The following is a 57671-nucleotide window of genomic DNA, read 5'->3' on the forward strand; positions in this document are numbered from 1 at the left end:
CCGCGACATCGACCAGCTACTGCCCTGGGCCTACCGCGCTCAAGCCCTCAAAGCCGTGGCCTGAGAACGACGCTTACCGATGCTGGGCCGACTCGGCGGGTGATTCCGCCGACACGTCTCTGCCAAAATCTGGCAACGCCGCGCGCCCGTGGCGGCAGCGCCTTCGCGTCCCTCGCTGGCCTACAGGCCTGAAAAGCCATGGCTGTTCTGGTTGCGGCGCTCAAACATCCACATGCCGCTGCCGAGTAGCAAGACGAGCAGGACGTAGGGAGCATCCCATAAGTGAACTGTGCAGATGGCAACTGCTAGTCCGCAAAGGGTGATAGTGAGAGCCTTTCGGCACTGCGCCACTTGATATGAGAGGTTCTTCAGTCGTCCCAGGCCAAAACAAACTGAAAGAAAACAGCCAGCAAAGAACAAAAGGCCAGGGATACCATAGCGAACAGCAACGACCAGCCAGAAATTATCTATGCTGCCGCCCATCCACTCGGGACGTTCCCAATCATTGTAGCCAATTCCGAAGATCGGGTGCTGCATCACGGATTCCGTCCCGTAGTGCCAGATGTGCACCCGCATGTACGAAGTATCCGCATTGAACGTCAGGTACGAAATAAAGACGTCAAAAGGGGTACGATTGGAGCTCAAATCCACGGCGAGATAGGCAGCAATTACAAGTGCGGCCAATATTCCCCAACGTCGCGCCACGCTATCCGTGAGTTTATCCCAAACAATCAACATTGTCTGGACGACAATCGAAAGGATAGCACCTGAGGAAAGGGAGGAAACGACCGCTAATGTCACAAACCCTGAGCTTAATCGGCCCCCCACACGCTTGGTGGCGCCAGATACATAGAAACTCAACGAGAACGCACTTGAACAAACGATACCAAACAGAATGAAGTGTTCGAATGGGCCCTGAGCTCGTCTAAGCCCGAATCGAGCTTCGCTGCCAACGATATCGTAAACGGGAAATATCTTCCCGAACAATTCAATCAGGATGGGCGAGCCAGCCACGTTCTCGTATAGAGCGAATGGAAGAAGAAGGACGACCATAAGCATCAGGGCGCTCGCCATGCGCTCGAACGCGAAGACATCTCGAATATACCGCCTTGCGAAAAGGAACGTTCCGAATGTCTCTATAACGAATATGCCTCCGGATTGCAGACCCTTGTCGAGGCCGTGCAGGCTTATCAATATGGCCGCGCCCCATATCGCCGCCAAAAGCATTAGTATGTCCGGCAGCCGTATTCGCCCGATCGATCCAGATAACCACGCCAACAAACATGGAATGAAGGTCACCACCAGCACCAGCCGGTAGGGAGACAAACGTATCGGGCCGACGTAGAAATGAAACGGCAGGGCCAACGCAAAAACGAAGATTGGAATGAATGGGGAGATCTTCAGGCCCCGCGCAGGTCCCATCGCCGCGGCTAGCGCGCCCGCGGACGAGCCTCCGACCTCGCGAGACGCTTTTCTTGCAATGCTTTCCACTCGGTTCCGTCCGTTATTGGATGCTGCCGCGTTGATGCAAAACTAGCGCCCACAGATCGGCCGATACAGCGAAAGTTTTGGACGTCCTCGAGTATGGCACCGCAGATGACCGAAACTACAACCACTGCGTGCATCTGCCATCCATGACGCCGACCCGGTGACATCGCGATTCCCTGCGAGGGACCGCCACGATGATCTTGTCGCCGACCGGCATGAGGTTCGTCTCCGTCCAGTCAAACATCGCACTGTAGCTACTCCGTTAGGAATTGCGGGACCCCCACTGAGGGGACCTCGATCGGCTTGCACCGCATGCTCGATTGGCGGTCACGCTCGCAAGAGCCGCATCGAGCCGACGTGATAGCCGCCATCTCGAGCGGCTGGACATCGCGGGGGACCCGGCGGGGCCGGGAGAGCCAGGCAAATCAAGCGACGTGGGAATATCTCGGAAGGCCAACAGCAGCTCAATTTGCCATGCGCAAACACCGCCTCAATATTTAAATTCGGACATTAAATTCAAGTTGATTTATTTATCGCATTTAAATATATAATTCAACTCCATTTAACTAACCGACACCTAGGGTCTTAGAGATTAAACATGGACACATTCGTTGACGGTCAGTTCCGCTCGGCATTGAGCAGCTCAGTTTTCGAAACAAACGCGAAGATTCGCTCAAGGAGCGCAAGCAATTACAGGATCTCCGTCTTCGGGATCGGGTATGTTGGCACAGTATCGGCAGCCTGCCTCGCACGCGACGGACATGACGTCGTGGCGGTCGATGTTAATCAGGACAAGGTCAATGTCCTGAACCGTGGACTATCGCCAATCATAGAGCCAAAGCTCGCTGAAAGCATTAGCTCCGGAGTCAGCGCCGGCCGGCTCAAGGCAACCACCGATTCCTCGGCCGCCGTCTCGTCGACAGACATTTCATTGGTCTGCGTTGGAACTCCCTCGCAGGAGAACGGATCACTGGAAACATCATTCCTGACGCGGGTGGCGCAGGAGATTGGAGAAAGCATCCGCAAGACCACGAACTTCCATTCCGTCGTCGTGCGCTCGACGATGCTACCGGGCACGATGGAAAACATCGTCATACCCATTCTGGAGCGGTCGTGCGGCAAGAAAGCGGGGCAAGATTTCGGGGTCGCCTATCTGCCCGAGTTTCTGCGGGAGGGAACGGCCATAGCGGACTACGATGATCCTGGAACCATCGTCATTGGCGTCGACGATGATCCGCTTACGCTTCGGCGCCTCATGCAAATTCACGAGCGATTCGCGGTAACGCCCCTGGTCCTGTCAATTCGGGCCGCCGAGGCAGTCAAATATGCAAACAATGCCTGGCACGCGACCAAGATCAGCTTCGCGAACGAGATGGGATTGCTTTGCAAGGCGATGGGCGTCGATAGCCACCAAGTCATGAACGTCCTGGTCGCCGACAAGAAGCTGAATATCTCGCCGGCATACCTCAAACCGGGGTTTGCATTTGGCGGGTCCTGCTTGCCAAAAGACGTGAGCGCTTTGCGCTATGCAGGACGAAATGTCGACGTTGACACGCCCCTGCTCGACGCCGTGCTCCAGGCGAACGAGAACCAAATTCGCAGCGCTTTCCGACTTGTCGCCGCGACCGGGAAACGGCGCATCGGACTCGTCGGGCTGAGCTTCAAGCCGGACACGGACGATCTGCGCTACAGTCCGATGCTCGAGATTGCCGAAAGATTGATCGGTCGCGGCTACGAGCTCGCAATCTATGACTCGAACGTTCGCCTGTCTCAGCTCACGGGGGTCAACAGGGATCACCTGACAAGTCGCCTGCCGCACATTGCCTGTCTGCTTCGGGAGAAAATGAGCGACGTCGCCGCCTTTGCCGACGTTCTCGTCGTGGGGAACCGCAAGGAGTTTCTGAAGAACTCATTGGTTTTGAACGGCCATGACAAAGTAATCATCGATCTTGTACGCATCTCGCCGGAAAAGCAGACCGCAGACGACTATCGCGGCATTTGTTGGTAAGTCGCTGGGACAGCGATCATGACACTGGCAACGGTCGTTGAGGCGACGCGCAGCGTACGCCGGCGGAGAATCCTGATCATTGTCGAAAATCTTCCCGTTCCGTTTGATCGCCGGGTCTGGGCGGAGGCGCAATCATTGCACAGGGCAGGTCACGAGGTTTCGGTGATCTGTCCCCGTGGACCGTTCGCAGAAACTCCGTTCGAATCGATCGACGGCATCGATGTTTACCGCCATCCGCTGCCAATCGAGGCCAAGGGCAAGCTCGGCTATCTTGCCGAATACAGCAGCGCGCTATGGTGGGAGTTCGCCTATTCGCTCAAGGTGTTTTGGGGGCGCGGTTTCGACGTGATTCACGCCTGCAATCCGCCAGATCTCATTTTCCTGGTCGGGGCGTTCTACAAGTACCTGTTCGGCAAGAAGTTCGTATTTGACCATCATGATCTGAACCCCGAGCTGTTCGAGGCAAAGTTTGGACATCGCGGACCGATGTGGAGGGTGCTTGTCTTTCTCGAGCGCCTGACTTTTGGCCTGGCCGACATTTCCATCGCCACCAACCGGTCCTACGCCAACGTCGCGGTCCAACGCGGCAAGATGGAACCCGGTCGCGTGTTTGTCGTCCGCTCGGGGCCAAATCTCGCGCGCGTGCGTGAGCTCGCCCCCGATAACACATGGCGCAACGGCCGGCCGCATCTGGTCGCCTACGTCGGCGTGATCGGGGAGCAGGAAGGCATTGACCTTCTGCTAGAGGCGGTTCGGCACATCACGTCCACATGTCAACGTACCGACATCCAGTTCGTTATCATGGGCGCAGGGCCGAGCCTGGAGCAGCTCAAAGAGACATGTGTGCGGATGCGACTTTCGGAATTTGTCACTTTCACCGGCAGGGTCGACGACACGACGCTGTTCAAGGTGCTTTCAACTGCAGACGTCTGCGTCAATCCGGATCGTCCCAACGCGATGAACGACATGTCCACCATGAACAAGATCATGGAGTATATGGCGCTCGGCAAGCCGATCGTGCAGTTTGATCTGGTCGAAGGACGGGTGTCGGCCCAGTCTGCTTCTCTCTATGCGCGCAACCCCGACACGGCCGATTTTGGTGACAAGATCCTCGAACTCATCGACGACCCAGATCGTCGCCGCGAGATGGGTATGTACGGACGCAAGCGTGTGCGCGACGAGCTGTCGTGGGAGCACGAAGAGCCGAAATTGATTGCGGCTTACGACGCTCTTTTCAAATAGCGCTTTCTCCAACTCGAAAGAACCACGATTCCGCGTCCCAGCTTCCGGCAGGCCTGACCGAGTCAAATTGACTGTCTTTGTTATTGCCGGCTTTGGGAAGGCTCGGCTTATCGATGCCGCCAGCGCATCAGTTGGCGATAGAGCCCCAGCCTTGTGCTGACCCTCCAGGCTACACCACGCATCGCATCCGGATCGCGCAAGTGCTGGCGCATGTAGTCCGCATCCATGTTGTTCGTCAGACATAGGCGGGAATAGAGAAAAGGTTCAAATCCCCGATGATAACCAAGCTGGATTGTAAAGAGGTGCGTGTAGCCGGCCTTCAGAGCCGCGTCCCAAACCCGTCGGGAAAAGCGCCCGTATGGGAAGGCGAAAAGAGTAACCTGTTGCCCGAGGCGATCCTCCAGCATCGACTTCGACACCGTAAGCTCGCGACCGAGTTCGACGTCCGAGACAGTAGTCAAATCGACGTGGGCCATGCCATGGGAGCCGATCGCAACGCCGTTCCTGCCAAGTTCCTCAATCATCTCCCAGCTCATACGTCCCGGCGAGCCCACAAAATCCACCGGGATAAAGGATATGAAACCCGGAATCCGGCCGGTCTTCACGTAACGCGCATAGACATACGTGTAGTCCGAGAGACATCCATCGTCGAAGGTCAGCAGGACCGAGCCAGTACGGCTGGCTTTCGGATCTGGGCAATACTCCAGAAAACACTGAGGCGAGACTAGCCTGTCCCCGCAAAGCGCGAGATGCGCATCGAATGTTTCATGCGTCAGGCACCACGCATTCGAAGGCGACGCTTCCACCAGCTCGTGATAGTTCAGAACAATCATAGAGTTTGTATCAGATCTGAGACACGACGGCTCCAGGCCTGCCAGTTCAGCCGGACTTCGAAAGCGTCGCGGCTCGATTGTCTCAGGCGTGCCAGCCGTTCCGGGCATGCAAAGGTCTCGGAGATGACCGTCGCATAGTCCTCCTTCGTCGCATCCGGCGGCAACAAGATGCCTGTCTCCCCATCGCGGATAGCACCGGGCACGCCACCCGTGGCCGGCGCGATGCTCGGTACGCCGTGGGCCGCAGCCTCGCAAAATACGATACCGTAGCAATCTGCCCGGGTCGGTAGCAGAAAGAAATCCGCGTCGCGATAGAGTTGATCCAGTCGATTGCGCTGTTCGCGATCGTTCTTATTGAGGAAAGGAATGATTGTTAGGCCATCCTGGGTGACAGGTTTGGACGGCGTGCATCCGCAGATCACGAGCTCAGCGTCTACGCCCCTGCCCCTTAGTTCAGCGAGGGTTGCGACCGCGATGTCCGCGCCCTTCTCTTTCCAGTTGGCACCAATGAAGAGGAGCCGGCACGGACCTGGCTTGCGGCGGCCCAGCACAGAGGTACGATCCGGCGCTTCCTCGAGGTTGGCCCCCCACGGAATGACATGCACGCGCGCACGGTCGACGCCGTAGTCCCTAACCGCAGATTCCGCGGCCCATTCCGAGGGGTAGAGGACCAGATCCGCGCGCGCGATCGTGTTGCGTTCCAGGCGTTCAGCAATCTCCCGAGCGTTACGCGACAGGTTCCGATAGTTGGGATGGTAGTTCTCGACAAGTCGAAAGGTCGCGTCGGACGCATAGACGAGGGGAACGCCTTCAGGCACATTCCAGGCGAAGTTGGACCCGGCGGGCGCAAAGACGACATCGGGCGAGACAGCGCGGATTTTGCGTGCCGCGTCCGCCGCATACTGTGCAACAACAGGCCCCGCATGGAATGGGGAGAGGCCCCGCCTGCGAAAGGTGCGGCAAAGTCTGGAATACGTCTTGTAAAGAGGCAGGAGCGGTGCGTTCAGGGGACCAATATGGACCACCTCATGACCTTCGTTTGCGAGCGATTTGGACATGTGAAAGGGGGTGCCGGACCAGAACCTTACCTCGCTCGCATCGCCAATCGTGGCGATTGCGATCCGTCGGGCCGCCCGTCTGCCGGAGATAGGGCTACGATTCATTTTGCTCCCTTGCAGAAGTGGCAACCTCGACCAATGCGGAGAGTCATAGGCTCATGAGCTATGTGGACCAGCTGGCACGTGAGCCGCTCGGTTCGCGCCGTCATTGGACAACCAAGCTTTCTTTGTGTCGAGGGTGCGAAGGTTCTTCCGATGCGATCCGACCGCGCTCGTCCGACAACCTCGCCGCGACGACGATCGATGTTGAAATCGGGATTGTGAACGAAGCCGGAAGGAACTCACCGACGACGGAAGTGATTCTGCCAAACCTGCTTGTTTCCTGACGGTTCAAGATTCCGATCGTCCAATCCACCTTCATCCCTGACCTGGCGCACCAATTCCTAACGCGGCGAGCAGTGCTGATATGCATCCCTGTCGATGAGTAATCCTTTCCCAGCTGAAGAACGGGCATCTCTCGGAACGTCAGTAAAATGCTTCGAAGAGACAGCATGCTCGGGCTTTGAATGATCACAATCGAATTGTCGGACATACAGTCCCTAAGACTGGACAAAACTGTTGCGGGATCATGCGCGAGATGCAGGACGTTCAAGCACAGGACACAGTCAAACTTTTCTCCTTGAGTAAGCTTTCCGATCTCGTCGATATCTCCATGGATCATTTCGACGCCACGAGCGGCGGCGCTGTTGGAGACAACTGGGTCCAACGGCATTGCAACGACACGCAGTCCTCGCTCGACCAGTCTTTTTTCCGTCGCTCCCGATCCGCATCCTATAGACAAGACATTCCGCGCCGTTCGCGGAATTGCAGAAATGATGTCCTCACTGACGGGCTCATAGTAATCCTTGGAGTAGAGCCCGCGCTTCAATTTCGTCTCGGTGTTGAACAGCGGACGTGGTGTTTTTAGCGCGGGACTCCGAAGCAGCGCCTCGGTCTGATCTCTCAGTTCGGCCGCGGTGATGCCGATCCGACCCGCATATTTGTTTGATAAGTGATGAACGGTGAAGTCGTCGATGTGAGACACCGGAACAAACTTCTTCAAACCACATTGCGTGTATGGATCTGTCGCCGCCGTGCAAAGAAGATCGTATTTTCCCTCGTGAGGGTCCACCAGGAAACCGCCCGACTGGATCGCGATCCTAAGTTGAGCGCGTGTAAGCACGTAGCAAGCCGCATGCTCGTTGGTGAGGTGGGCGATAGTGTACCGGCCTCTGGAGCGGACCGAGGTCGTATCCCAATGGAAATTCTCATGGATGTCAGGATAGCTCTCCTCGCTGTTCGTACCTCTCTCTATTCGCAAGAAGCCGGCAATTTCGTCCTGGCGAAGAGCCGCGCTGACATCCAGGAAAGCCCGAAGGTTCCTTTCGGTTATCAGGATGTCGTCCTCGGAGTACACGAATAGGTCGTAGTTGCTGGCGCGCTCTGCGAACAGGTTCTTGTGCGCGAAGGGCAGCGACCAAGGATTCTTGGTTGGTATGCCAACGCGACATTCGACGCCTAGAGCGGACTTGTCGATATTCGAGACGATAACGATGTCGACGTTAAATGGCATCGACCGGTATTCACGAATCAGTCGCTCGAGGTACCGGTCGTTGGAAGTGCCATAACTCGCCAGCGCCACGAGAACGCTAAGCGGCGCTGTCCGGCCATTCTCAGAAAGCGCAGTCATTGGCAAAATCATCCCTTCTTCCAAAGTCGGACCACGATAAGACTCCTTCGCCGTCTACGCCCGTTATTACTGGCAGTCCGAAACAAACCGTATTTAACTAATATAATAGAAGATGGATTGATTTACTTCTAAAAAATGATCATATCGCTAATTTAATAGCTGGTATTAATTATGACAGAACGCAGCTGACCCGTTCCATTCTAGTGAACGTCAAGGAACGTGTCGGCTGTCCCCGGCATTCTGGCTCGCATGAAGGGGCGAATATGAAGGTGCTTCTCTACCCGCATTCCATGGAGGTGGGAGGGTCACAGCTCAACGCTATTCAACTGGCCGGGTCGATCCGGGACCGAGGGCACGAAGTGATCGTGCTTTCGGAAGCAGGCCCGCTGGTGGAACGCGTGAAGAAAATGGCGCTCGAGCACGTCGAGGTCCCACCGCGTTGGGGACGGCCATCTCCGAAAGTGATCCGCACAATCGTCGATCTGGTACGGCATCGCCGCATCGACGTAGTGCACGGGCATGAGTGGCCCCCCATCATTGAGGCATTTCTCGCGGGGAGGATGTCCCATCGCACTGCCGTCGTGGGAACCGTGATGTCGATGTCAGTGGCGTCATTCTTGCCCCGCAACGTGCCATTGACGGTAGGGACCGAGTTCATCCGTCGGGCAGCGGTTACTGCCGGGCACCGGCATGTCGAGTTGCTGGAACCGCCAGTGGACACAAAAGCCGACAATCCGTCGGTCGACGGGAGGCGCTTTCGCATCGAGTGGGGCGTCCAACCCGATGAGGTCCTTATAGCCGCGGTTTGCCGGCTGGTGCCGGACCTCAAGCTCGAGGGTCTGCTGACAGCGTGCGATGCGGTTCGTGAACTGGTGGCTACGGGCCATCCGGTGAGGCTGATGATCGCCGGTGACGGCCGCGCGCGCGATGAGGTGGCCAGACGTGCCGCCGAGGTCAACGCGTCAGCCGGCTACCGGGCTGTATTGATGACAGGCGAGATGGCCGATCCCAGCCCTGCCTATGCCGCGGCGGATGTTATCATCGGCCAGGGCGGCTCGGCACTGCGGGGAATGGCCTTCGGGAAGCCCCTTGTGGTCATCGGCGAGGAAGGCTTCAGCGAGTTGGTGACGCCCGAAAGCGTGCCGCTCTTTTTGCAGCAAGGATGGTATGGTCTTGGCTCCGGTTCGCTCGGGGCCGGGGCGCTGGCGCTGCGCATGGCGCTTGAGCGGCTTGTCAGGTCACCGGAGTTGCGTAGCGAGTTGGGACTTCTTGGCCGCCGGCTGACTGAGCAGCGATTTAGTCTGGACCATGCGGCCGAAGTCATGGAGAACCTATATTCGTCAGCAATGCGGAGCCCTACACCTTTTGCGCGCGTGCTTTCGGACCTCGTGCATGTCGTCACTGGACTGGTCGGCAGGAAGATAGGGCGAAAGTATCAACAATGGGTGGGTAAGGCGTCGACCGACGACAGCAACGCCCGCGACCTCATCGCCGCAGTGCTCGCGAATGGCAAACGCAACGATGTTGACCTTGTCAGGTGAACGAGCGAGCACAAAATTGCACCGCATGTGAACCGATCCGCCAGTGCGAGCCAGGTGCGATCGCTACGATCCACTCAGACGGTGATGTCGCTGCCGCGGATGAGAAGCGGGACGATTTTCAGTATCCCAGTTCGGATCTCAGCGCATTCGCGACCCGCACTTGATCATGCTCGACCATTTGCGCGTAGATCGGAAGCAGGATCGAGTGATCCTGGGCGAGTTCGGATTGACGCAAATCGTGGCGCTGCTCATTGCTCGCATACGGCGTCTCGCGATGTGCGCACATGATACCGCGCCGCGTGGCAATGCCTTGATCGAGAAGGTTCTGCATCACTGTTTTCTGGTCGACCCGATCCGGAAGGCGCACGCAGTAGCTCTGCCAGTTAGAGCGGGCCCACTCCGGCTCGTACGGCAAGGTCAATCCTTCCAGATTGCCCAGCAGCTCGCCGTACCGGACCGCGAGTGCGCGCCGACGCGCGATCAGATCAGGAAGCCGCTCAAGCTGCCTTCGTCCGATGGCAGCCTGAACGTCCGTCATCCGATAATTAAAGCCAACGAAAAGGTAGTTCTCGAAGATGACTTGCGGTGAGCCGTGCCGCACCGTGTCGGGTACGTCCATTGCGTGCTGACGCCAGAGCCTGAGCTTACGATCCTGATCGGGATTGGACGTCGTTAACATTCCACCCTCGCCTGTCGTGATGACCTTGCGAGGGTGGAAGGAGAAGCACGCCATCGCTCCCTGCGGTTTACCGATCAAATCCCACCGGCCATGAACGTTGATCTGGCTGCCGATCGCGCAGGCGGCGTCTTCGATCAGGGCAATGCCATGGCGGTTTGCCAATGCGAGGAGCGAGGTCAGATCGCACGGCATTCCCATCTGATGGACGGCCAGAATTGCCCGTGTGCGTCCGGTAATCGCGTCGGCGACGCATCCTGGATCGAGGTTGTAGGTGGCAGGATCGATATCAACAAATACGGGCGTCGCGCCGCAATAGCGGATGCTGTTGGCGCTTGCGATGAAAGAGTGGCTTGCCGTGATGACTTCATCGCCAGGCCCGACATCCAGCGCAAGCATTGCAAGATGTAGCGCAGTCGTGCAGTTTGACACCGCGCAGGCATGTGGTGCGCCAACCAATACGGCAAACTCGCGCTCAAAGGCGCTCACCTGTGCCCCCTGGGACAACCAGCCGGAGAGAACGGCATCGCGTGCTGCGTCGGCTTCGGTCTCGTCAAGACACGGCTTTGCGATCGGAATCATGGAGCCAGCGCCTCTCGTTTGCTGGAAATATTGAAGTTTCTATTCACCGAGCTTGCACTCTCACTTGATCGAATCTGCGGATAGCGCCGCGCGAGAAGTCTCGTCGCGATGCCAGAGATGAGCCCCGCTTCGGGAAGCCATGATCGCCCTGCACCGGGCAAGAATGTTAACACCGAAATAGATCAATAATCCGAGCCACAAGTCAGGCTCTTTAAGCAGTGCGATGAGGGTCCGATTATTGGCTTCCGCTTTGTTCGCGCGCAGTTCGGGAAAGCGCTGCGTAAGCTCGAACATTCCCCGGTAGATGCGCGTTCTGACCGCAATCAGCTGCACCAGAGTGCGTGGGGGAAATACCGTGGACCTCGCGTAGGGCAGCGTTACCCGCTCTTCTGGTCTGAACTGAAGGCGAACATAGTTGTCATCCGCAATGACGTCTGGAAACTGGCCGAATCGCATGCGCCCTGCTTCGGATAAGGCGTAGACACCGGAGCCCCCGATTCCCTCGCGCGAAGACGGTAGCTTTGAGCGAATTCCGTAGTATTGGCGGACTGCCCGGGAGCAGCCGGTCAGATTGATGTCGGCCGTAGGTGCCGCCGCCAAAACGTCGCCTTGTTCGAGGCGTCGGGCCAAAGCTCGAATGGCATCTACGGTAATAACGATGTCGGCGTCAGCGTAGATCCGCGGAAACGCGCCCGAGACTTGATCACCAAGGTTTAGGGCGTGAGTTTTGCTAGCGATATCTGATTCGATAACATGAATGGTCGGACCGAAGCCCCGGGCGACGGTCGCCGTGTCGTCTGTACACCCGTTACAGACGATGACCACGCCGATCTCGTCCGAAGCCGGGTCGGTGATCCACTGGCTCAGCGTCCGTGCAATCACGGAGCTCTCGTTATGGGCCGGAACGACGATCGAAATCATGGCTAGCCGGGTTGGAAAATCAATTTGGGTACATCCTTGAGGCTGTCACAGGTTCGGCAGCCTCATGGCAGTCCTTCAACCTCACAGGGCCATGACCTTGCGCAGGCGTAGGGCAGATGAAGCGCGGCCAAATCATGCTCGGAGGTGGCGCCTGCCGGCCTTGCGAGATTGGGGGCGACAGCACAGCCGCATCCGCCCCTTCATCGGCAACCAGCGGCAGTGCGATCGGCATCACGATGCCACCGCTTCTTTCTGACGGACCGCGAACGATCCGCGCTCGTCTCGCCACCATGTCACAAGATCGGCCAGTCCCTGTTCGAGCGTCACGCTCGAGCGGAAGCCGAGCAGGCGCTCCGCATTCGCGGTCGAGGCCAGACGCCGCGGTACCGGATTGACCGAGCGCTCCGGCGCGAATTCCGGCGCCAGGTCGCGATGCCCCATGACAGAAGCAAGGGCCGTGGCGAGCTGCAACAAGCTGGTTTCGGTACCGCTCGCCACATTGAACACCTGGTCCGAGATCTTCGCTTTTGCGCCCAGAACGTTGGCGCGGGCGACATCTCGAACGTGGATGAAATCCATCGTCTGCTGGCCATCGCCGAAGATGATCGGCGGCAGGCCGGCTTGCAGCCGCTCCATCCAGCGGATCAGCACCTCCGTGTAGCGGCCATGGATGTCCATGCGTTCGCCATAGACGTTGAAATAGCGGAAGGCGACGTAATCGAGCCCGTGCATGTCGTTGTAGGTGCGGAGCAGCCCTTCGTTGAAGGCCTTTGCCGCCCCATAAAGGGTACGGTTGTTGTACGGATTCTGGCGTTCCGTCGTAGGAAACTCTTCCGCCATGCCGTACACCGATGCAGAGGAAGCGGCGATGACCTTTTCGACATCGTGCTTGACGCACAATTCGAGCAGATCGAACGTCGCGTCGACCATGACTTCCATGGCCAAGCGCGGCTCGGCGGCGCAGTGGGTGATGCGGAGTGCGGCCTGGTGAAAAACGATGTCGGCCGCCTGCACCAGCGCCTCCATGAGCTTGCCATCGCGGATGTCGCCGTGGACGAGGCGCACTGGACCGCGCGAGGCGGCGCGCTGAAGATTTTCTGGCCGTCCTCTCACCATGTTATCAAGCGCAACGATTTCGAGGCACCCTTCGTCGCACAGCACGTCAATGATGTGCGAGCCGATAAAACCGGCCCCACCCGTAACCAGAATCCGTTTCCCCTTCAGATCAGCCAACATGCTCTCCTGTTTGTTGGGCTCGGCAAGCCGACATGCAAGACGCTCTGCTTCGACCGAGATGCCTTAAGCGGCCTCGAGGAGTTCGGCCTTCTGCAGCTGAGCAACGACGTCCGAGATCTGGCCAGGCTGCAATTCCGGATAAATCGGAAGCGATAGAAATTCATTGGCTAGTCGTTCCGTCACGGGAAAGCCGCCCTCGCGATAGCCAAGTTTCGCGTAGGCCTTCTGCAGATGAACAGGAACGGGGTAGTGAATGCCGACGCCAATCCCTCCGTCGTGCAGAACCTTCAGCGCGGCGTCGCGGCGAGGAAGTCTGACCGCGTAGACGTGATAGACATGCCGGCTGTGAATCGGTGGTTGCGGCCCCTCGAACGGAAATTCCGCGAGCAGTCGATCATATTGCGAGGCCACCGCCCGGCGCGCCTCTGTCCAGGACTCAAGGTGCTCCATCTTGACGTTCAGGACCGCGCCCTGAATACCGTCCATGCGGAAGTTGTAGCCTGGAACAACGTGATTGTATTTGGATTCCTGCCCCCAATCGCGGAGCAGCGAGATTCGTCGGGCGAGGTCCGGGTTGTTGGTGACTACTGCCCCGCCCTCGCCATACGCGCCCAGATTCTTACCGGGATAGAAGCTGAAGCAGCCGAGGTCTCCAATGGAGCCGGCACGCCGGCCCTTATATTCGGCGCCATGCGCCTGCGCGGCGTCCTCAATGACGACAAGTCCGTGGCGGCGCGCGATTTCCACGATTGGATCCATGTCGGCCATCAGTCCGTGCAAGTGCACAGGAAGAATCGCCTTCGTTCGCGGCGTGATGGCGGCTTCGATCAAGGCCGGGTCCATCGTCCACGTGACCGGATCGACATCGACGAAGACCGGCTTGGCTCCGCTGTACAGAATCGCTGCGGTCGTGGCGACGAACGTCATCGACACCGTGATCACTTCATCGCCCGGTCCGATGTCAGCCGCGAGTAACGCAAGGTGTAAGGCCGAAGTCCCGCTGTTGACCGCACGACAGTGATCGACCCTGCAATAGGCTGCAAAGCGATCCTCGAAGGTCGTGACCTCCGGCCCCAGCACAAACTGGGCACTCTCGATGACACGGGCGACCGCGGCATCGACTTGTGGTTTGATCGCGCGATATTGGGCTTTCAGATCCAGAAAAGGTACCAAGACGCTGTCCTCTTAGGGTCGGGCCGACCCGTAAATCGATTTAAATTATTTATTTACGAGTACATTAAATCATATAATAAGCACAATTAGAATAGTCTTCCGCATGTTATTTGCATTTAATGCGACGATTGATTAACGGCCGGGAGCGCTGGTCACCTTGCGACGGGTTTCGTCGGACGAGATGGGTCGCGCCGGCACTCCGGCAACGACAACCCGCGCCGGAACGTTCCTCGTCACCACTGCGCCGGCACCGACGATAGCCCCGGCGCCGATCGTGACGCCGCAGAGAATAGTGGCGTTGGAACCGATGGATGCGCCTCTGCCGATGCGGGTAGGTTCCACCTTCCAATCCGCGGGCCCCTGGAGTTTGCCGTCCTCCGTGGTTGCTCTCGGATATTTGTCGTTGGTGAACATCACCCCGTGGCCGATGAAGACCTCGTCCTCGATGGTCACGCCCTCGCAGATGAAGCTGTGCGAGGAAATCTTGCAACGTGCGCCGATGTTCGCGCCCACCTGGATTTCGACAAAAGTTCCGATCCGCGTGTCGTCGCCGACCGAGCAGCCGTAGAGATTGACGAGATCCGGATGGAATATTCGGACGTCCCGACCGAGTTGCACGTCCTTGGCAATGGGCATCACACCTTCTCCTGAGCGTCAAAAAGCGTCCTCAACAAGCGTCACGATCCGATCGGACGGCAGGACCGACGACGGGGCCTTTTCAAGCGCCATACTCTAAATAGCACCTTGTCGGCCTCGGTCCTTACAAGCGGCAACAACGGATGTTGCACACCAATCAGTGCGGCAAGCCACGCTCCCGCTGCCATCGCAAAGGCAGCAAAAATGCCGGCCACGGATCCGATAACACCGTAATCGACAAGTGGCGCCCATATCGCTGCCGAAGCCCCGCTGCACAGAGCCACGATGCCGCTCTTCCATGTTGCGCGGACAATGTCGGTCGCCCGCAGATCGAGATGCCGGCCGACGAAGTAGATCGCCACAGCGGCCTGGAACGGCAACGTTACTAAAGTCGCCGCTGCTACTGCTTCAACACCGAAGAACGAAGCGCCGCATATCAGCAGTAATGACGGCGGCAAGGAAATCATTGACGAAATCAGCGCGTCGCGTACGCTGCCCGCGGCGACGAGAACGGGATACGTAAGACAGGCCGCGAACAGCGAAAGATAGGCAAGGCACAGCACACGAACCAGCGGAACCACCTCAAGCCAGGACTGTCCAAGCCAAACGGAGATGATCGGTTTCGCCATCACCGCCATCAGGATTAGGAATGGCCATTGCAGGACGCTGAGGAGCGAGATCGCGTGGAGATAAATGCGCTTGAGGTCTCCCCCAGCGTTTGTCTGCCCGCAAATGGCTGGCATGATCACGGGACTGACGACCTGAATGACCAGCTTGTCGAAGACCTGAGTGACATTGGTAGCCCTGCTGTACAAGCCTGCGGCAGCGAAATCCAATACGCGAGCCAGAAACACTTGAGGCGCTGAATTGTAGACCAGGTTGATCAGGACAACACCGCTCGAGTAGAGGCCGAACCGAACCACATCCAGGTAGCCGGTCAACGATGGGATGAATATTCGCACATCACGGCGTCTTGCGATCAAATACGCCGTCTGTGCGACACTTCCGACGATCATGCCCCAGATCGGCGCAAGGTAACTGTATCCCATCGCCGCCAGCGCTATCGACGTGACAACGGTCGCAAAATTTCCTGCTAAGTTGCTGGTGGCAATCTCGCCGAATTGCATATTTCGACGGAGCAGCGCGATGATCGTCATCGAGAATGGCGTGATCACGAAGTTCAGTGCGGCGACTGCGATGCCAGCCTTTAAGGTGTCCTCGCCGAACAGCGTCCCCAATACGTCACCCAGCAAGTAAAGGGCCGCACCGATCGCGACCGAGAGACCAAAGGTGATCGTAAACGCGGTTCGGGTATTTTCTTCCGATAGCGACGCCTTCTGGATGAGATAATTGGCGCCACCAAACTCTTGAGACGAGCCCGCAACTACCGAGGTGATAGCGCCGACGACTGCGTAGATCCCGAACTCCTTGGGAGTGAGGAGCCTGGACAGAACCGCAGTCGAGACGAGGAATAGCAACAGGCTCGCATAGCGCTCGATCGCGGAAAACAGGATAGAACGTTGGACGGTGCTCATCGCGAACCAATCGATGGCTTATAGCCAGCTTGTTTCACCTGCTGCACGTCATCAAGCCGTCGCCCTAACGCCCTCTCTGATCCCGCTCCGCCGCTGCAGCAGGACAGGCTTCCCCTGCTCGGCGATTGAACGCGACGCGGCCTCGAGCACCTCGATCACCCGCAGCCCGGAAAGGCCGTCGGAAACCGGCCGGTTGCCAGTACGCACACAATCGGTGAAGTGCTCTACTTCGCTCTGCAGTGCCTCCTTGGTGGAAATATTCGGCGCCCACATATCTCCGGCTCTGTAGCCGATTCGGAACTGATGCGCCTTCTCGGATGATTCGCTCAACGTGATGCCCTTATCGTAGACCTTGATCTTCTCGGTCGGCTCGAGATCGTCATAGACAATCATCTTCTTACTGCCGCCGACAAAAGTTTGACGGACCTTGATGGGGGAGAGCCAGTTGACGCTGACATGAGCCACGCACTTGCTATCGAAGAACAGCGTGATATGCGCCATGTTCTCCGGCGTGCCGGCCACATGGCAAGATCCCGTCGCCGAGACAGCCACGGGGTCCTCGTTCAAGATATACTGAATGATCGAGACATCATGGACCGCAAGGTCCCATATGACGTTCACATCGCTCTGGAACAGGCCAAGGCTCGAGCGCGTGCTGTCGTAATAATAGATCTCGCCGAGTTCTTCCTTAAGCACCAGTTCGCGGATTTTCTGAACCGCCGGCGTATAGAGGAAGGTGTGGTCGACCATCAGCGTCAACCCTCGCCGATCGGCCTCGTCGATAAGTCGACGCACCAGATCCGCGCTTGGCGCCAGCGGTTTCTCTACCAGAACGTGCTTGCCGGCCTTGAGGGCTGCGAGCGCCAACTCGTAATGCGTTCGGACCGGCGTGGCGATCGCGATCGCATCGATGCTCGGATCCCTGAGCAAGTCCTCGTAGCGGTCAGTGGTAGCTACGCCCGGGTAGAGGCGTGTGCTCGCCGCAAGCTTCCCCGGATCGAGATCGGCGATCGCAACGAGGCGAGCGGATGGGTTGCTGACGAAGTTGCGTACAAGATTTGGCCCCCAATAGCCGTATCCTACAACGCCTATGCCAACGCGACTATCTTGCATGAAATATCCTCGATTTATTAGATGCGACTAGAAATGACCGATGTTATGCAACCTGTGTCTGCAACTAGTATTCGCGGATAGCTTCATCGAACCCGCGAAGTAATGGATAGAGGAAATAGGAGATTACGCTGCGCCGCCCGACTTTCAGTTCGGCAGTCACCGCCATGCCAGGGATAAACTGGGCGCGCTCCGCCGGCAGCCGAAGGTGCGTGTCGGACAAATCGACCAATACGCGGTAATAGGGGGCGGTCGCGCGGTGCGCACCTTCGACTTTGGGATCCGGCGAGAACGCGTCCTGACTGATGACGCGTACCTCGCCTTTGGCTGTCCCGTATTTCTGGAATGGAAAAGCGTCGAACTTGATCCGAACGGGCTGGCCGACGGAAATCTGGCCGACGTCCCTGCCCTCGACATTGACCTCGGCCTGCAGTGGGACATCGCGGGGAACGAGCACAAACAGCGTCTCCGCCTCGCGGACGACCGACCCGATGGTTCGGCTGGCGATCTCAAGCACGATCGCGTCGGCCGGGGCCCTCAGCACGATCAACTGCCGGCGGAGCTCGGCCTTCTTGAGGTCTTCTGCAGCGCTATCTCGCTTCGCCAGCGTTTCGACGAGATCCTGATATGACGTCTTGCGAAAATCCTCTGCGAAGACCTTCTGATCCGACTGGGATTTTTCGACGCGATGCGCATTGTCGGCGATATTGCCGCGGACGCGCGCCAGATTGCTTTCCACATCGAGGCGAGCATCGTGCGAGAGCAGCAAATTGAGCTTGGAGCCCACTTCCTTCTCCATCGCCTTCGTGCGTATGGTCTCGATCGAATTCATCGTTTCGAGCCGCTGAACCAGCACAGTCTCTTCGTTTTGCGCAGTCCTCAAGTTGGCACGTGCCGACGCGATCTGCGCGTCGTAGTTCTGCATCTGGGCATCATAGAAAGTTTTGCGCTGCAGGAACATCTTGCGCTGCAGCACTTCTTCGGCGTTGACGGAGTCGCCGACCAGATATTCATTGCCATCCAGTTCAGCCCTTAGACGGTTGATTGCCGCATTGAAGACGGCGACCTTGCTGCTCGACTGGTCGAGATCCGCCTGCGAAAATGTCGGATCGAGCGTCGCCAGCAGGTCGCCGCGATTGACCCGGTCGCCCGGCCTGACGTGGATCTCGCGGATGACAGAGGTCTCGAGCGGCTGGACGACAATATTGGGCCGTGTGGTGACCAGCTTGCCCTGCGCCGTCACGATCATGTCGACCTGCGATCCTGCCGCCCAGCCGATCGCGGTGAGTATCAGAGCCAGAACGCAATAGAGCGTCACGCGGGCGATCCGCGGCGGCGCCCGATGCTCGACTTCGATCGCGTCGGATTGGAATTCCGTCACTACTGGCGGCCGGCGGCTGTTGGGCCGGAATAGCCGGCGCCGCCGGCGATCGGTCGTCCGCACCAGAGCGTTTGCATCGCCGCGTGATTTCTCGGGCTTGGTCATGCGATCTGCTTCGTCTGCTGGTTCCAGAGATGCCGGTAAATCATGCACTTCGATAGCAACCGGTCGTGATGATCCACGTCGACGATTCGGCCTCGGTCGATCACCAGTATCTGGTTCGCGTCTGCGAGCATGGACAGCCGGTGCGAGACGATGATGACGGTGCGCCCCTCGGCGATACGGCGCAGATTGCGCCGTATGATCATCTCGCTTTCGGAATCGAGCGCGCTTGTTGCCTCGTCCAGAATCAGGATGCGTGGATTGACGATCAGCGCCCTGGCGATCGCGAGGCGCTGCTTCTGCCCGCCCGAGAGGTTCGAGGCATCCTCCTCGAGCATGGTGTCGAAACCGCGCGGGAGCCGTTCGATGAATTCATCGGCCCCTGCGAGCTGGGCTGCGCGGACGACCTCTGCAAAGGTCGCATCGCGCTTCACGCAGGCAATATTGTCGCGAACTGTACCGCGAAACAGGAAATTATCCTGCAAGACCAATCCGAGATTTTGGCGCAGGTGAGCGAGATCGAGCTCCCTCGAGTCGTATCCGTCAACGCGCAGCAGACCCTGCTGCACCGGATACATCCCGGAAATGAGCCGCGTTAGCGTCGTCTTGCCGGAGCCGCTTCGGCCGACAATCCCGAATATCGATCCCGGGGCGATTGAGAACGAGACGTCGTCCAGCGCCGGCGCGCCTTCCGATCCGTAACGGAACGAGACATTCTCGAACTCGATCTTGCCGGCGAAGTCGGGCCGCAGCCCCTCGCGATTACCATCGCGTTCGGGCTTCTGGTTCATCACCTCGCCCAGCATCTTCACCGCCAGAGCGACTTCCTGATATTCATGAACCATGGTCACCAACTGGACCAGCGGTCCCGACACGCGCCCTGCCAGCATGTTGAAGGCGACCAGCGCGCCGATGGTCATCTCGCCGCTGAAGACGTCGAGCGCCCCGAGCGAGATGATGCCGAGCGTCATCATCTTCTCAAGAAATCCGGTAATCGACTGGGCGGCGGCAGAAATCTTCTCGACGCCAAACCGCATCGTCACCGACTGCGCGCAGCGATCGTCCCAGACCCTGCTCTGCAGCGGCTCCATTGCCAGCGACTTCACCGTGCGCATGCCGTGCACAGTCTCGACCAACAGAGCCTGCCGCGCGCCTTCCGCCTGGTACAGATTATAGAGACGGCGCCGGAACGGTCCCATCAGCAGCGCGACGACCAGACCGCTCGCGGCGGTGAAGGCCAGCACCATGCATGTCAATTTGATGCTGTAGAACGCCAGCACCGGGAGGAAGACGAATAGCGACAGCGCGTCGAGCGTGGTCAGGAACAAGCGACCGGTCAGGAACTCGCGAATTCGCGCCGCCTGCTGCATGTGCTTTACCAGCACGCCGGCCGAAATGTGCTCAAAGAACGTCACGGGCAGGCCAAGGAGGTGACCAAAGGTCTTGGTTGCCACCCGGATATCGACCTTGTTGGTCGCATAGAGCAAAAGATAGCGCCGCAGAAAGCCGAATATCGCGTCGAACGCTAGCGCGGCAGTCGCACCAGCGGCCAGCACATAGAGCGTGGTGAAGCTCTCGTGCACAAGGACCTTGTCGATGACGAGTTGGAAGAAGATCGGTGTCGCGAGCCCCAGTGCATAGAGCATAATGGCGGCGATCGCGACGTCGACAAACAGGCGCCACTGACGGGCCAGTTCGGGGATGAACCAGCGCAGCCCGAACGCCGGCCGATGGTCCGACGCGAGCCGTTCGCGCTTGATCAGGATGGCGTCGCCGCTCCATCGGGCGCAGAACGTATCCCTGTCGACGATCAGAGGCTCGTCCCGGCGCTCGGCGAGCGGATCGAACACGCTAACCGCTTCCGCACCATCGGCTCCCTGCCCTGCCGCGAGAACGACGATCCAGTTGCCGTTCGAAAGTCGGAGCAGAGCCGGATAAGCCTCTCCCAACCGAAACAGCGCACCCCAGTCAAGCTGCGTGCGCGTTGCGCGCATGCCCGCTTCCTTCGCCATGCGCAACAGTCGCGTTGCCGAGACAGGGACCCCGTCGACGGCGTAGCTGTGCTTGAGCCGCTCAAACGGCAGATCGACGCCATGATAGGCGGCGATCTTTGCGAGACATTCAAGTTCTGTCCGCAAGGCCGGGCGCAAGGTCTCGTCGGCGTTCACGGGCGACGCTTCCGCGCCCGTGAGGTCGGCTTCAACGGAAATTGCTTGAGGCATTGGGGGACCGTGGGCTGTTGGGCGGTTCGCGATCCGTCGAAGTGGTCGGGGCCTGGCCGGCCTGTCCTTTCGGCGGGTTGCGCCGCACCGCGCCAGCGTCGACCAACCCCTGCAGCGCGTTCTGCATCACCTCGACCGAGTTCGCGAACGACTCCACGGAAAAGATCAGCCTTTGCCGGAACACCTTCTTCGGCGCATTGTTGGCGTCGCGTTCGGTCGGCGAAAGGCTGACCAGATCGACACGGACGATCGACCCACCAATGGTGATCTCGTCCACTCCATCAGTATAGAGTTCGGCGTGCATCAAAGCCTCCAATGCTGCGAGCTTCGGCTTAAATCCGGCGTCGACCTGCAGCCACGGGATCGACGCTTACGATAGTCACTGACGCGGGACGGCCGCTCGATCGAAAACCGAACGGCGGCTGTTGCTATGATCGCGGTCTGGCCTCCACGGACTGCCGGGCGACTGGAATGCAGGGAGCATCGGGGTCATAAAATGCAAAATGCACCGCTCGGTCATGTCTCGGCATATCCGACCACCTGAACCACCCGAAATGGCCGATCCGGATATCAGGGTCATGAATAAAAGTCTCCGCAATTAAAAAGTCAATTAATTATAGCATATTCACAAAATATATTATTCTCCATTATTAATCAAAGCACCAGGTCCCCAAGGACGGAGCTTGAACTTGATCATGAAGCGGGCATCGAGCGTGCATTTTCCTCCAAGAAGTTCGACGAAATCGCCACGCCAGCGCCTCCCGGCGTCAATTATCGGACATTTTACTATTAATATCCGCCAGCCGACACGTCGCCGACCATAGCTTCCACGAACAGCCCTCAAATTTATCATTGCATATTTAATTTGGACGAACAGCATTTTCTAGTGTATTTATTTGAAGCCTGGACATTCCCGCGGCCCCACCAGACTTGTGCTCACCCCGGCCCGGCAAAATTTACAGGTGGCGGAGGCGAAAAAAACGAATGCTCCAGAGCAATATGCTGCGAACTGATCGAAGCCGCGGCCTGACCCAAGACCCTGAAGGAGAGGGCGGCGGCATTGGCGAACTAATTGATACTGCCCAGGCATTCCTGCGACGTCAGTGCGTGGTAGTTGCTCTGGCGGCCGCACTCGGAACGACTGCCGGCCTGATCTACCTGCGGATCACGCCGCCGACCTATACAGCCCAGGTCCAGGTCCTACTTGAAAATGCGAGGACGGCGCAATTCATCCAGCAGCAATCGGCCCTAGTTGATCCGGCCTTCGATCGCAATGTATTCGAAACTCAGGTAGAGGTCCTGAAATCGAGAGGGATGGCAGTCCAGATTATCAGCCAGTTTAACCTCGCCGATGACCCCGATTTCAATCAACCGCCAAACTCGCTGCCCTCCATGTGGCAGCGCGTTCGTGGTGGATTTGGGTCGTCTCAACCGAACGATCCGCCCCTACCATCACCAACCGAGCCGCAGGACGGCATCATCACGGCGTTTCAGAACCGCGTCACAGTTAACCGGATCAATCTCAGCAACCTCATCGACATCGGCTTCAGTTCAAGCAATCCGGTACGAGCGGCCGAGATCGCCAACGCAATCGCGAGCGCGTATCTTGCCGACCAGGAGAAAGCAAGGCTGGAGACAAACCGCCGGACACGGGATTGGATGCAGGAAAGGCTGCGGGAGCTCGGAGAGCAGGCGCTCGCGGCCGAGCGCGCGGTGAGTGCCTACAAGTCTAAGAACAACCTCGTTTCCGCCGGAGGAAGGCCCATCGACGAGCAGCAGGTCTCCGAGCTCAACAGCCGGTTGGTCGCGGCTCGCGCCCAAACGTCCGAGGCCTTGGCCAAGTTAAATCGCTACGAAGCCATCCTGGAAGCCAACCCGGGGAACTCGTCATCGATCGGCAATCTGGATGCAGCGGGCACGGATGCACTCAGCAGCCCCATCATCAACAATCTTCGCCAACAATATCTTGAACTCGAACGACGCGTCGCCGAGTGGGGACCGCGCTTTGGCCGCGACCACGCCGCGGTCGTCAATTTGCGGAATCGTATGCGTGAGGTCCGCGGCTCGATCCTCGATGAAGTCAGGAGGTACGCGGAGACGAGTCGGAGCGAACTCGAGGTAGCCAAGCAGCGACAGCAGGAGATCGAGAAGCGACTATCCGAGGCGGTAGAGCAATCGCGATCGACCAACATGGCCGAAATTACGATACGCGAGTTGGAGAGCAAGGCAAAAAGCTTGCGCAGCCTGCACGATACATTTCTGCAACGTTACGTCGGCACGGCCCAGCAGGAAAGTTTTCCCATCGCACCGGCGCGGGTGATGTATCCGGCCATGCCACCGCAGAGCAAGAGCAAACCGAAAAGCGCTTTGGTGATGGCGCTAAGTCTATGCGGTGGACTTGCGCTGGGCTTGGGGCTTGGCCTGTTCAGGGAAATGATGGATCGCGTCTTCCGTACCTCATCGCAGATCGAAACCACGCTGGGATTACCATGCGTGTCCCTGGTGCCGGCATTGCGGGCCGAAAAGCGCTCGTCGACCGCAAAGGCAACGTCATGGAACTCCGATCATGACATGCGGCAGCGAAAGATTTCCACCGGCTCGACATTTCACAGGACCGTCATCGGCAAGCCATTGTCCCGATACGCGGAGTCGATCCGGGCAATCAAACTCGCCATAGACCTCCATCCCAGCAAAGCCTCCAATCAGGTGATCGGCATCACCTCGGCCCTGCCCAACGAGGGTAAGACGACGATCGCAGCCTCGCTCGCCCAGCTCATCGCCCATAGCGGCAAGAGCGTCATCGTCGTCGATTGCGACCTTCGAAACCCGTCGCTTTCCGCCAGTCTCGCCGCGAACGCCACGACAGGCATCGTAGACGTCGTCAGTCACGGCAGGCAGATCGAGGAGACGATCTGGCGCGATCCGAAAACCAATCTGGCATTCCTCCCCGCCGTCAGCCGGACACCGGTGCTCCACACCAGCGAGGTGCTGGCAGCGGATTCGATGCGCAAACTGTTTGATCAGCTAAGATCGGCCTATGACTATGTCATCGTCGATCTTCCGCCACTGACCCCACTGGTCGATGTTCGCTTAACAACAACCTTCGTCGACTGCTTCGTCCTGGTGGTGGAATGGGGGCAGACAAAGGTCGAGGTCGTCAAGCACGCGCTGCACACTGCTCCCAATATCCACGAGTGTCTGATTGGCGCGGTTCTCAACAAGACCGACATCAAGATGATGTCCCGCTACGACACGCACCGCAGCGACTACTACCGCGACGATCACTACGTGCGTTATGGCCTGACCGCATCTAACTAAACGGATTCAATGCGCTGTCCAGGATCGGGCCCCCGCCGAACCCGAGTCACCATGTTGCATATCGGCAACAAGAACCAACTGCGTTCAGGTTAATGCGATGATTCGTTGGCCTGAATCGCGCATTGATGTACTTTGTCAGTGTGGGACGACTTGGGGATTTCAGTCATTAGTGCGTTGCAAACATGCGGGAGGATCGTTGCTGGTCTCCTGGCACTCTCTTGTGCCGGGTGTATTATGACGCCTGGATCCGGCCCGCTGGCGACCGACGTTCGCACGGCGTCGGAAGGCCTTGAGCCAGCCGTTCTGCCTTACGCCCTGGTCAAGCTGACGCCGGAGGTTGTCGAAGTTCTCGGCCGCTATACGCCGAGGTTGTCCTCGGCTTTTGCCGACAAGGCACCGGCGAAGGCGTTCCGCTTCGGCATAGGCGACACCGTCAGCATCACCATCTTCGAGTCCGCGGCCGGCGGCCTGTTCACATCGGACGCCGGCGTCCGCGCCGGCAACTTCGTGACGGTTCCAAACCAGGCGGTGGACGAGAGGGGCTATATCGCCGTTCCGTACGCTGGCACGATCCGGGCGCTGGGCCGCACCCCATCCGAAATCCGGGATGACATCGTGGACAAGCTCAAGGGCCGAGCCCTCGAACCGCAGGTCGTCGTGGCCGTGGCGGAGCAGAACACGTCACTGGTCAGCGTGCTTGGCGACGTGCGCGCCGCCGGCCGCTTTCGTGCGAGCCCGGCCCCCGAGCGCATCATCGACGCCGTCGCCCGCGCCGGCGGACCTATCACGCAGGGCTATGACATGTGGGTATCGCTCGAGCGCAAGGGACACCGGGCAAGCGTGCCGTTCGGCGCATTGATGTACGAGCCTTCCAACAACATCTACGTGTTGCCGAACGACGTCATCTATCTCTACAGCCAGCCGCAGACATTCGTCGCGTTCGGCGCGTCCGGCCTTCAGGGGCAATTCAAGTTCGATGCGTGGCGGATCTCGCTGGCCGAGGCCGTGGGCAAGCAGGGTGGCATGAACGACGGATTGGCCGATCCGTCGTCGGTCTTCCTGTATCGCGGTGAGACGCGCGAAGTAGCCCAGCAAATGGGCGTCGACTGCAGGCCGTTCAAAGGCCCGATCATTCCCGTCATTTATCTGATCAATTTCCGCGATCCTTCGGGTTATTTCCTCGCTCAAACCTTCGAAATGCGGAACAAGGACGTTATCTACACGTCCAACTCCCCTATCGTCGAAACCACCAAGTTCCTGAATTTCCTGCGAACGATCATGGCCACGGCAAACGACCCGATCATCTACGCGACCAACGGCTACGCTCTCAAGGCTGCCACCGCGGGCCAACCAAGCACGGTGATCACGACACCGACCCCAATTACTTCACCATCCGTCACAGTTACCTCACCAGCGATCACTCGTTGATTCGGCGGGCTTATGCCCGGCGACGCTGCCGGCACGGCATGATCTCCGGGAGGAGATCATGCGTCCCCTGATCAGGAGGCTCCGGGCCGGCGATGCGGAGCGAGGAAGCGCCCGCTTGCAACTGATCGCGCGCAGCATCTGCCATTGATTCTGCACGATCAGCGAGCTTACGCGCCAGGCGAGCCTCGATGCGCCACGTCGCCGCGCCGTCCTGGGGCTCCGGGAGAAGGCTCCATCGTTTGTCGTCCGATGCATCCTGATGCGGACGCGCGATGGATACAGGAACCGCTCTGGCGACGCGCGAACGGAGTGCGCCCGGAAAAGACCGGCCATTTAAATTCATTTAATCTCGCAATTAATTCTTGCTCCATTTAACGCATTATTATAGATTAAATAATGGTTAAGACGGGCCACCCCGTGATCATTTCAAGCCAGCCATGAATTTCATAACCCGCAATATTGCAGCGGACGTCGATGGCGAGTTTATCGCTCGTAGCTTCAGCCCAACGCTGAAGTCCGGACGAAGATGGCCGATCCGCTATCGCTCCATTGAGTTGTTCGCGACCTGCAGCGATGTCGCGATCATCGTGATCGCCAGCATTCTTTCCACACTGCTTTACCGGCTCCATGTGGGCGGAACCTCAGCTGATGTCAGTAAAGCGATAGGTTCCGCGATCGTCGTCTCGGCGCTTTGCGTTTCCCTGCTGAAGATGCGAGGCATGTACAGGCCGCCTGAGCTTCTTGCGCTTCGCCGTCAGGTCCACGCCGTTTGCCTCTCGTGGATTTTCGTCTTCGTTCTGCTCAGCGCGGCCGTCGGCGCCCTCAACATCGGTGCCGAACTCTCCCGCGGCGCCGGCGTGGCCTTTGCCATTGTCGGCTTGGCGATGCTGATCGGACATCGGGTCATCATGAGAGCCCTGCTGTCGAAAGGCCTCACCGACCGAAAATTTTCCGGCGGCAATGTGGTGCTGATCGCGGACCAGGCGCCATCGCAGGACACCGGGCTGGCGCAGGCGCTCACGGCACTGGGGTTTCGCTTGGCTGGGCATTTCAGCCTGCCTCGGCCCGGCGCCAGTTCAAGCTACCGCAAGCGGCTTAGCGACCTCGTAGTCGAGCGCGCGCGCGGCTTCGACATCGAACAGATCGTTGTGGAAGCGGATCCGAACCGATGGTGCGAATTGCGCGAGTTCGTGGCCGAACTGAGGGTCTTGCCGTTTCCGGTCGTCTTCGTTCCGGTCGGGGCTGCATCGGAGATGTTCGCGCGACCGACCCGAGATCTTGGAAGCGCCATAGGCGTTGAGGTGCAGCGCGGGCCTCTGACCCCAATTGAATGCGCTGCCAAGCGATGCGTTGATCTGATCGGCGCCGGAATTTGCTTGGTCATGTTGGCGCCGCTGCTTGCGCTCGTCGCCGTCATCATCAGGCTCGACTCGCCCGGCCCCGTCCTTTTCAGGCAGCAACGCTGCGGCTTCAACGGCCGGTGCTTTGCGATCTACAAGTTTCGCACCATGCGTGTGCTGGAGAACGGACCCTCGATCACCCAAGCCGGGCCCGCCGACAGCCGCGTGACCCGGATTGGCAAGTGGCTCCGCAGGACGAGCATAGACGAGCTACCGCAGCTCCTGAATGTCCTGGAAGGGAACATGTCTCTGATCGGACCGCGACCGCACGCGATGGCGCACGACAGCCAGTTCGATAAGGCGGTCCAACATTACGCGTTCCGGCGGCGGGTCAAGCCCGGCCTCACGGGTTGGGCGCAAATCCATGGCTGCCGCGGCCCGACGCCCACAACGGCCTTGATCGAACAACGCGTCGAATACGACCTGTGGTACATCGATAACTGGAGTTTACGACTGGATCTCGCCATTCTCGTTCGGACCCCATTGGAGGTATTGCGAGCGCGCAACGCATTCTAGAGCCTGCTCAAGCTGTTCCGGCAATGGTTGCGCGAATGACTGCAGGAATGACTAGGTCCACGAGGGCATGCGCCGCATGCCTCTCCCGAGTTGCCGTTTGCACCGACCAGATATCGAGGATTTGTGATCCAGAACTTCGTCCAGGATCAGGCGCGCTGCCGGCCTTTCGAACCGCTCTCGCTGATCCGAAACTCTTCGATTTTCTTTCCTGATTTCATCGCGGCGACAAGCCACCGAGGCAGCTTGCCACGGCCCGACCAAGTCTCGGAGGTCTTCGGATTACGGTATTTCGGCAGCACTCTCGGATACTTCCGCCGCGGCTTCCCGCCCTGGAGCGTTCGCGCATCATCCGACTCGCGCGCGCCACCCACACCCCGGCTAAGAACCGCCAGCCGCTTCTCAAGTTCGCGCTTTTCCGCTTCGATCCGGGCCGACAATATCCCGCTGATCTCTTCATGAAGTGACCAGAGATCATCTAAAGACATGGACTTTAGTTCGATTTCTTTCGCCGACATGGTCGTCCCGCGGTTCCGCCTTAATAATCGGCTGTCATATGGCCTCGTTCATTATTAATCAAGGGGAATACCAAAAAGTTCCAATGCAAGTTCTGGATAAATCAGCCATGCATACATTTATGTACCCACAGCCTATTGCAGAAGCTGCAACAGCCGAGGGTAACCCGCAATAAGATATGTTACCGAATTTGAGGGGCTACACGGCGCAGGACTCGCGCAGACCCCGGGCGCGGAACGCCGGCGCCTGACGTAATCGCCTCCCATGCCTCTTCCGCAGGCTCGGGATGACCCGCTTGCTTCTCCGGCGCATGAGCGGCCGTAACCGGCAGCGAATTACCTCGATATCCCTCAGGGCGAGACGTCGAAGCTCGATCTGGGCCTGCAAGGCGCGAATATCCCGCAGGGCGGCGGAAGGGACGACAAAGCGACTGACGGTCTCATGAAGATGGCAGAGGGGAAGCTCAATACGGTCCATTTCTCAAACCCTTACAATACCAACTTAAACCACATTTCCGCACAATTATTTATCTATTTAAACTCCGCGGATCGCCTGAAATTCCGCTATAGCTTGCCAATAAAAAACGAATTATCAAGCATTAAATAAATCATTGGATATAATATTTATGTCACATATAATGTCTTCCATTCACGTCGGCGCTCAGCGCTTTTTTATCGCCTGAGCAGAGAGTGTGTTTTGTAGAGAAATTGCCCCCGCTCAGGCTCAAATTGGTCGCGAGAGCACGATGCGCAAATCCGATTTAGAGACGATGACTTTCGACGAGCTTTGGCTTCTCCACGAAGAGATTACGAAGATTTTGTCAGAGAGAATCACGGCCGAGAAGCTCGAGCTGGAGAAACGCTTGGCTCAACTTAATCCGCCCGAGCCGATGCAGGATAGTGCAGGTTCCGAGCCGGGCGCCGAACGGCCGCGCCGCAGATATCCACGAGTGCCGCCGAAATACTGCAACCCGATGGAGCCAACCGAAACCTGGTCCGGTCGCGGCAAACAACCCCGATGGCTCGTGGCCGCGCTGCAGTCCGGGCGCAAGCTGGAGGAGTTCAGGATCGAGGACAGCGACAAGGCGACGGACGACAACGCTCACCGCTCCTGAGCGCGTCGTTCGCCGAGATATCTTAGCTGTGCAACTGAACAGGCGCCGCGCCGCGCGTGTACTCGAGGTGCCTGGCGAGACTGGTACGGATGCCCGAAATCTCACCCAGAAGAACGTCGCAGAGTTGAATTCGGGAGGCAATGACGGTTGGGTTGGCTCCCTCACCATTTAAAAGATGAAGCTGAATTTGCGCCTGCTTGATCGCGTTAAGGGAATCCCAAAGGACGCAATCACTCGACTTATAAATATTCCTCATTATTGACCCCCTCACCCAAACAAATGACCGGTGGTCGGCAATAGTCACTTTCGTTAGTCGGCGATTATCGATGATGGTTCACTCCGCCTGCGACAATTTTACGCGTGTACGCTTGTCGCAACTCTCGCAGTGGCCAAAAAACCGACAGGCAGAGAAGAAGCCGGCATACTCCCATTTACCAGTTTAAAAGGACATAAAACGCGACGCAATGCCATCTGTTGCAGCGCGAAATTTTTTCTCAAGGTGAACAAAACCGGATTACTGAATGTGACCGTTTGCTTAGGCGCAACCGAGATGGTTCTTCGCGCACCAGATATTCCCGGATTAACGCTGTCGTTGGGGGCGCGCGATTTGATCGCACATGTACTGCCGGCAAGCGGCGTAGGTCCAGTTTTGATATCCGCTCGCGCGATGCCAAGTCGCCCCGCCACACTTCGGCGTCCGCAATTCCAGCATCCATCCCGGTCCTGGCCGCACCTCGAGTTAATTGACATGAATGGGCCTGAATATTAGACATGAAATTAAATATTTAATGTTCTGCGACGGCACGTAAGAGAGTGGCGGCAGGATTGGCGTGAAACATCAGCGGACCGCAGCTCATCCGCTAGGAAGGCTTATGAAAGAGAGAGCGAGCGAAGCCCATCGGCTGCCAGTCACCGTGCTCAGTGGATTTCTGGGTGCGGGGAAGACGACATTGCTTAACCACGCGCTGAGGAATCGCGAGGGCCTGCGCGTTGCGGTCATCGTTAATGACATGAGTCAGTTAAATATAGACGCGAGTCTGGTCCGCAACGGTGGTGCTAACCTGTCGCGTACGACCGAGACGCTGGTCGAGCTCAGCAATGGTTGCATATGCTGCACGTTGCGCGACGACCTCCTGCTGGAGGTCAGGCGATTGGCTGAAGAACGGCGCTTTGATTATCTTCTGATCGAAGGAACCGGGATCGCTGAGCCTCTCCCCATTGCGGCAACGTTCTCTTTTCGCGACGAAGCTGGTGTGTCCCTTTCCGATCTTGCAAGACTCGACACGATGGTTACCGTCGTGGACGCCATGAGCCTGCTCGCGAGCTATAGCAGCCGCGATCTGCTGCGCGACCGCGGCCAGCTGCGCGATGCATCCGACCAGCGAACGCTCGTCGATCTGCTGGTCGAGCAGATCGAGTTTGCCGATGTGGTCGTGATCAACAAGATATCGGAAGTGACAGAGATGACGCGTGCGGAAATTCGCAAGGTGATCGCGGCACTCAATCCCCAGGCGCGCCAGATCGAGACCGACTTCGGCAACGTTCCTCTCAAGGCGATTCTCGACACCGGCCTTTTCAATGAAGCAAAGGCCGCAACAAATCCGCTTTGGCACAAGGAGCTGCACAGCCCCGATCTGCACGTGCCGGAGACCGAAGAGTACGGCATATTCAGCTTCGTCTATCGGGAAAGACGTCCCTTCGATCCCGCCAGGTTCTTGTCATTTCTCAACAAGCCCTGGCCCGGCGTGATACGCGCCAAAGGACATTTCTGGCTTGCCACCCGTCCGGATTGGGTGGGTCTCCTCTCCGTTGCCGGGGTACAACGTCGTTGCGAGCCCATGGGCTATTGGTGGGCGACAGTGCCGAAACAGACTTGGCCAAGCCATCCTCAGTTTCAGGAACATCTCGACAGTCGATGGGACTCCACCTGGGGCGATCGTCGTCAGGAGCTGGTGTTCATCGGGTCAGATATGGACGAAGGTCATATCCGATCGTCGCTCGATGCCTGCCTCAACCATTCGGAGAATGGGTTCGAACCCCAGAACTGGCGCAACCTTAGCGACCCGTTCCCCCCTTGGCACTATCCTGACTCCGCGAACGGCATCCGCGAGCCCCTTCGCTGAAGCGGGTGCCGGCCAGCGGGCGTGAGGGCGAAAACGGGAAGTTCCGCGGATTAACCACGGTTATGCACCGTTTGGACCTGCGACAAATTCGACATCCGGTTGCTCCCCTGCAACTCGGACTCGACACGCAAAACAAATGACATTAAATATTTAATCTGGATTATTTTTACATTTAATTCGATGCGCTTAAACGTTTGCCGGCGGTGCTATGGTCATGGCAACCATTACAAGTAGCGGTGCTGGCGCTGCCAGCGAACGTTGCGCGTTATCGAACCGGCGCGCGCCGGTGTTCGGATCCATCGCCACCGGCGGCGCAACCGCGCGGTGGCCCACGCTTCGCGCATCCGCAAATTTTAAAGCTGACGCTTCGGCATCCACGTCGCCGTCAAGACTGCAGAGTTCAGCGTCCGTCACGCGTATTCCCCTCTCGCTCGCGAGGATATCATGAAGTCCTTCTACGAGGATTTTGGCTTGGGCCGTGTTGCTATCGGATTGCAGACTTGGCCGCGTACTCTCCTGCGAGCGAAAGCCAAGGCCTCCGATTCGGACGCCGCAACCGAGTCCCTGTCGCCGATCGCGGCGCAGAACATCGTGGACGGTCTGCGCCTGCACGCCTCAGGCGTCGCGGCGTCTGTATCCACTGACGCATCGGACGCCGGATTTGAAAGTTCGACAGCAGCCCTCCGAACGCCCGTCCCTGCGGCGACCGATACAGCGACGTTAAATCCCCTCGTCATCCTCGGTCGAGTTCCCTCGGCGGCCTTGTCCCCGGACATCGTTGGATCTTCCACGCCTCCGGCAGTCGCGCAGATTTGCGGTTGCGGCTACTTCGTTGCTCCGACGCGATTGCTCGATCAGAGAGCAGCCGGGGCGCCAGTGGAGTTGAGCGGCCAGTTGCTCAACAGCCGGGTGTCCGGGACAGCAACTGTCGCGGCGACCGGCCAGGCCGGGGTCATGGGAGCCTCCATCAGTGCCGACATGTCATTGCAGAACGTTGCGCCGCTTACAAATTGGCTGCCAGGCGGACGGCCGGTTACAGGTTCAAACGTGCTGCCGGGCGGCATAGAGACCGGTACGGGGACGTCGAGTGGCATAATCGGAACGCTGTCCGGCTCGGTGACCACCGCGCAGCCCTTTGTCGCGCGGCAGGCCACTACAACGGCATCGCCCAACCTTCTCGCGGCCGCCGCGACATCTACAAACCCGATCGTTCTTGAGAATCAGAAGCAGGGAACCCCACAAAGCGTTTGGGATATCGACGGCGCCGGCAGTTCGAATATCGAAGGTTTTGCTACTGACATCAGCGTCAACGTCGGCAACAGAGTTGACTTCAAGATCAATACGAATTCATCAAACTACCGGATCGATATCTATCGCCTCGGTTACTATGGCGGCATGGGTGCTCGACTTGTCACCACCATTCAGCACACGGGCGTGCAGAACCAGCCTTCACCGCTGCGCGACGCGGCCACCGGCCTGGTTGATGCCGGCAACTGGTCCGTTTCCGCATCCTGGAACATTCCGGCGGACGCGGTATCCGGTGTCTATATCGCAAAGCTCGTACGGCAGGACGGAACGTTCGGCGAGAATCATATCCCCTTCATCGTAAGAGACGACAGCAGCACGAGCGATGTGGTCTTTCAGACCTCTGACACAACGTGGCAAGCGTATAACGGGTGGGGCGGCGCAAACTTCTATGGCGGCAACGGTCCTGCGACAGGTCAGGGTGCGGGACGCGCCTATGCGGTGAGCTACAACCGGCCGATTGCCACCCGGGGCGGCATCGGAACCGCTTCTGGTCCGCAGGACTATTTGTTCGGCGCCGAATATTCGGCGATCTATTGGCTAGAGCAGAACGGTTACGACGTCTCCTACATGGCTGGAGTGGATACAGACCGTTACGGCAGTCTACTTCTCAACCACAAGCTCTACGTCGACGCCGGGCACGATGAGTATTGGTCGGGGCAGCAACGCGCCAATGTCCAGGCAGCCCGCGATGCCGGTGTGAATCTGGCGTTCTGGAGCGGCAACGAGATGTATTGGCGCACGCGCTGGGGCAACAGCATAAGCAGCGACGCCACGGCCTACCGTACGTTGATCTCCTATAAGGAAACCTGGGCAAATTCGTCGATCGATCCAACCGACCAGTGGACCGGAACGTTTCGTGATCCGCGCTTCAGCCCGCCGGCGATCGGCGGGGGTATCCCGGAAAATGCCTTGATTGGACAGATGTTCCAGGTCGATGATGTCGGCGTCACCCAATCCGACGCCCTGAAGGCAATCACAATCCCCTACGACGACGCCAACCTGCGCTTCTGGCGCAACACCAGCGTTGCCAATCTTCAGCCGGGGCAGACCGCGACGCTGACGAAGAATTATCTCGGCTATGAGTGGGATGAAGCGCCCGACAACGGATTCGATCCCGCCGGCCTGGTTCGGCTCTCTTCGACAACGCTCCCGGTCAGCACCTATCTGCTTGATTACGGCAACACAGTCGGAAATGGCGTCTCAACACACAATCTGACCCTCTATCGCGCGGCGAGCGGCGCATTGGTGTTCGGCGCCGGAACGGTCTACTGGCCGTGGGGCCTGAGCGACAATCACGACCTGCAACCAACTCCCAGCGACCCACGCGTGCAACAGGCGATGATCAACCTGCTCGCCGATATGGGCATTCAGCCAGGAACGATCCAGTCGGGAATGGTCGCAGCAACCGCCTCGACGGACACTACCCGTCCCACCTCCACGATCAACGCACTGGCAAGTTTCAGTGCAGGAAGTGTGGTCACGATTTCCGGCACCGCAGCGGATCTGGGTGGCGGCGTGATCGCCGGCGTCGAGGTGTCCACGGACGGCGGAGCGACTTGGTATAATGCAATCGGTGACGAGACGTGGACCTATACCTGGTCGCCGCAGGTAGCCGGGACCTACACCATCAAGTCTCGCGCGGTGGATGACAGCATCAATCTGGAAATGCCTTCGGCGGGTCGCACGGTGACCGTCACCGCGGCGCCTTACCTCACGCTCTTCCCGGGCTCGGCAACCCCCGATATCGTCAACAGCACGGATGCAAGCGCTGTCGAGCTGGGTGTGAGGTTCCAAACGTCGATAGCCGGCACGGTGAGCGGAATCCGCTTCTATAAGAGCAGCCAGGATACGGGCACCCATACCGGCGAGCTCTGGAGCAGCACGGGCACCTTGCTGGCAACCGCAACTTTTACTAACGAAACTGCATCGGGCTGGCAGAGCGTAACGTTCTCTAACCCGGTCTCGCTGACACCGGGCGCCACTTATGTCGCCTCCTATCACACGAACGTGGGTCATTACTCCGTCAGCCCCGACTACTTCACGAGTAATGTGACGAGCGGTCCACTGACCGCTCTCGCCAATGGCAATGGCGTCTACACCTACGGCAGCAACCGCGTATTCCCGACAAACACGTTTTCGGGGGAGAATTACTGGGTTGACGTCATGTTCAATCCTTCCACCGCCAATAGAGCGCCGGTGGCCGCCAATGACGTCGGGCCGACCGCGACACGCGATTTGGCCGTCACGATCGCAGCATCGACCCTGACCGGAAACGACAGTGATCCCGATGGGGATGCGATCAGCGTCACCGCGGTGGGCGGAGCGACGAACGGCACCGTCGTCCTCAACACCCAGCCCAATCCGCAAAACAACACTATCACGTTTACGCCCAATGCCGGCTACACCGGCCCGGCGAGCTTCACCTACACGATCTCCGATGGGCGCGGCGGTACGGCATCGGCCACTGTCAGCTTCACCGTGGCACCGCCGGGAGCGGCTCCCGTCAGCCTGTTCAGCGCGTCAAATATACCGGCGCAGACCAACCTGAATGACGGATCCCAGCTCGAAGTCGGGATGAAGTTCACGTCCTCGGTCGCTGGCCAGATTACGGCGCTCAAATTCTATCGCAGCCCCGGCGACACCGGTGTCAACACGCTCGATCTCTGGACAGCGACAGGCACTCGCCTTGCCACAGCCACCTTTACCAATACGTCAGCCAGCGGTTGGCAGACCGTCACGCTGCCGTCCGCGGTTTCGATTGCCGCCAACACCACCTATGTTGCTTCCTACCACACCACCGGCGCCTACGTGGCGACGAACAACTACTTCACCACAGCCGTCACAAACGGCCCGTTGACCGCGCTTGCCAGCGGGAATGGTGTTTATTCCTATGGCGGCACCAGCACCTCCGGCATCTTCCCGACCAGTTCCTTTAACGCTGCCAACTATTGGGTCGATGTCGTGTTTGCCCCGTCCGGGGGCAGCACCAATCAGCCGCCGGTCGCCAATAACGACGGCGGCTACACCACCACGCAGAACACCGCGCTGACGATCGCGGGGGCGACGCTGCTTGCCAACGACACCGATCCGAATGGCGATTCGCTGACGATCACGGGCGTGAGCGGCGCTGTCAACGGCACCGTCAGCTTCAACGCCCAGACCAACGTCGTCACCTTCACGCCGACCGCCGGGTACACCGGCGCTGCGTCGTTCATCTATACCATCTCCGACGGGCGCGGCGGCACCGCGAGTGCAACCGCGAATCTGACGGTCAATGCGGCAGCCAACCAGCCGCCAGTTGCCAACAACGACAGCGGCTACACCACCGTGCAGAACACCGCTGTGACCATTGCTGCATCGGCCCTGCTTGCCAACGATACCGATCCGAATGGCGACCCGCTGACGGTCACGGGCGTGAGCGGCGCCGTCAACGGCACCGTCAGCTTCAACGCCCAGACCAACGTCGTTACCTTTACGCCGACCGCCGGGTATACCGGCGCTGCGTCGTTCAACTATGCCATCTCCGACGGGCGCGGCGGCACCGCGAGTGCGACCGCGAATTTGACAGTGACCACGCCGACGGTGAGCTTGTTTTCGAGTTCGGACACGCCGGCGCTTCTCTCGGATTCCGACACAGTGGGGATCAATCTCGGGGTGCGCTTCACGTCTTCTGCGGCGGGCACCATCAACGGCATCAAATATTACAAGGGTGCCGGTGACACCGGTGCTCATACCGGCTCGTTGTGGAGCAGCACCGGCACGCTGCTGGCGACCGCCACGTTCACGAATGAAACCAGCAGCGGCTGGCAGACCGTCATCTTCAGCAATCCGGTTTCGATCACCGCCGGCACGACCTACGTGGCGAGCTTCCACAGCAACGGCCACTACACGTCCACCGGCAACTATTTCGCGACCGCTCGTGTCAACGGCCCGCTCACAGCACCCGCCGCCAACAATGGCGTCTACACCTACGGCACTGGCAATCTGTTCCCGACCAGCACCTTCGGTGCCACGAACTACTGGGTGGACGTGCTCTTCAGCCCCGCGGGCGGCAGCGCCAACCAAGCACCCGTCGCAGCGAACGACTCTGGCTTCAGTGTCACGCAAAACTCCTCGCTCACGATCTCAGCGTCCGCGTTGCTCGCCAACGACACCGATCCAAACGGCGATGCCTTGACGATCACGGGCGTAAGCAACGGCGTCAGTGGCACGGCAAGCTTCAATGCCCAGACCAACGCCGTCACTTTCACACCCAACTCCGGCTATACGGGACCGGCGTCATTCACTTATGCCATCTCCGACGGCCGGGGTGGAACGGCGAGCGCATCCGCCTCCCTGACCGTCACCGCACCATCTGCCACTATCGTAAGCCTGTTCAGCTCTAATCCCACGCCGAGCATGGTATCGGTCAATGATCCGAACTCGGTAGAGCTTGGGCTCAAATTCCGGTCGTCCAGCGCCGGCGACATCACCGGGCTGCGCTTCTACAAGGGCCCGTCGAACACCGGAACCCATACCGCAAATCTCTGGAGCAGCACCGGCACCCTGCTTGCCACCGCCACCTTCACCAACGAGACGGCTAGCGGCTGGCAGCAAGTCAATTTCGCTACCCCAGTCACGATCACTCCAGGTACGACGTATATCGCGTCTTATCACACCTCAGGAAACTACTCTGCCGATCCCAACCTGTTCAGCTCGGCGGTCAGCAACGGGCCGCTGACCGCTCCATCGTCGGCCTCGAGCGGTGGCAACGGCGTGTATGCGTATGGATCAGGCAGCTTGTTCCCGACCAACACCTACAACTCGACAAGTTACGGGGTCGACGTGCTGTTCCGTCCGCAACTCGCGGCGTAACGGCGGGATTGCGGGCTTCGAGGCTGGCTTCGGCAACTCGGGTCAAACCCGGGTTGCCGTGCTTCAATTGCCGCGATGCCGCAGAACCGCTGTCGAGACAGACGAGTGAGCCTGTAGGTCGTGTCGTGTGGACTTCCCACACGCGGCGCCCTTCCGAATGGCCTTCTGAGCAGCGTCCCGGAGCCGGCCTGAGCGTCGCGCAACCCCTATCGTTGCAGGCGGCAGCAGCAGGCGAGCCTTTTCCACAAGCTCAAGCTGCCAATTGTGGCCGAAACAGAACGCCGACGCCGTAACTTGTCGAGTTGTAGGTATGGGTGGGAAACAGGCTGTCGCTGCCAAAAGCGCCTACACCCAGCGCATCATGTATCGGAAGGCCATGGTCGCTGGCGTGGCCCGCGTCGATCTCGACCCGCCGGTTGGGGCGGGCTTGACGCCGGACTGGTTGACGATCGCCTGCAACGGGATTCCAGGTCGATCACTTCACGCCCGATCAGCGCGCCCTCGCCGAGCGCTATCGGCTGGATCCGGTCTACCGGCTGAGCTTGGTGACGCGGTTCTTCCACGACAAGCCCGATTCGCAATTGCAGTGTTGATTGCCATCTCCCGGATGCCAAAATTCGAGTTCTGCATACGCGGACGATCGATCCGCTGACGGTGATCTCATCCACTTCCATCGATGTAGAGTTCGGCATGCATGCATGAAATTCCTCCTACCCTGCGAGTTGCGGCTTGAAGACCACGTCGACGCCGTAACTCGTGGAATTGAACGTGCTCGTCGGGAACAGGCTTGAACTGCTATAGGCGTAGACGCCATTGCCTCCACTCGACGAAGACGATGGAGCCGTCAGCGGTCCGTTTGTGAGAGCATTCGCAAACAAATTCGGATCGGCCGAATAGTCGCCGACATTGGTGTGATACGAGGCGATATAGGTCGTGCCGGCCGTGACCGAAACCGGCGTCGAGAAGTTGACCTGCTGCCAGCCGCTCGCCGTCTCGTTGGTGAAGGTCGCGGTGGCGAGCAATGTGCCCGTCGAACTCCACAGGTCGGCGACATGGGTGCCGGTATTTTGTGGCCCCTTGTAGAATCGCAGGCCGGTAATCTGACCTGCTGTAGACGACTGGAACTTGACGCCCAGTTCGACCGCTTTCGGATCGTTGACGGTTGCGATCGACGGCGTCGATGTTGCGCTGAACAGGCTCGATGTTGACGGATCAGACACCGTCAGGCCGACGCTGGCGGAGGCGACGCCGCCATTGGCGTCGGCGATCGAATAGGTGAAGCTCGCCGGCCCAGTGTAGTTGGAGGTCGGCGTGAAGGTCACGACTTGCGTGCTGGTGTTGTAGGACACCGTGCCGTTGGCCGGATTGCTTACCCCGGTGATTGACAGCGCCAGGTTGTTGGGATCGGTGTCATTGGCCAGCAGCTGAGAGGCGTTGATCGTGAGCGCAGTGTTCGTTGTAGTCGCAAAACCACTGTCATTATTGGCTACCGGCGGCTGCGGCCCGGTGGATTTGGTGTAAACGACGTCCACCCAATAGTTGGTCTTGTTGAAACTGTTGGTCGGGAACAGACTTCCCGAGCCATAGGCGTAGACGCCATTGCCCGAGGCGGTGGCGGTGAGGTCGCCGCTGACCACATTGGCGGTGAAGTAATTGCTGGTCGCCGAATATTCGCCGACATTGGTGTGATAGGAGGCGATATAGGTCACGCCAGCGGTGATCGAGACTGGCGTGGCGAAGTTCACCTGTTGCCAACCGCTGGCGCTCTCGGCGGTGAAGGTCGCGGTGGCCAGCAAGGTTCCCGTTGATGTCCAGAGATCGGCGACATGAGTCCCCGTGTTCGACGGCCCCTTGTAGAAACGGATGCCGGTGATCTGGCCATTGGCCGAGGCAACAAATTTTAACCCAAGTTCGACGGAGGCCGCGTCGTTCACCGTGACGGTCGCGGGAACGGAGTTGGCGCTGAACAGTGTTTCGTTGGCCGCGACGGCGTTCACTGTCAAGGCCACGCTGGCGGAGCCGGTTGCGCCGGAGGAATCGGCGATCGCATAGGTGAAGCTCGCCGCGCCCGTGTAGCCCGTGATCGGCGTGAATGTTACGACCTGCGTCGTGGCATTGTAGCTCACCGTCCCGTTCACGGGGTTGCTCACGCCAGTGATCGTCGGCGTCAGGCCGTTTGGATCGGTGTCATTGGCCACGAGCTGCGCCGCGCTGATGGTGATAGGCGTGTTCGCGCTGGTCGAGAAATCGCTGTCGTTGGTGGCGACGAGCGGCTGGGGCGCCTTCACCGTCAGCGAGACCGTGGCGGAAGCCGTGCCGCCGGCGGTGTCGGTGATCGAATAGGTGAAACTCGCTGCGCCGGTGAAGCCGGTGGTCGGCGTGAAGGTCACCGCATCCATCGCTGCATTGTAGCTCACCGTTCCGTTGACGGGATTGCTCACCCCGGAAATGGTCGGCGTCAGGCCGCTGGGATCCGTGTCGTTGGCGAGCAGCGCCGACGCCGTGATGATTGTCGCGGTGTTTTGTAGCGTGGTGAAGCCGCTGTCCGGGTTGGCGACGGGCGCCGCGGCCGCATTCACGTTCAGCGAAACAGTGGCGGAGCCCGTGCCGCCGGCGGTATCGGTGATCGCGTAAGTAAAGCTCGCCGCGCCCGTATAGCCGGTGGTCGGCGTGAAGGTCACGACGTGTGTCGTGGAATTGTAGGTCACCGTGCCGTTGACCGGGGCGCTCACGCCGGAGATGGTCGGTGTCAGGCCGTTAGGATCGGTGTCGTTGGCCAGTAGTTGCGACGCATTGATCGTGAGCGGCGTGTTCTTGCTGGTCGAGAAACCGCTGTCGTTGGTTGCGACCAGCGGCTGCGGCGCCTTCACCGTCAGCGAGACGGTGGCGGAAGCCGTGCCGCCCGCGGTGTCGGTGATCATGTAGGTGAAACTAGCCGGGCCGGTGTAGCCGGTGGTCGGCGTGAAGGTCACCGCGTTCGTCGCGGCATTGTAGGTCGCGGTCCCATTGACGGCGTTGCTCACGCCGGTGACCGACAGCGCGAGGCCGTTGGGATCGGTGTCGTTGGCGAGTAGCAACGATGCCGCAATGGTGGTCGCGGTGTTCTGCAACGTGGTGAGGCCGCTGTCGGGGTTGGCGATGGGCGCCGCCGGCGCCTTCACCGTCAGCGAGACCGTGGCGGAAGCCGTGCCGCCGGCGGTGTCGATGATCGAATAGGTGAAGCTCGCCGGGCCCGAATAGCCTGATGTCGGCGCGAAAGTCACGGTGCTGGTGGCGGCGTTGTAGGTCACCGTCCCGTTGACGGGCGCACTCACGCCCGTGACCGTCATCGCCAGGCTATCGGGATCGGTGTCGTTGGCCAGCAACGACGACGCCGCGATGGTCAAGGCGGTGTTCTGCGGGGTAGTGAAGCCGCCGTCGGCATTCGCCACCGGCGGCGGCGCCTTCACCGTCAGCGAGACATTCGCCGAGGATGTGCCGCCTAACGTATCGGCGATCGTATAGGTGAAGCTGGCGGCGCCGAAGTAGCCGGTGGTCGGCGTGAAGGTCACGACCTGCGTGGTGGCATTGTAGCTCACCGTTCCGTTTACTGGAGCGCTCACCCCGGAAATGGTCGGCGTCAGGCCATTGGGATCGGTGTCGTTGACGAGCAGCGCGGACGCGACAATGGTCAGCGCGGTGCCTTGCTGCGCCGTGAAGCCGCTGTCGGCACTGGCGACCGGCGGCGCCGCGCCGCCATTGAAAACCACGTCAACGTAATAATTGGTCGACTGATAGGTGAGCGTCGGGAAGGCATCGGTCGCGGCATAGGCATAGACGCCGGCCCCGACCGGCGCCGTCAGGGCGCCGTTGGTGACCGGCGCGGTGAAGAAGTTGGTCGTGTCGGCATAGAAGCCATTGGTGTGGTAGGCGGCGACATAGATGGTCCCGGCCGTAATCGGCACCGGATTGGAGAAGGTCACCAATTGCCAGCCGCTCGCTGTCTCGTTGGTGAAGGTCGCGGTGGCCAGCAGCGTTCCCGTCGAACTCCAGAGATCGGCGGTATGCGTGCCGACATTTGCCGACCCCTTGTAGAATCGGATGCCGGTGATTGTGCCATTGGTCGAGGCGGAGAACTTGACGCCCAACTCCACGGGGGAGCCGTCGCTGGAATTGACCTCGTTCGGCGTGTCGTTGGTGCCGAACAGGCTTTGCGCCGATTTCGGATAGGTGACATTGAGCGAAACCTGGCCGGTCGCTGTCGCGCCGCTGGTATCCTTGATCGTGTAGGCGAAGCTTGCTGCTCCCGCATAATTGGCGGTTGGGGTAAAGGTGACCGTGCCCGCCGTCGCATTGTAGGTCGCGGTTCCGTCTACGCCCGCGCTCACGCCGGTGAGCGAGAGAGCTAGCCCGGCGGAATCCGTGTCATTGGCTAGCAGGGTCGAAGCGGCGATGATGATCGAGCTGTTTTGGCTGACCGTGAAGCCGCTGTCGGGATTGGCCTGGGGGCCGCCGCTAGTAGTGTCGTCAAAGACGACGTCCACCCAGAAATTGTCGCTGTTGGCGAAGGAGACGGTATTCGGAAACACCGGGTTCGAGCCATAGGCGAAGACGCCGTTCAGTCCGTTGCCGGTGGCGGTCAACGAACCGTTAGTCAGGCCGGCGCCGACATTGGCGAAATAATAGTCGGTGTACGAATAGCCCGTGGTGCTGTGGTACGACGCGAGATAAGTCTGTCCCGCCTGAATCTGCACAGGCGTCGCGAAATTGACTTGCTGCCAGCCGTTTGCGGTTTCGTCGGAGAAGGTCGCGCTCGCCAGCAGTGTGCCACTCGAGGACCAGAGGTCGCCGATATGCACGCCAGTATTCCCGGCGGCCTTGTAGAAGCGTATGCCGGTGATCTTCCCCGAGGTCGTGGACGTGAATTTTACGCCGACCTCCACCGGACTCGGATCCTTGTCGAAGGTGGACGTCGGAGTGGTCACGCCGCTGAAGATTGACAGGCTTGACGTAGGTTTGACCGTATAGGATTGGCCGTCGCTCGGCGTCTCGAGATTGATGCTGTCGTCGACCGCGCGGCTTTCCAGCATATATGTGCCCGCGCCGGGCGCCGTAAACGTGTAGGACCAGATCTCGGTCGCCGCGCCGACGTTGCTGGTCGCAGGATGCCAGGTCTTGCCGCCGTCGGCGGAGACTTCGACGCCTCCGATCACGCCGTCGACGTCGATTGCGGTTCCGGTCACCGTGACGGTTTGGCCTTCTGTTGGGCTGCTGGTCGAGACGTTGGTGATCTTCGATGTCGGCGCCGTGTGGTCCGTACTGCTGGAGGCGATGAGGAGGCTCGTCTGCAGGGTCTGTGGCTGCACGCCCATGTCCGCGAGGACGTTGACCGTTGCCTGCTGGACGCTGGGATCGACCGGTTCAAGCGTACCCTGATAGACGTCGTGCTGGTCGGACAGGCCCCAGGACCAGAACACCGTGCCGGTCGAGAATATCAGCGCGCCGCTGACGGGGTCGCGAAACTCGACGATATTGTTAGTTGCAGTGCCGTTGCCCGTGGTGTTGCCGTAGTCGAGCAGTTTGGTCGAAACTTGGAGGGTCGTCGACGAAACATCGACCAGGCCGGCGGGACGGTAGCCGTTGTCCGGCGACGAGTCCCACTCATAGCCGAGCAGCCCCGGCGTCAGCGACGCGGTTCCGCCGACCGCCGTGTTCGCCACGGACGTGTTGCGCCATATGCGCAACTGGGTTTCGCCATAGGGGATGGTGATGGTGTCGAAGCGATCGGAATCGACCGAGAACACTTCCCCTGTGAGAGCGTTGGAGGGCGTTCCCGACAATCCCCCGGTCGAGGTGAAGCGCGCGTCCATGAACGTGCCGGTCGCGGTTCCCGTCGGATCGATCAGAGCGTTGGCGTGGGTGTCCTTGTAGGTGACCATGGTGCGGTTCGGCGTCGCCGAGTTGTCGATGCTGGTCGTGAACCGCGTTTGCCAATAGGTCTCGTTGCCGGTCAGGAACATCATGTTGACGCCCGCTTGGCGGGCGGCGAGCACATTCAGATATTGCTGGTCGGTCCAGTATTCGTCGTGCCCCGAGGTCATATAGATCTGGTGGTTGAGCAGCAGGGAATCGTTCGGGGCGGTGCCGACCTGTTCGCCAGTTATGTAGCTGACGTCGTAGCCGTTTTCCTCCAACCAGTAGAGCGTGGGAAACTCGGCCGAGAACGCCATGTCGTTGGATGAGGCGTCTCCTCCAATGGCGCCGAGAATGCTGCCGTCGCGCGTGATGATCGGGCGGTTGTAGCTCACCGCATAGGCCGAACCGTTTACACCGGGCCCGTTGCCGCCATAGACGTCGGCGCCGCCCCAGCTGTTGTAGGCCTGCCAGGTTTCGTCATTGGTCTGGAGCAGGATCGCGCTGGTCGAATTGGGATCGCTAATGATGAAGGGAATCTGGAAGACTTGGTTCCCCTGCGTGACATTGGCGACATAGATGCCTGAAACGGCGGTAGTGGGAACAGACCAGGAGTCGGTCACGCTCCAGTTTCCGGCGTCCACTTCGCCGGTCGCCAGATTAGTTATTGGATTAGGCTGGGCGATTACGCTGCCCGTGTGATTGATCGTGGTGATGAGGCGCGCGCCGTCGCCCTGGTAATAGCCCAGTCGGTAGATGCTGATTGTGTAATTGCCGTTGCCGGTGAGATTGTCGATCTTGAACTGGACAGTGCCTCCGACATTCGTCCCCATCTGCGTGGTGAAGCCTTCGAGCTTGGTCGAATCCTGACCCGAATCGACCCACCAGACGCTCATCGGCGTTCCGGGCTTCTGGTTTTCCAGCACGATTGGGTTGGCCGCGTCGGCGAATGTCGTGGTCGCGGCATTCCCGCCGGAACTGGCTGTGAGCCGCATGTCGGCGCCGGTCGCGCGGCCGTCGGCGGGGACCTGCCATTTGGCGACGACGACACCATTGACGAGACCGTCGGCGTCGCCCGGGCCGCCATCCACGACAGCAAACGGCGCATAGACATCGGCGACGCCGTTGACGCCGGGCGCGCTGGCGAGGTCGGCGATTTGGAATGAGACCGAAGTTCCGGGTTTGACCCCCGTGACCGTAAAGGTCGCCGTGCTGCCTGGCGCGTAGTCTTGTTTATCGGTCGTGACGGTCATCGATGGCGTTGCGGACGAAGCATGGCTCGGCGGCCCTGACGCCGGCGCCGCATCGGCAAGGCCCTTGACGCCGGGCCCGCCGGCGATTGGGAACGCCGCCAAACTTCCGGGTTGGACGCCCGCGATCGTAAAGGTCGCAGCGCCGCCCGGCGGGTAGTCCTGCTGATTGGTCGTGACGGCCGTCGATGGCGCCGTCGACGAAGCCAAGGATGGGATGGTCGTCGACATGCTCAGATTGTTCGACGCCTGCCTCAGCGGCGGCGACGCGAGCGTCAGGCTGATTATGTCCGGCGGGGTGCTTGAGCCGATGCGGCTTTGCGGGGGCTCTTCGGTTGGGACGGAATCGGACGTGAGGGTTATGGACTCCACAAGGATCGTCGACGCCGGGGCGACGAGAGTGTGGTCAAGAACAGGCGCCGTTGCGCCTGAATCCGGCTTCTGGCCGAGCATGACGCCCAACGGGCCGGCCGGCTTAGCGGCCTGCGTGTCGTCAGGTTCGACCGCCGCCGAGGCCACGGTCAGACCCGACCCCGAAAGGCCGAGATCCATTAGGAGAGCGATGGCCAGAGGCGCAAGCGCGCCGTCTCGGTCGCCGGCTTCCGCCACCCTGACGCCGTGTGACGGCGTATCGGGGCCGACAACGATCAACACATCCTCGACGATCGCACGATCGGCACAGGCATAACGCAGAACAGAGATCTTTCCGGCAGCTTTCGCGACCGGGCTGAAGATCAGGCCGCGCAGCTGCGCCGCCGTGATCGCCTGACCGGCGGCGACCCTCGTCCTCCCGTCGGCAAAACGCAGCGACCCATTGGTCGGCAGCTCGACAATGGTCATCACCCGGTCGGGCGCAGAAGCGGAAAGGATAGCGGAGTCCACGCCAATCGGCATATGGTCGCATGATTGTGGCGCGTAGACCACCAGCCCGCTCCATTGCGACAATTCCGCGCCCTCGACTGGAGTCGGCGCGAATTTCAACGTTGCCAGCTCCGCGACGGTTACCGTCTCGCCGCCGCGCAGGGGCGTCAGCCCGTCGGGTTTCAGAACGGCGCCGTGCACGGGCAGCTCGGCGATAACGACCGTTACATCATGGGCGGTGTAGTCGGCCGTCGGTGAAGTTAAAACAGAAAAATGAGCCTCGAAGCCAAAGCGCGGATCGGTCGGGACTTCTGTGAACATGGCGGAACCCCACCCACTGGCCGGGATGCGGTGGACGCGGCAGCGTTCCATGAGTTATGGGAATTGGGGCTGTCTGATCCTGCGAGTGCGGCCATTTAACACTCCGCAATTAAATATAAACAAAATGCGGCTATCCGCCACATGTGATAAATTGTCTCAGCGTCGCCGAATAATCAAATAAAAATTTAAATCCAACATTAAATATTACGAAGATTTAATCTTCGAGCTCCAGTTGGTGCGACGCATTTGTCGCCCTGGCTCTTCCCAGAACTATGCTACGACGCTATTTAAATAATTGATAAATATTAGCCAATTTAAATGAATTTAAAACAACGACGTCGCTGCTGTCGCGGCGCTGGCCGATAACGACCGCGGCGACTGGATCGAACAAATCTGCGCCAAGACCCCAGATCCGGCGCGCCACCATCGCAGTCGATGCCGTGCTTGTTCAGGAAAAGCGCGGTGGTCAATCCGCCGATACCCGCACCTACGATGATCGCCTTCATGTGACACCTTCGCTATCGCACTTGCCGCTGCATTGTGTGCAACGCGTCGACGCAGGTTGATTCTTTGGTTTGGCTACGCACAATTGGACCTCAAGCGAGGAGACTCTGTGCCTTGCTTGCTACGGTATTATCTCTGCCCTGGGGAATACGGTTACAGCCGTAATGCGGGGCGCTGCCCTCTCGTCGTCCCTTAGAACTGTTCGACCGAGAGCGCGAAGATATAACTGATGCCGCGTTCGGTCCGGATAATCCGTGACTCACTCGGATCGAGTTCCAGCTTCCGCCGCAGCCCACAATCGAAAATGCCCTCATGGACGCGCTCTTGCCCGCCTCAAGATCTGTCAGGGAGATCCCGGCGAAGCGCACGCCACGCTTCCCGAAATCTACGGTCGCTTCACCGAGGGTTTCGACACGGCCGATCTTCGCGCGGCCAAAGCGCTCCTGAACGAGATGGGTCCTGCGTCGATCTCGGCGCCAAAGATAACTTCGGCCTAGCTGCCATTCTTGCCGGAAGCGCACTGCTGATTGGCTCGCAGCATTGTCTGCGGCGAAGGACGCGAGAATTTGTCAATCATGAAATTGCACGCCATCCACTCGACTTTCCATTTGCGAGCACCCAAGTTCCGATTGGGAACGGATGGTTCTCGCGAGGTCATTAGGGTGTTGTTGTGATGCGCCGCATCGTCGTTACGGGAATGGGATTGGTGTCGCCGCTCGGTTGCGGCGTCGAGCTCGCATGGTCGCGGCTATCAGCCGGACGATCGGGGCTTCGCGCCTTGCCGGCATGGGCGGCCGCGCTGCCGGCCCGCGTCGCAGGGATGGTGCCGACGAAGGCCGATGATGTCGAAGGCGGCTTCGATCCCGATCTCGGCGCACCGCCCAAGGACCAGCGTAAGATGGACCGCTTCATCCTGTTCGCGCTGGTCGCGGCAGCCGAGGCGATTGCGCAGGCCGCGTGGACGCCGGCCGATGCCCATACGACGGAACGGACGGCGACCGTCATCGCATCGGGCATCGGCGGATTCCCCGCGATCGTCGAAGCGGTGCGCACCACCGATCAGCGCGGCGTTCGCCGCTTGTCGCCGTTCACCGTGCCGTCGTTCCTCGCCAATCTCGCGGCCGGCCACGTCTCGATCCGCCATGGTTTCAAGGGCCCGATCGGAGCACCCGTCACCGCCTGCGCCGCGAGTGTGCAGGCGATCGGCGATGCCGCGCGCCTGATCCGCGCGGGAGAGGCCGATGTCGCCCTATGCGGCGGCGCGGAAGCCTGCATCGATCTCGTCAGCCTCGGTGGCTTCGCCGCCGCGCGGGCGCTATCGACCGATTTCAACGAGACGCCCGAGCGTGCATCCCGTCCGTTCAACCGCGACCGTGACGGCTTCGTGATGGGCGAAGGCGCAGGCATGCTCGTCATCGAGGAACTTGATCATGCGCTCCAGCGCGGCGCCGAGCCCATTGCCGAAATCATCGGCTATGGCACCACCGCGGATGCCCATCACATCACCGCAGGCCCCGAGGACGGCAACGGCGCTCGCCGCGCGATGGAACTCGCGCTGCGTCAGGCGCGACTTGAGCCCGGCCAGGTGCAGCATCTCAACGCGCATTCGACTTCGACGCCGGCCGGCGATCACTCCGAAATCGAAGCCATCAAGTCGGTATTCGGTCGCGAAGGCAAGATCGCGGTGAGCGCAACCAAATCCGCGACGGGGCATCTGCTCGGCGCGGCCGGCGGCTTGGAAGCGATCTTCACCGTTCTCGCATTGCGCGATCAGGTAGCGCCGCCAACCCTCAATCTGGAAAACCCTGATGATGCTGCAGCGGGCATTGACCTCGTCGCCAGAGAAGCCAGGCCGATGGCCATGGAGCACGCGATCTCGAACGGGTTCGGCTTCGGCGGCGTCAACGCCAGCATCATCCTGCGACGCTGGACGTGATCATGTTGCGGAGCGAGGCACCCGCCATTGCTCCGCTCACCCGTCCTAGATCTTGTTTGAGCATGATCTCCGCGCAAACGCTTCGCGTTTGTCGCGAGGGAAAACCGGTTTCCACTTTTCCGGATCATGGTCTAGACCGCCGGCGGATTGCGATCGATGAAGGTCGAGCGTTGGTGCCAATAGGGATAAGGCAGCGTCACCTTGCTCGCTTCGTCGAGCTTGGCGACCTGCTCCTTGGTCAACGACCATCCGATCGCGCCGAGATTCTCGCGCAGTTGCGTCTCGTTGCGCGCACCGATGATCAGCGTGGCGACGGTCGGTCGCTGCAACAGCCAGTTCAGCGCGATCTGCGATACGCTCTTGCCGGTTTCCTTGGCGATCTCGTCGATCGCATCCACGACGCGATAGAGGTGCTCATCCGGCACCGGCGGTCCGAAGGAAGACGTCTGCGGCAACCGGCTGACATCAGGACGCGGCTGGTTGCGCCGGATCTTGCCGGTGAGGCGGCCCCAGCCGAGCGGCGACCACACCACCGCGCCGAGGCCCTGGTCGAGGCAGAGCGGCATCAACTCCCACTCATAGTCACGCCCGATCAACGAATAGTAGGTCTGGTTGGCGACGTAGCGCGGGAAGCCGTATTTGTCAGCGACCGCAAGCGCCTTCATGAGGTGCCAGCCGGAGAAGTTCGAGACCCCGACATAGCGGATCTTGCCGGCACGCACGAGCATGTCGAGCGTTGCGAGCACTTCCTCGGGTGGCGTGAACGCATCGAAGCCGTGCAACTGGAACAGGTCGATATAATCGGTGCCCAGCCGGCTCAGCGAGCTATCGACCGCCGCAAGCAGATGCTGACGGGAGGAACCGATATCGTTCGGTCCTTCGCCGAAGCGGAAGCTGGCCTTGGTCGAGATCAGCAGCTTGTCGCGCCGACCCTTGATCGCCTGGCCGAGCACGCGTTCGGATTCGCCCATCGAATAGACATCTGCGGTGTCGAACATCGACACGCCGGCATCGAGGCAGATGTCGACCAGCCGCCGCGCTTCGGTCGCGTCGGTATTCCCCCACGCTGCCAGCCGACCGACGCCGCCGAAGGTGCCGGTCCCGAAGCTGAGCGCGGGCACGCTGAACCCTGACTTTCCCAGGCGTCGGTATTCCATCTGTGTTCTCCGCATCGTGCATGCCCAGCCAAGGGCGTCGCAGGATCGTATTCAAATCCGGAACCGCTGCAAGCGCACATCCGGAATGACGTGGCGGAGTGAAAGTGACTTGACACTCTATTGCACCGCGATCCGCACCATAATATTATGATCGAAATATAACTGGAGGGCACGGCCATGCCGGAGGATCGAACCGAGGTTGAAACCGGCACCGCCGAATTGCTGTGCCATATCGACGGGCGCGTCGCCATCCTGACGCTGAACCGCCCCGAGGCGCGCAACGCGCTGTCGGACAATCTCACCCCGGCCTTGCGCCGCATGATCAAGAGCCTGGGCGACGATCCGAAGATTGGCGCCCTCCTGATCACGGGCGCGGGCACTGCCTTTTGCGCCGGCGGCGACGTCAAGGGCATGGGCAGCGGCATCGCCCGGCCAGAACGGACGCTGGAGGAGCGTGTCGCCATTCTCCAGGAAAGGCAGCGCACGCTCACCGGCGTGCTGGTGGCGGTCCGCAAACCAACCGTCGCTGCCCTTCCCGGCCCGGCTGCGGGTGCAGGCCTTGCGATCGCACTCGCCTGCGACATCCGGATCGCGGCCGAGTCCGCCATCATGGCGACCGGCTATGCCCGCATCGGCCTGTCCGGCGACTACGGTGTTGCCTGGCTGCTGACGCGGCTGGCGGGAACAGCCCGCGCGCGCGAATTGATGTTCCTCTCGGAGCGTCTTGACGCCAAGCGCTGCGAAGCATTCGGACTGGTCAACCGCGTCGTGCCTGACGATCAGCTCCGATCGGCCGCGCTAGAACTGGCGAAGCAGCTCGCCGATGGCCCGCCGATCGCGCTTGGTTACATCAAGGACAATCTCGACCATGCCCTCACGTCGGACCTTCTGACCTCGATGGATTTGGAAGCCGAGCATATGGTCCGCGCGGCACGCACGACCGACCACAACGAAGCCGTACGCGCATTCGTTGAGAAGCGCAGGCCGGTGTTTCACGGGCAGTAAATATCGTCTCGGGCGCGTGTGAGAAAGAACCGCCCTGGTCATTCCGGGGCGCGCGTAGCGCGAGCCCGGAATCCATCGGACTGCAAGCGCTGTCGCTGAAATGGATTCCGGGTTCGCCACTTTCGAGGCGGCCCGGAATGACGAAGGTGTTTGTGGCGACAAGCGTTCCACTTGCGGGAAAAAGCCGAGAGATCACTCCGAATTCGCGTCCAGGATCGCGCCGAACGGCTCCCAATTGGTGCCGCTCCAGCGCTGCATCTGCAGTTGCGTCCAGACCATATTGTTGCTCTCTGACGTATTGGCCTTGATGCCAGGAGATGCCGTCGGAACCACGAAGTCTTTCAGCGATTTCGCCTGCTTGATGATGTTCTTGCGCGACAGGTCATTGCCGCACTGCTTCAGGATCTGCTCCAGGATCATGCCCTGCATGTAGCCGGTGAGGTAGCTGGTGTTCTGGATGTCGGCGCCGGGCAGATATTTTTCGAAGAACGCGCGATAGGCCTTCATGCCCTCGTCATTGTCCCACCTTGCATCCGTCGGGTCCTTGTTGATGGTGCCGACGATGACGCCCTTCGAATTCTCAAGTCCGGCGGGCTTCAACGTGCCTCCGATCGAGCTCGACGGGAAATTGAGGATCACGGTTGCCTTCCAGCCGATCTCGGTCGCCTTGCGGATCGCCTGCGCTGCGAATTTCGGCGTGCCCGCGACGAAGAAGCCTTCCGCACCGGAGCTCTTGAGATTGACCACCTGGGAATCGATCGTCGGTTCCGTCACTTCATAGGCTGCGGTGACGACGCGCTTGTCGAAATCGCCCTTGAGGATCGACTTGAACGCGGCGACATAGTCTTTGCCGAGGTCATCGTTCTGGAACAGGATCGCGTATTTCTTGCCCGGCAGCGTCTGCTCGAGGAATTTCGCGTAGATGCGGCCCTCGGTCTGGTAGCTGACGAGCCCCGTCGTCGTCAGCGGAAACTCGGCGACATCGGTGAACTTGCTCGAGCCGCTGACGATCGCAATCGAAGGAACACCCTTCGCCTTCAAATATTTCGCCGTCGCTGAATTGCCGGGGGTGCCGAGCTGGCTGAAGATGAACGCGACTTCGTCGCTCTCGACGAGCTTGCGGGCATGCTCGACCGCCTTCGGCGGACTATAGGCATCGTCCATCGCGATATAGGTGATCTTGCGCCCGTTGATGCCGCCGCGATCGTTGATCATCTGGACATAGCCGAGTACGCCGCGCCCGACGAGACCGATCGACGACGCCGGACCGCTGAACGGAAAGATCCCGCCGATCTTGATCTCGCTTGCGCTGACGCCCGGCTCATCGGCCGCATTCGCCGGCATTGCGAGCAGCGATGCCGCAACGCACGCCGCCGCCATACTCAATTTCACCTTCATGGTTACCCTCCCTCCAAAGCCCGTCAAGCGCAGGCCAATCATTTAAGAAAAATGCAGGCAGCCGCCCGCAGCCTGGTTCGCCTGCTCGGGCGAACCAGCCAACATCTCGGAACCTCAAAGAGCTCTCAGGCGACCGCGCGCGCCGGCACCTTCGCCACAACACCGTCAAGGAAGCCGGTGAGCCGTTGCCGGATGATCTGCTCGGCTTCGGTCATGACGCGGTCGATCAGTTCCTGCACGGTCGGAATGTCATTGATCAATCCGACCACCATGCCGCAGCTCCAGGCGCCGGCATCCATTTCGCCGTCGACCATCACCTTGGGATAGACGCCCGCGACCTGATCGAGAATGTCCTCGATCTTCAGCCCCCTGCCCTTCTCGCGCTCGATCTCGACCAGGCGGTCGACGCCCTTGTTCTTCAACACGCGCTCGGTGTTGCGCAGCGCGCGCATCACCAGACGGGTGTCGAGCTCGGTGGCTTCCACCAGCGCCCGCTTCACATTCTCATGCACCGGCGCTTCCTTGGTCGCGACGAAGCGCGTACCCATGTTGATGCCATCGGCGCCCATCGCGAGCGACGCGACGAGGCTGCGGCCGTCAGCCATGCCGCCGGAAGCCACGAACGGAATCTTCAATTCATCCGCCGCGCGCGGCAGCAGGATCATGTTCGGGATATCGTCCTCACCGGCGTGACCGCCGCACTCGAAGCCATCGACGCTGACCGCATCGCAGCCGATCTTCTCGGCTTTCAGCGAATGGCGGACGGACGTGCATTTGTGGATCACCTTGATGCCGGCGGCCTTCAGCGCCGGCATGTACTGCTCGGGGCTGCGGCCCGCAGTCTCGACGATCTTGACCCCGCCCTCGCGGATCGCGGCAATATATTCCGGATAAGGCGGCGCGGTGAAGCTCGGCAGGAAGGTCAGATTGACGCCGAACGGCTTGTTGGTCAGGTCGCGGCAACGCGCGATTTCCTTGGCGAGCAATTCCGGCGTCTTCTGCGTCAACCCGGTGATGATGCCAAGACCGCCGGCGTTCGACACCGCCGCGGCAAGCTCGGCAAAGCCGACATAGTGCATGCCGCCCTGGATGATCGGATGCTGGATGCCGAACAATTCAGTGATCGCTGTCTTCAAGACGTTTCTCCGCTTTCCCGATCAGTTGACGATTTCAAACAGGCCCGCGGCGCCCATGCCGCCACCGATGCACATGGTCACCACGCCGTATCTCGCCTTGCGCCGCCGCCCCTCGATCAGGATATGGCCGGTCAGCCGCGCGCCGGTCATGCCATAGGGGTGGCCGATCGCGATCGAGCCGCCATTGACGTTGAGTTTTTCAGGGTCGATGCCGAGCTTGTCGCGGCAATAGATCACCTGCACCGCATAGGCCTCATTGAGCTCCCAGAGATCGATGTCGTCGACCTTCAAATTGTGCCGCTTGAGCAGCCGCGGGATCGCGGCGACCGGACCGACGCCCATCTCATCCGGCTCGACGCCGGCAGCAACGAAGCCGCGAAAGGTGCCGAGCGGCTTCAGTCCCTTCTGCGCGGCGACCTTGTCGCTCATGATCACGCAGGCGGAGGCGCCATCGGAGAGCTGGCTGGCATTGCCGGCGCTGATCGTCTTGCCCTCGAACACCGGCTTGATCTTTGCGAGCCCTTCGGCCGTCGTGTCCGGCCGCGGCCCCTCGTCCTTCGTCAGCGTCACCTCCTTATAGGTGATCTCCTTGGTATCCTTGTCGACAACCGCCATCCTGGTCGTGATCGGCACGATCTCGTCGTTGAAGCGGCCGCCCTGCAAGGCGGCGCCGACGCGGCGCTGGCACTCGAGCGAGTATTCATCCTGCTGCTCGCGCCCTATCCCGTAGCGCTCGGCGACGACCTCGGCCGTCTCCAGCATCGACATGTACATGTCGGGCTTCATCGCCATCAGCTCATCGTCGACAGCGTGGAACCTGTTCATGTGCTCGTTCTGCACCAGGCTGATCGACTCGATGCCGCCGCCGATCGCAACCTCGACGCCGTCCAGCATCACCGAGCGCGCCGCGACTGCAATCGCCTGCAGGCCGGAGGCGCATTGCCGGTCGATCGTGGTACCGGCGACGGTGACGGGCAAGCCAGCGCGGATCGCGCCCTTGCGCGCAACGTTCATCACCATGGTGCCCTGCTGCATCGCGCAGCCCATCACCACGTCCTCGACCTCACCGGGCTCGATGCCGGCGCGCCGGACCGCTTCGGCCATCACATGGCCGGCCATGGTCGGCCCTTCCGTGTTGTTGAGCGCGCCGCGATAGGCCTTGCCGACGCCTGTACGCGCGGTCGATACGATCACTGCATCTCGCATATGCTTTCCTCTTCTCAGGCGGCCTTGTCGAGCTGCGCATAGCGCAGGACATGAAAGGCGGGGTCGCCGAACTGGATGTTGATGGATGAGATCCGCTTGAAGTAATGGCCGACATTGAGCTCGTCAGTCATGCCCATGCCGCCGTGAAGCTGCACCGCCTGGTCGGCGACGAATTTCGCCGCGTAGCCGATCTTCGACTTGGCGCCAGACGCAAGCCGCGAGCGTCCGGCGTCCTTTGATGCAAGGCCGAGATTGAGATGCTGCATCAGGGAGAGCGCCTCCTGATGCGCAATGAACATATCGACCATCCGGTGCTGTAGCACCTGGAACGAGCCGAGCGTCGCGCCAAACTGCTTTCGCGTCTTGCTGTACTCGAGCGTCGCCGCATTCAGTTCTCCCATCGCGCCGACAGTCTCCGCGCAGAGCGCGCCGATGGCCCTGTCACGGCAGGTCTCGAGCGCAGCAACGCCCTCGCCTTCTCGCCCGAGCATCTGGCTCGCCGGCACCGAGACGTTCATCAGCGCAACCTCGGCCGCACGCCGGCCATCGATAGTCCTAAAGCCCTGCAGATGAAGGTTCGGGGAATGGCGATCGACAACGAACAGACTGACGCCGTTGCGATCACCCCGCTCGCCCGACGTGCGGGCGGAGACGATCAGGCTGTCAGCCCAGGGCGCAGCCACGACCGCCGCCTTGGTACCGCTGAGCACGTAGCTGCCGCCCTCACGGCGCGCGGTGGTGGAAACATGGGCGAGATCGTAACGCGAGCGGCCTTCCGACCAGGCCAGTGCCCAGACATTCTCTCCGGACATGATGTCAGGGAGATACGTGGCCTGCTGAGCCGCTGAGCCAAAATCTTCGATCAGGCCGCCGGCAAGAACGACGGTCTCGAAGAACGGCTCGACCAGAAGATGTCGGCCAAATTCATGCATGATGATCATGGTGGCCAGCGGCCCGCCGCCGAGTCCGCCAACCTCCTCGGAGAACGGCGCGGCAAGCAAGCCGAGTTCGGCGAAGGACGACCAATGTTTGCGGCTCCAGCCCTCCTCGCTCGCGATGATCTTGCGGCGCGCGTCGAAATCGTACTGGTCGCGCAACAGACGCTGCACGCTCGATCGCAACAGCTCCTGCTCTTCCGTGAACTGGATGTCCATTCCGATGCCTCCCGTCGCCCTATAGTCCGAGCACCGCTTTGGCGATGATGTTGCGCTGGATCTCGTTCGAGCCGCCGTAGATCGAGAGCTTGCGCGAGTTGAGATATTTTTCCGATACGGTGTGTCCGTAGTCCGGCCCCGGCATGAAATGATTGGCGCTCACCGGATGCTCGCGGATCGCGAGTCCGTAGTTGCCGATCGCGCGGTGCGTCAGTTCGGTGATGGCCTGGAAAATCTCGGTGCCCCTGATCTTGAACAGCGACGCCGCCGGGCCGGGATCGATGCCGCGCGCCATTTGCGCGACGATACGAAGCTCGGTCGCCTCCAGCGCCAGCACATCGAGCTCGATGCGGGCGATGTCCCTGAGGAATTCGAGATGGGCCGGATCGTCTTCGGGAATTTCCGCTTTGACGATCTTCTTCAGTCGCTCGATGTACCGCGTCGAGCGGCCGATGCCGGCCATGCTGGTGCGCTCATTGCCGAGCAGGAATTTGGCGTAGGTCCAGCCCTTGTTCTCTTCCCCGATCAGATTGGCGATGGGCACGCGGACGTTTTCTAGAAAAACGTCGTTCACCTCATGGCTGCCGTCGATCGTGATGATCGGGCGCACGGTGACGCCCGGCGACTTCATGTCGATCAAAAGGAACGAGATGCCGGATTGCGGCTTCGCGTTCTGGTCGGTACGCACCAGGCAGAAGATCCAATCGGCATGCTGAGCGAGCGTGGTCCAGGTCTTATGGCCGTTGACGATATAGTGGTCGCCGTCGCGCACCGCCTTGGTGCGCACAGAGGCAAGATCGGAGCCCGAGCCCGGCTCCGAATAGCCCTGGCACCACCAATCCTCCCCGGACAGGATGCGCGGCAAGAATCGCTTCTTCTGCGCCTCATTGCCGAAGGTGTAGATCACAGGTCCGACCATGGTGACGCTGAACGCGAGCGGCGGTAGCGTTCCGGCGCGCGTGGTCTCCTGCTCGAAGATGAAGCGCTTGGTGATCGACCAGCCGGGGCCGCCATATTCTTTGGGCCAAAGCGGCGCGATCCAGCCCTTCTTGTAGAGGATGCGGTGCCAGAGCAGCATCTGCTCCTTGGTGAGGTCGGTGTCCGGATTGGGGACGCGCATCTCCGCCGGATAGTTTTCCGCAATGAAGGTTCGTACCTCGTCGCGAAATGCGGCTTCTTCAGGAGAAAGCACCAGCTCCATCGGACAGCGCTCCTATCAAATTCCGCCGAGGTAGACGGATCTGCGTTCCATGGCGTGCGACGCGGAGCCTGCGACTTCGCCGATGCCAAGTGTCCCTGCCGAACTCGTCACCTCAGACCTCCCGACAGATATCGAGCCGCTCGCGAGGCGACTTCATCACTCCTTACATTTAACGTTCTTTTTTAGAACTCGTCAATTGCAATTCTTTGCGAGCTGTGGCTCGCGGACAGGCGACACGACGACGGCTGCTCAAATATCGGTGCGATATCGAATATTTCCATTTACTTCGCACGCGACGCTTTCTAATAATTCGGTACCAAATAAGAACTATATGGGAGAACAGGATGACGGAACGCCGCGGGGTCGCGATATTGGTTGGTGCGGGCGACGCGATCGGGGCGGCTGTCGCGCGGCGTTTCGCAAACGGCGGCTACACCGTCTGCATCTGTCGCCGCGACGCCGCCAAATCGCAGGAGCTGGTCGACGAATTGAAGGCCGCCGGCCACGAGGTCCATGCGCTCAGCGTTGACGCAAGGCAAGAAGCGGAAGTCCAGGATCTGTTCGCCCGCGTCGAGAAAGAGATCGGCCCGATCGATATCTGCC

At 60.0% G+C, this 57671-nt stretch carries 34 protein-coding genes and 1 pseudogene (1 of these 35 running past the window's edge); 12 read left to right on the forward strand and 23 right to left on the reverse strand.

The window, feature by feature from the left end:
- Positions 1-180: 180 nt before the first annotated feature.
- Positions 181-1491 carry an O-antigen ligase family protein gene (locus ACZXDY_RS08050; RefSeq protein WP_464345107.1) on the reverse strand — a complete coding sequence of 437 codons (1311 nt, stop codon included), beginning with the start codon at positions 1489-1491 and terminating at the stop codon, positions 181-183.
- A gap of 595 nt (positions 1492-2086) precedes the next feature.
- Between ACZXDY_RS08050 and ACZXDY_RS08055 the strand changes: the two genes are divergently transcribed.
- Complete coding sequence (locus ACZXDY_RS08055; RefSeq protein ID WP_464345108.1) at positions 2087-3496, forward strand: nucleotide sugar dehydrogenase; 1410 nt, start codon at positions 2087-2089, stop codon at positions 3494-3496.
- Positions 3497-3514: 18 nt separating this feature from the next.
- Positions 3515-4738 carry a glycosyltransferase family 4 protein gene (locus tag ACZXDY_RS08060; protein WP_464345109.1) on the forward strand — a complete coding sequence of 408 codons (1224 nt, stop codon included), beginning with the start codon at positions 3515-3517 and terminating at the stop codon, positions 4736-4738.
- Between the two features lie 107 nt (positions 4739-4845).
- Here ACZXDY_RS08060 and ACZXDY_RS08065 read toward each other — a convergent pair whose 3' ends face one another.
- The 3 genes from ACZXDY_RS08065 to ACZXDY_RS08075 form a co-directional block, all read right to left on the reverse strand.
- Positions 4846-5571, reverse strand: coding sequence for a polysaccharide deacetylase family protein (locus tag ACZXDY_RS08065; protein WP_464345110.1), 726 nt, complete (start codon positions 5569-5571; stop codon positions 4846-4848).
- On the reverse strand, positions 5568-6629 hold the full coding sequence (locus tag ACZXDY_RS08070) for a glycosyltransferase family 4 protein (RefSeq protein WP_464345111.1): 1062 nt from the start codon (positions 6627-6629) through the stop codon (positions 5568-5570). Before ACZXDY_RS08070 ends, ACZXDY_RS08065 begins: the two co-directional genes overlap by 4 nt.
- A 205-nt stretch (positions 6630-6834) precedes the next feature.
- On the reverse strand, positions 6835-8370 hold the full coding sequence (locus ACZXDY_RS08075) for a class I SAM-dependent methyltransferase (RefSeq protein WP_464345112.1): 1536 nt from the start codon (positions 8368-8370) through the stop codon (positions 6835-6837).
- Positions 8371-8621: 251 nt separating this feature from the next.
- Here ACZXDY_RS08075 and ACZXDY_RS08080 point away from each other — a divergent pair, with 251 nt between their 5' ends.
- Positions 8622-9899, forward strand: coding sequence for a glycosyltransferase (locus ACZXDY_RS08080; protein ID WP_464345113.1), 1278 nt, complete (start codon positions 8622-8624; stop codon positions 9897-9899).
- Between the two features lie 118 nt (positions 9900-10017).
- On the opposite strand, the gene ACZXDY_RS08085 is transcribed toward ACZXDY_RS08080, so the two are convergent.
- The 10 genes from ACZXDY_RS08085 to ACZXDY_RS08130 form a co-directional block, all read right to left on the reverse strand.
- The gene (locus ACZXDY_RS08085; protein ID WP_464345114.1) at positions 10018-11157 is read right to left on the reverse strand and encodes a DegT/DnrJ/EryC1/StrS family aminotransferase; all 1140 of its coding nucleotides are present in this window, start codon (positions 11155-11157) and stop codon (positions 10018-10020) included.
- A 60-nt stretch (positions 11158-11217) separates the two neighbouring features.
- The gene (locus ACZXDY_RS08090) at positions 11218-12078 is read right to left on the reverse strand and encodes a glycosyltransferase family 2 protein (protein WP_464345115.1); all 861 of its coding nucleotides are present in this window, start codon (positions 12076-12078) and stop codon (positions 11218-11220) included.
- 231 nt (positions 12079-12309) lie between these two features.
- Positions 12310-13302, reverse strand: a complete 993-nt coding sequence (locus ACZXDY_RS08095) for an NAD-dependent epimerase/dehydratase family protein (RefSeq protein WP_464345193.1) — start codon at positions 13300-13302, stop codon at positions 12310-12312.
- 75 nt (positions 13303-13377) lie between these two features.
- Entirely contained in the window at positions 13378-14487 is a 1110-nt protein-coding gene (locus ACZXDY_RS08100; protein ID WP_464345116.1) for a DegT/DnrJ/EryC1/StrS family aminotransferase, read from the reverse strand.
- A gap of 132 nt (positions 14488-14619) precedes the next feature.
- Entirely contained in the window at positions 14620-15123 is a 504-nt protein-coding gene (locus tag ACZXDY_RS08105; protein ID WP_464345117.1) for an acyltransferase, read from the reverse strand.
- Between the two features lie 41 nt (positions 15124-15164).
- On the reverse strand, positions 15165-16658 hold the full coding sequence (locus ACZXDY_RS08110) for an oligosaccharide flippase family protein (protein ID WP_464345118.1): 1494 nt from the start codon (positions 16656-16658) through the stop codon (positions 15165-15167).
- A gap of 51 nt (positions 16659-16709) precedes the next feature.
- Positions 16710-17771, reverse strand: coding sequence for a Gfo/Idh/MocA family protein (locus ACZXDY_RS08115; RefSeq protein ID WP_464345119.1), 1062 nt, complete (start codon positions 17769-17771; stop codon positions 16710-16712).
- A 64-nt stretch (positions 17772-17835) separates the two neighbouring features.
- Positions 17836-19254, reverse strand: coding sequence for an HlyD family type I secretion periplasmic adaptor subunit (locus ACZXDY_RS08120; protein WP_464345120.1), 1419 nt, complete (start codon positions 19252-19254; stop codon positions 17836-17838).
- Complete coding sequence (locus ACZXDY_RS08125) at positions 19251-21401, reverse strand: peptidase domain-containing ABC transporter (protein ID WP_464345194.1); 2151 nt, start codon at positions 21399-21401, stop codon at positions 19251-19253. Before ACZXDY_RS08125 ends, ACZXDY_RS08120 begins: the two co-directional genes overlap by 4 nt.
- Positions 21402-21450: 49 nt before the next feature.
- Entirely contained in the window at positions 21451-21777 is a 327-nt protein-coding gene (locus tag ACZXDY_RS08130; RefSeq protein ID WP_464345121.1) for a hypothetical protein, read from the reverse strand.
- Between the two features lie 680 nt (positions 21778-22457).
- On the opposite strand from ACZXDY_RS08130, the gene ACZXDY_RS08135 reads away from it, so the two are divergent.
- From ACZXDY_RS08135 to ACZXDY_RS08145, 3 genes are all read left to right on the forward strand, one after another.
- The gene (locus ACZXDY_RS08135) at positions 22458-24791 is read left to right on the forward strand and encodes a polysaccharide biosynthesis tyrosine autokinase (protein ID WP_464345122.1); all 2334 of its coding nucleotides are present in this window, start codon (positions 22458-22460) and stop codon (positions 24789-24791) included.
- A 138-nt stretch (positions 24792-24929) separates the two neighbouring features.
- Positions 24930-26219, forward strand: a complete 1290-nt coding sequence (locus ACZXDY_RS08140; RefSeq protein ID WP_464345123.1) for a polysaccharide biosynthesis/export family protein — start codon at positions 24930-24932, stop codon at positions 26217-26219.
- A gap of 437 nt (positions 26220-26656) precedes the next feature.
- Positions 26657-28135, forward strand: a complete 1479-nt coding sequence (locus ACZXDY_RS08145; protein WP_464345124.1) for an undecaprenyl-phosphate glucose phosphotransferase — start codon at positions 26657-26659, stop codon at positions 28133-28135.
- Positions 28136-28281: 146 nt separating this feature from the next.
- Here the strand turns inward: ACZXDY_RS08145 and ACZXDY_RS08150 are convergent, their stop codons facing one another.
- Positions 28282-28650: an H-NS histone family protein gene (locus ACZXDY_RS08150; RefSeq protein WP_028169206.1), complete on the reverse strand. Its 369-nt coding sequence runs from the start codon at positions 28648-28650 to the stop codon at positions 28282-28284.
- A gap of 743 nt (positions 28651-29393) precedes the next feature.
- Between ACZXDY_RS08150 and ACZXDY_RS08155 the strand changes: the two genes are divergently transcribed.
- The 3 genes from ACZXDY_RS08155 to ACZXDY_RS08165 all read left to right on the forward strand — a co-directional run bounded on the left by ACZXDY_RS08155 (position 29394) and on the right by ACZXDY_RS08165 (position 38047).
- Positions 29394-29762 carry an H-NS histone family protein gene (locus ACZXDY_RS08155; RefSeq protein WP_130225334.1) on the forward strand — a complete coding sequence of 123 codons (369 nt, stop codon included), beginning with the start codon at positions 29394-29396 and terminating at the stop codon, positions 29760-29762.
- 872 nt (positions 29763-30634) lie between these two features.
- Complete coding sequence (locus ACZXDY_RS08160) at positions 30635-31885, forward strand: GTP-binding protein (protein WP_464345125.1); 1251 nt, start codon at positions 30635-30637, stop codon at positions 31883-31885.
- 444 nt (positions 31886-32329) lie between these two features.
- Positions 32330-38047, forward strand: a complete 5718-nt coding sequence (locus ACZXDY_RS08165; protein WP_464345126.1) for a DUF4082 domain-containing protein — start codon at positions 32330-32332, stop codon at positions 38045-38047.
- 710 nt (positions 38048-38757) lie between these two features.
- Here the strand turns inward: ACZXDY_RS08165 and ACZXDY_RS08170 are convergent.
- Entirely contained in the window at positions 38758-46371 is a 7614-nt protein-coding gene (locus tag ACZXDY_RS08170; RefSeq protein WP_464345127.1) for a DUF4082 domain-containing protein, read from the reverse strand.
- Positions 46372-46796: 425 nt separating this feature from the next.
- Positions 46797-46877: pseudogene (locus ACZXDY_RS08175) on the reverse strand (NAD(P)-binding protein); the annotation flags it as partial.
- A 671-nt stretch (positions 46878-47548) separates the two neighbouring features.
- On the opposite strand from ACZXDY_RS08175, the gene fabF reads away from it, so the two are divergent.
- Positions 47549-48811, forward strand: coding sequence for a beta-ketoacyl-ACP synthase II (gene fabF, locus ACZXDY_RS08180; RefSeq protein WP_464345128.1), 1263 nt, complete (start codon positions 47549-47551; stop codon positions 48809-48811).
- Between the two features lie 131 nt (positions 48812-48942).
- On the opposite strand, the gene ACZXDY_RS08185 is transcribed toward fabF, so the two are convergent.
- Positions 48943-49968: an aldo/keto reductase gene (locus tag ACZXDY_RS08185; RefSeq protein ID WP_464345129.1), complete on the reverse strand. Its 1026-nt coding sequence runs from the start codon at positions 49966-49968 to the stop codon at positions 48943-48945.
- 177 nt (positions 49969-50145) lie between these two features.
- On the opposite strand from ACZXDY_RS08185, the gene ACZXDY_RS08190 reads away from it, so the two are divergent.
- A complete protein-coding gene (locus ACZXDY_RS08190) occupies positions 50146-50973 on the forward strand; it encodes an enoyl-CoA hydratase-related protein (RefSeq protein WP_464345130.1) in 828 nt (275 codons plus the stop codon).
- Positions 50974-51165: 192 nt separating this feature from the next.
- Here ACZXDY_RS08190 and ACZXDY_RS08195 read toward each other — a convergent pair whose 3' ends face one another.
- The 5 genes from ACZXDY_RS08195 to ACZXDY_RS08215 all read right to left on the reverse strand — a co-directional run bounded on the left by ACZXDY_RS08195 (position 51166) and on the right by ACZXDY_RS08215 (position 57068).
- The gene (locus ACZXDY_RS08195) at positions 51166-52371 is read right to left on the reverse strand and encodes an ABC transporter substrate-binding protein (protein WP_464345131.1); all 1206 of its coding nucleotides are present in this window, start codon (positions 52369-52371) and stop codon (positions 51166-51168) included.
- Between the two features lie 125 nt (positions 52372-52496).
- A complete protein-coding gene (locus ACZXDY_RS08200) occupies positions 52497-53507 on the reverse strand; it encodes an NAD(P)H-dependent flavin oxidoreductase (RefSeq protein ID WP_464345132.1) in 1011 nt (336 codons plus the stop codon).
- Positions 53508-53528: 21 nt separating this feature from the next.
- Positions 53529-54713 (reverse strand): acetyl-CoA C-acyltransferase, encoded by a 1185-nt coding sequence (locus tag ACZXDY_RS08205; protein WP_464345133.1) that lies wholly within the window; start codon positions 54711-54713, stop codon positions 53529-53531.
- Between the two features lie 14 nt (positions 54714-54727).
- Entirely contained in the window at positions 54728-55867 is a 1140-nt protein-coding gene (locus ACZXDY_RS08210) for an acyl-CoA dehydrogenase family protein (RefSeq protein WP_464345134.1), read from the reverse strand.
- Between the two features lie 19 nt (positions 55868-55886).
- The gene (locus ACZXDY_RS08215) at positions 55887-57068 is read right to left on the reverse strand and encodes an acyl-CoA dehydrogenase family protein (protein ID WP_464345135.1); all 1182 of its coding nucleotides are present in this window, start codon (positions 57066-57068) and stop codon (positions 55887-55889) included.
- A 344-nt stretch (positions 57069-57412) separates the two neighbouring features.
- Between ACZXDY_RS08215 and ACZXDY_RS08220 the strand changes: the two genes are divergently transcribed.
- Positions 57413-57671, forward strand: the 5' end (the start) of a protein-coding gene (locus ACZXDY_RS08220) for an SDR family NAD(P)-dependent oxidoreductase (RefSeq protein WP_464345136.1). Its footprint extends 482 nt past the window's final position; the window shows 259 of its 741 coding nt (coding positions 1-259); it begins with the start codon at positions 57413-57415; its stop codon lies beyond the right edge, outside the window.

Source organism: Bradyrhizobium sp. LeoB3, from assembly GCF_055456055.1.

Coding starts and splice junctions, on each gene's coding strand:
- ACZXDY_RS08055 (WP_464345108.1), top strand. CDS start 2,087: ATGGACACATTCGTTGACGGTCAGTTCCGCTCGGCATTGAGCAGCTCA.
- ACZXDY_RS08060 (WP_464345109.1), top strand. CDS start 3,515: ATGACACTGGCAACGGTCGTTGAGGCGACGCGCAGCGTACGCCGGCGG.
- ACZXDY_RS08065 (WP_464345110.1), bottom strand. CDS start 5,571: ATGATTGTTCTGAACTATCACGAGCTGGTGGAAGCGTCGCCTTCGAAT.
- ACZXDY_RS08070 (WP_464345111.1), bottom strand. CDS start 6,629: ATGTCCAAATCGCTCGCAAACGAAGGTCATGAGGTGGTCCATATTGGT.
- ACZXDY_RS08075 (WP_464345112.1), bottom strand. CDS start 8,370: ATGATTTTGCCAATGACTGCGCTTTCTGAGAATGGCCGGACAGCGCCG.
- ACZXDY_RS08080 (WP_464345113.1), top strand. CDS start 8,622: ATGAAGGTGCTTCTCTACCCGCATTCCATGGAGGTGGGAGGGTCACAG.
- ACZXDY_RS08085 (WP_464345114.1), bottom strand. CDS start 11,157: ATGATTCCGATCGCAAAGCCGTGTCTTGACGAGACCGAAGCCGACGCA.
- ACZXDY_RS08090 (WP_464345115.1), bottom strand. CDS start 12,078: ATGATTTCGATCGTCGTTCCGGCCCATAACGAGAGCTCCGTGATTGCA.
- ACZXDY_RS08105 (WP_464345117.1), bottom strand. CDS start 15,123: ATGCCCATTGCCAAGGACGTGCAACTCGGTCGGGACGTCCGAATATTC.
- ACZXDY_RS08110 (WP_464345118.1), bottom strand. CDS start 16,658: ATGAGCACCGTCCAACGTTCTATCCTGTTTTCCGCGATCGAGCGCTAT.
- ACZXDY_RS08115 (WP_464345119.1), bottom strand. CDS start 17,771: ATGCAAGATAGTCGCGTTGGCATAGGCGTTGTAGGATACGGCTATTGG.
- ACZXDY_RS08120 (WP_464345120.1), bottom strand. CDS start 19,254: ATGACCAAGCCCGAGAAATCACGCGGCGATGCAAACGCTCTGGTGCGG.
- ACZXDY_RS08130 (WP_464345121.1), bottom strand. CDS start 21,777: ATGCACGCCGAACTCTATACTGATGGAGTGGACGAGATCACCATTGGT.
- ACZXDY_RS08135 (WP_464345122.1), top strand. CDS start 22,458: ATGCTCCAGAGCAATATGCTGCGAACTGATCGAAGCCGCGGCCTGACC.
- ACZXDY_RS08145 (WP_464345124.1), top strand. CDS start 26,657: ATGAATTTCATAACCCGCAATATTGCAGCGGACGTCGATGGCGAGTTT.
- ACZXDY_RS08150 (WP_028169206.1), bottom strand. CDS start 28,650: ATGTCGGCGAAAGAAATCGAACTAAAGTCCATGTCTTTAGATGATCTC.
- ACZXDY_RS08155 (WP_130225334.1), top strand. CDS start 29,394: ATGCGCAAATCCGATTTAGAGACGATGACTTTCGACGAGCTTTGGCTT.
- ACZXDY_RS08160 (WP_464345125.1), top strand. CDS start 30,635: ATGAAAGAGAGAGCGAGCGAAGCCCATCGGCTGCCAGTCACCGTGCTC.
- ACZXDY_RS08165 (WP_464345126.1), top strand. CDS start 32,330: ATGAAGTCCTTCTACGAGGATTTTGGCTTGGGCCGTGTTGCTATCGGA.
- ACZXDY_RS08170 (WP_464345127.1), bottom strand. CDS start 46,371: ATGTTCACAGAAGTCCCGACCGATCCGCGCTTTGGCTTCGAGGCTCAT.
- fabF (WP_464345128.1), top strand. CDS start 47,549: ATGCGCCGCATCGTCGTTACGGGAATGGGATTGGTGTCGCCGCTCGGT.
- ACZXDY_RS08185 (WP_464345129.1), bottom strand. CDS start 49,968: ATGGAATACCGACGCCTGGGAAAGTCAGGGTTCAGCGTGCCCGCGCTC.
- ACZXDY_RS08190 (WP_464345130.1), top strand. CDS start 50,146: ATGCCGGAGGATCGAACCGAGGTTGAAACCGGCACCGCCGAATTGCTG.
- ACZXDY_RS08195 (WP_464345131.1), bottom strand. CDS start 52,371: ATGAAGGTGAAATTGAGTATGGCGGCGGCGTGCGTTGCGGCATCGCTG.
- ACZXDY_RS08205 (WP_464345133.1), bottom strand. CDS start 54,713: ATGCGAGATGCAGTGATCGTATCGACCGCGCGTACAGGCGTCGGCAAG.
- ACZXDY_RS08210 (WP_464345134.1), bottom strand. CDS start 55,867: ATGGACATCCAGTTCACGGAAGAGCAGGAGCTGTTGCGATCGAGCGTG.
- ACZXDY_RS08215 (WP_464345135.1), bottom strand. CDS start 57,068: ATGGAGCTGGTGCTTTCTCCTGAAGAAGCCGCATTTCGCGACGAGGTA.